The organism is Streptomyces sp. NPDC020884, assembly GCF_044333935.1.
Lineage (GTDB): Bacteria > Actinomycetota > Actinomycetes > Streptomycetales > Streptomycetaceae > Streptomyces.
In genome coordinates, this window is sequence record NZ_JBIRRY010000001.1 from 394,527 (window position 1) to 451,193 (window position 56,667).

The 56,667-nt window shown below is 72.7% G+C and carries 51 protein-coding genes (1 of these 51 cut by a window edge); 33 read left to right on the plus strand and 18 right to left on the minus strand.

Annotation, left to right across the window (positions count from 1 at the left end; translation table 11 throughout):
- Positions 1-462, minus strand: the beginning of a protein-coding gene (locus ACH4UK_RS01810; protein WP_398354111.1) for a carbohydrate kinase family protein. The gene continues 513 nt to the left of window position 1, outside the view; the window shows 462 of its 975 coding nt (coding positions 1-462); it begins with the start codon at positions 460-462; its stop codon lies off the left edge, out of view.
- Between the two features lie 156 nt (positions 463-618).
- Here ACH4UK_RS01810 and ACH4UK_RS01815 point away from each other — a divergent pair, with 156 nt between their 5' ends.
- Together ACH4UK_RS01815 and ACH4UK_RS01820 are read left to right on the plus strand one after the other, a co-directional pair.
- Positions 619-816, plus strand: coding sequence for a hypothetical protein (locus tag ACH4UK_RS01815; RefSeq protein WP_398354112.1), 198 nt, complete (start codon positions 619-621; stop codon positions 814-816).
- 200 nt (positions 817-1,016) lie between these two features.
- Positions 1,017-2,450, plus strand: coding sequence for a hypothetical protein (locus ACH4UK_RS01820; RefSeq protein ID WP_398354113.1), 1,434 nt, complete (start codon positions 1,017-1,019; stop codon positions 2,448-2,450).
- 82 nt (positions 2,451-2,532) lie between these two features.
- Here ACH4UK_RS01820 and ACH4UK_RS01825 read toward each other — a convergent pair whose 3' ends face one another.
- Entirely contained in the window at positions 2,533-2,889 is a 357-nt protein-coding gene (locus ACH4UK_RS01825) for an iron-sulfur cluster assembly accessory protein (RefSeq protein ID WP_007451212.1), read from the minus strand.
- 265 nt (positions 2,890-3,154) lie between these two features.
- On the opposite strand from ACH4UK_RS01825, the gene nadA reads away from it, so the two are divergent.
- Both nadA and ACH4UK_RS01835 read left to right on the plus strand, forming a co-directional pair.
- A complete protein-coding gene (gene nadA, locus ACH4UK_RS01830) occupies positions 3,155-4,342 on the plus strand; it encodes a quinolinate synthase NadA (RefSeq protein ID WP_398354114.1) in 1,188 nt (395 codons plus the stop codon).
- A gap of 220 nt (positions 4,343-4,562) precedes the next feature.
- Positions 4,563-6,752 carry a tetratricopeptide repeat protein gene (locus ACH4UK_RS01835; RefSeq protein ID WP_398354115.1) on the plus strand — a complete coding sequence of 730 codons (2,190 nt, stop codon included), beginning with the start codon at positions 4,563-4,565 and terminating at the stop codon, positions 6,750-6,752.
- A 78-nt stretch (positions 6,753-6,830) separates the two neighbouring features.
- On the opposite strand, the gene ACH4UK_RS01840 is transcribed toward ACH4UK_RS01835, so the two are convergent.
- From ACH4UK_RS01840 to ACH4UK_RS01860, 5 genes are all read right to left on the minus strand, one after another.
- Positions 6,831-9,980, minus strand: a complete 3,150-nt coding sequence (locus tag ACH4UK_RS01840; protein ID WP_398354116.1) for an efflux RND transporter permease subunit — start codon at positions 9,978-9,980, stop codon at positions 6,831-6,833.
- Between the two features lie 180 nt (positions 9,981-10,160).
- Complete coding sequence (locus tag ACH4UK_RS01845) at positions 10,161-10,892, minus strand: response regulator (protein WP_398354117.1); 732 nt, start codon at positions 10,890-10,892, stop codon at positions 10,161-10,163.
- Entirely contained in the window at positions 10,889-12,187 is a 1,299-nt protein-coding gene (locus tag ACH4UK_RS01850; protein ID WP_398354118.1) for a sensor histidine kinase, read from the minus strand. The genes ACH4UK_RS01845 and ACH4UK_RS01850 overlap by 4 nt, the downstream gene beginning before the upstream one ends.
- 92 nt (positions 12,188-12,279) lie before the next feature.
- Positions 12,280-12,558, minus strand: a complete 279-nt coding sequence (locus ACH4UK_RS01855; protein WP_283894218.1) for a hypothetical protein — start codon at positions 12,556-12,558, stop codon at positions 12,280-12,282.
- 10 nt (positions 12,559-12,568) lie between these two features.
- A complete protein-coding gene (locus ACH4UK_RS01860) occupies positions 12,569-13,354 on the minus strand; it encodes a PspA/IM30 family protein (protein ID WP_398354119.1) in 786 nt (261 codons plus the stop codon).
- A gap of 318 nt (positions 13,355-13,672) precedes the next feature.
- Here ACH4UK_RS01860 and ACH4UK_RS01865 point away from each other — a divergent pair, with 318 nt between their 5' ends.
- The 3 genes from ACH4UK_RS01865 (at position 13,673) to ACH4UK_RS01875 (ending at position 16,225) form a co-directional block, all read left to right on the plus strand.
- Entirely contained in the window at positions 13,673-14,272 is a 600-nt protein-coding gene (locus tag ACH4UK_RS01865; RefSeq protein WP_398354120.1) for a DUF3043 domain-containing protein, read from the plus strand.
- Positions 14,273-14,370: 98 nt separating this feature from the next.
- Positions 14,371-15,063 carry a methyltransferase domain-containing protein gene (locus ACH4UK_RS01870; protein ID WP_398354912.1) on the plus strand — a complete coding sequence of 231 codons (693 nt, stop codon included), beginning with the start codon at positions 14,371-14,373 and terminating at the stop codon, positions 15,061-15,063.
- A 73-nt stretch (positions 15,064-15,136) separates the two neighbouring features.
- Positions 15,137-16,225: a S1C family serine protease gene (locus ACH4UK_RS01875; protein ID WP_398354121.1), complete on the plus strand. Its 1,089-nt coding sequence runs from the start codon at positions 15,137-15,139 to the stop codon at positions 16,223-16,225.
- A gap of 79 nt (positions 16,226-16,304) precedes the next feature.
- Here ACH4UK_RS01875 and ACH4UK_RS01880 read toward each other — a convergent pair whose 3' ends face one another.
- Positions 16,305-16,514, minus strand: coding sequence for a hypothetical protein (locus ACH4UK_RS01880; RefSeq protein ID WP_205084650.1), 210 nt, complete (start codon positions 16,512-16,514; stop codon positions 16,305-16,307).
- Positions 16,515-16,594: 80 nt separating this feature from the next.
- Here ACH4UK_RS01880 and ACH4UK_RS01885 point away from each other — a divergent pair, with 80 nt between their 5' ends.
- The 4 genes from ACH4UK_RS01885 to ACH4UK_RS01900 all read left to right on the plus strand — a co-directional run bounded on the left by ACH4UK_RS01885 (position 16,595) and on the right by ACH4UK_RS01900 (position 21,753).
- Positions 16,595-17,797 carry a bifunctional adenosylcobinamide kinase/adenosylcobinamide-phosphate guanylyltransferase gene (locus tag ACH4UK_RS01885; protein WP_398354122.1) on the plus strand — a complete coding sequence of 401 codons (1,203 nt, stop codon included), beginning with the start codon at positions 16,595-16,597 and terminating at the stop codon, positions 17,795-17,797.
- Positions 17,798-18,041: 244 nt separating this feature from the next.
- Entirely contained in the window at positions 18,042-19,157 is a 1,116-nt protein-coding gene (gene cobT, locus ACH4UK_RS01890) for a nicotinate-nucleotide--dimethylbenzimidazole phosphoribosyltransferase (RefSeq protein WP_398354123.1), read from the plus strand.
- 89 nt (positions 19,158-19,246) lie between these two features.
- Positions 19,247-21,028 carry a phosphatidylglycerol lysyltransferase domain-containing protein gene (locus tag ACH4UK_RS01895; protein ID WP_398354124.1) on the plus strand — a complete coding sequence of 594 codons (1,782 nt, stop codon included), beginning with the start codon at positions 19,247-19,249 and terminating at the stop codon, positions 21,026-21,028.
- The gene (locus tag ACH4UK_RS01900; protein ID WP_398354125.1) at positions 21,025-21,753 is read left to right on the plus strand and encodes a hypothetical protein; all 729 of its coding nucleotides are present in this window, start codon (positions 21,025-21,027) and stop codon (positions 21,751-21,753) included. The genes ACH4UK_RS01895 and ACH4UK_RS01900 overlap by 4 nt, the downstream gene beginning before the upstream one ends.
- On the opposite strand, the gene ACH4UK_RS01905 is transcribed toward ACH4UK_RS01900, so the two are convergent.
- A complete protein-coding gene (locus ACH4UK_RS01905; protein ID WP_398354126.1) occupies positions 21,693-22,457 on the minus strand; it encodes a hypothetical protein in 765 nt (254 codons plus the stop codon). The genes ACH4UK_RS01900 and ACH4UK_RS01905 overlap by 61 nt on opposite strands.
- Positions 22,458-22,544: 87 nt before the next feature.
- Between ACH4UK_RS01905 and ACH4UK_RS01910 the strand changes: the two genes are divergently transcribed.
- The 8 genes from ACH4UK_RS01910 (at position 22,545) to ACH4UK_RS01945 (ending at position 34,026) form a co-directional block, all read left to right on the plus strand.
- On the plus strand, positions 22,545-23,327 hold the full coding sequence (locus ACH4UK_RS01910) for an adenosylcobinamide-GDP ribazoletransferase (protein WP_398354127.1): 783 nt from the start codon (positions 22,545-22,547) through the stop codon (positions 23,325-23,327).
- 194 nt (positions 23,328-23,521) lie between these two features.
- Positions 23,522-25,084, plus strand: coding sequence for a leucyl aminopeptidase (locus ACH4UK_RS01915; protein ID WP_398354128.1), 1,563 nt, complete (start codon positions 23,522-23,524; stop codon positions 25,082-25,084).
- Positions 25,085-25,423: 339 nt separating this feature from the next.
- Positions 25,424-26,812 carry a dihydrolipoyl dehydrogenase gene (gene lpdA / locus ACH4UK_RS01920; RefSeq protein WP_398354129.1) on the plus strand — a complete coding sequence of 463 codons (1,389 nt, stop codon included), beginning with the start codon at positions 25,424-25,426 and terminating at the stop codon, positions 26,810-26,812.
- Positions 26,813-26,874: 62 nt separating this feature from the next.
- Positions 26,875-28,623 (plus strand): 2-oxoglutarate dehydrogenase, E2 component, dihydrolipoamide succinyltransferase, encoded by a 1,749-nt coding sequence (sucB, locus tag ACH4UK_RS01925; protein ID WP_398354130.1) that lies wholly within the window; start codon positions 26,875-26,877, stop codon positions 28,621-28,623.
- A 147-nt stretch (positions 28,624-28,770) separates the two neighbouring features.
- Positions 28,771-29,394, plus strand: a complete 624-nt coding sequence (locus tag ACH4UK_RS01930; RefSeq protein ID WP_030080737.1) for a GntR family transcriptional regulator — start codon at positions 28,771-28,773, stop codon at positions 29,392-29,394.
- A gap of 267 nt (positions 29,395-29,661) precedes the next feature.
- Positions 29,662-32,331 carry a pyruvate dehydrogenase (acetyl-transferring), homodimeric type gene (aceE, locus tag ACH4UK_RS01935; RefSeq protein ID WP_398354131.1) on the plus strand — a complete coding sequence of 890 codons (2,670 nt, stop codon included), beginning with the start codon at positions 29,662-29,664 and terminating at the stop codon, positions 32,329-32,331.
- A gap of 121 nt (positions 32,332-32,452) precedes the next feature.
- On the plus strand, positions 32,453-33,442 hold the full coding sequence (locus tag ACH4UK_RS01940) for a helix-turn-helix transcriptional regulator (protein WP_398354132.1): 990 nt from the start codon (positions 32,453-32,455) through the stop codon (positions 33,440-33,442).
- 62 nt (positions 33,443-33,504) lie between these two features.
- Complete coding sequence (locus tag ACH4UK_RS01945) at positions 33,505-34,026, plus strand: DUF4240 domain-containing protein (RefSeq protein WP_398354133.1); 522 nt, start codon at positions 33,505-33,507, stop codon at positions 34,024-34,026.
- Positions 34,027-34,036: 10 nt separating this feature from the next.
- On the opposite strand, the gene ACH4UK_RS01950 is transcribed toward ACH4UK_RS01945, so the two are convergent.
- Positions 34,037-34,558: a GNAT family N-acetyltransferase gene (locus ACH4UK_RS01950; protein ID WP_398354134.1), complete on the minus strand. Its 522-nt coding sequence runs from the start codon at positions 34,556-34,558 to the stop codon at positions 34,037-34,039.
- Positions 34,559-34,631: 73 nt separating this feature from the next.
- On the opposite strand from ACH4UK_RS01950, the gene ACH4UK_RS01955 reads away from it, so the two are divergent.
- Both ACH4UK_RS01955 and ACH4UK_RS01960 read left to right on the plus strand, forming a co-directional pair.
- A complete protein-coding gene (locus ACH4UK_RS01955; protein WP_398354135.1) occupies positions 34,632-35,531 on the plus strand; it encodes a TIGR01777 family oxidoreductase in 900 nt (299 codons plus the stop codon).
- Positions 35,532-35,722: 191 nt separating this feature from the next.
- Positions 35,723-37,108: an FAD-dependent oxidoreductase gene (locus tag ACH4UK_RS01960; RefSeq protein WP_398354136.1), complete on the plus strand. Its 1,386-nt coding sequence runs from the start codon at positions 35,723-35,725 to the stop codon at positions 37,106-37,108.
- Between the two features lie 33 nt (positions 37,109-37,141).
- Here the strand turns inward: ACH4UK_RS01960 and ACH4UK_RS01965 are convergent, their stop codons facing one another.
- Positions 37,142-38,722, minus strand: coding sequence for a regulator (locus tag ACH4UK_RS01965; protein ID WP_398354137.1), 1,581 nt, complete (start codon positions 38,720-38,722; stop codon positions 37,142-37,144).
- Positions 38,723-39,024: 302 nt separating this feature from the next.
- On the opposite strand from ACH4UK_RS01965, the gene lipB reads away from it, so the two are divergent.
- The 4 genes from lipB (at position 39,025) to ACH4UK_RS01985 (ending at position 42,239) form a co-directional block, all read left to right on the plus strand.
- Positions 39,025-39,834: a lipoyl(octanoyl) transferase LipB gene (gene lipB, locus ACH4UK_RS01970; RefSeq protein ID WP_398354138.1), complete on the plus strand. Its 810-nt coding sequence runs from the start codon at positions 39,025-39,027 to the stop codon at positions 39,832-39,834.
- A 218-nt stretch (positions 39,835-40,052) separates the two neighbouring features.
- Positions 40,053-41,030: a lipoyl synthase gene (gene lipA, locus ACH4UK_RS01975; RefSeq protein WP_398354139.1), complete on the plus strand. Its 978-nt coding sequence runs from the start codon at positions 40,053-40,055 to the stop codon at positions 41,028-41,030.
- 270 nt (positions 41,031-41,300) lie between these two features.
- The gene (locus tag ACH4UK_RS01980) at positions 41,301-41,501 is read left to right on the plus strand and encodes a hypothetical protein (RefSeq protein WP_003969591.1); all 201 of its coding nucleotides are present in this window, start codon (positions 41,301-41,303) and stop codon (positions 41,499-41,501) included.
- 30 nt (positions 41,502-41,531) lie between these two features.
- A complete protein-coding gene (locus ACH4UK_RS01985) occupies positions 41,532-42,239 on the plus strand; it encodes a DUF4191 domain-containing protein (protein ID WP_398354140.1) in 708 nt (235 codons plus the stop codon).
- Between the two features lie 198 nt (positions 42,240-42,437).
- On the opposite strand, the gene ACH4UK_RS01990 is transcribed toward ACH4UK_RS01985, so the two are convergent.
- The gene (locus tag ACH4UK_RS01990) at positions 42,438-42,845 is read right to left on the minus strand and encodes an RDD family protein (protein ID WP_398354913.1); all 408 of its coding nucleotides are present in this window, start codon (positions 42,843-42,845) and stop codon (positions 42,438-42,440) included.
- Positions 42,846-43,126: 281 nt separating this feature from the next.
- Between ACH4UK_RS01990 and glnA the strand changes: the two genes are divergently transcribed.
- Together glnA and ACH4UK_RS02000 are read left to right on the plus strand one after the other, a co-directional pair.
- Positions 43,127-44,536, plus strand: a complete 1,410-nt coding sequence (gene glnA / locus ACH4UK_RS01995; protein WP_007450202.1) for a type I glutamate--ammonia ligase — start codon at positions 43,127-43,129, stop codon at positions 44,534-44,536.
- A 216-nt stretch (positions 44,537-44,752) separates the two neighbouring features.
- Positions 44,753-45,160 (plus strand): hypothetical protein, encoded by a 408-nt coding sequence (locus tag ACH4UK_RS02000; protein ID WP_398354141.1) that lies wholly within the window; start codon positions 44,753-44,755, stop codon positions 45,158-45,160.
- Between the two features lie 16 nt (positions 45,161-45,176).
- Here the strand turns inward: ACH4UK_RS02000 and ACH4UK_RS02005 are convergent, their stop codons facing one another.
- From ACH4UK_RS02005 to ACH4UK_RS02020, 4 genes are all read right to left on the minus strand, one after another.
- Positions 45,177-45,743 (minus strand): GNAT family N-acetyltransferase, encoded by a 567-nt coding sequence (locus ACH4UK_RS02005; protein ID WP_398354142.1) that lies wholly within the window; start codon positions 45,741-45,743, stop codon positions 45,177-45,179.
- Positions 45,740-46,312: a chloramphenicol phosphotransferase CPT gene (cpt, locus tag ACH4UK_RS02010; RefSeq protein WP_398354143.1), complete on the minus strand. Its 573-nt coding sequence runs from the start codon at positions 46,310-46,312 to the stop codon at positions 45,740-45,742. Before cpt ends, ACH4UK_RS02005 begins: the two co-directional genes overlap by 4 nt.
- 60 nt (positions 46,313-46,372) lie before the next feature.
- The gene (locus ACH4UK_RS02015; protein WP_398354144.1) at positions 46,373-47,203 is read right to left on the minus strand and encodes a M55 family metallopeptidase; all 831 of its coding nucleotides are present in this window, start codon (positions 47,201-47,203) and stop codon (positions 46,373-46,375) included.
- Between the two features lie 179 nt (positions 47,204-47,382).
- Positions 47,383-47,688, minus strand: a complete 306-nt coding sequence (locus ACH4UK_RS02020) for a hypothetical protein (protein WP_398354145.1) — start codon at positions 47,686-47,688, stop codon at positions 47,383-47,385.
- A gap of 119 nt (positions 47,689-47,807) precedes the next feature.
- On the opposite strand from ACH4UK_RS02020, the gene ACH4UK_RS02025 reads away from it, so the two are divergent.
- Together ACH4UK_RS02025 and ACH4UK_RS02030 are read left to right on the plus strand one after the other, a co-directional pair.
- Complete coding sequence (locus tag ACH4UK_RS02025) at positions 47,808-48,173, plus strand: ArsC/Spx/MgsR family protein (protein ID WP_398354146.1); 366 nt, start codon at positions 47,808-47,810, stop codon at positions 48,171-48,173.
- A gap of 4 nt (positions 48,174-48,177) precedes the next feature.
- The gene (locus tag ACH4UK_RS02030) at positions 48,178-49,176 is read left to right on the plus strand and encodes a hypothetical protein (RefSeq protein WP_398354147.1); all 999 of its coding nucleotides are present in this window, start codon (positions 48,178-48,180) and stop codon (positions 49,174-49,176) included.
- A 24-nt stretch (positions 49,177-49,200) separates the two neighbouring features.
- Here the strand turns inward: ACH4UK_RS02030 and ACH4UK_RS02035 are convergent, their stop codons facing one another.
- The gene (locus ACH4UK_RS02035; RefSeq protein ID WP_398354148.1) at positions 49,201-49,719 is read right to left on the minus strand and encodes a carboxymuconolactone decarboxylase family protein; all 519 of its coding nucleotides are present in this window, start codon (positions 49,717-49,719) and stop codon (positions 49,201-49,203) included.
- Between the two features lie 47 nt (positions 49,720-49,766).
- Here ACH4UK_RS02035 and ACH4UK_RS02040 point away from each other — a divergent pair, with 47 nt between their 5' ends.
- Positions 49,767-51,305 carry a PLP-dependent aminotransferase family protein gene (locus tag ACH4UK_RS02040; protein WP_398354149.1) on the plus strand — a complete coding sequence of 513 codons (1,539 nt, stop codon included), beginning with the start codon at positions 49,767-49,769 and terminating at the stop codon, positions 51,303-51,305.
- A gap of 16 nt (positions 51,306-51,321) precedes the next feature.
- Here the strand turns inward: ACH4UK_RS02040 and ACH4UK_RS02045 are convergent, their stop codons facing one another.
- Positions 51,322-52,266, minus strand: a complete 945-nt coding sequence (locus ACH4UK_RS02045) for a Gfo/Idh/MocA family protein (protein ID WP_398354150.1) — start codon at positions 52,264-52,266, stop codon at positions 51,322-51,324.
- 476 nt (positions 52,267-52,742) lie between these two features.
- Between ACH4UK_RS02045 and ACH4UK_RS02050 the strand changes: the two genes are divergently transcribed.
- The 3 genes from ACH4UK_RS02050 (at position 52,743) to glnII (ending at position 56,557) form a co-directional block, all read left to right on the plus strand.
- Positions 52,743-54,269, plus strand: coding sequence for a hypothetical protein (locus ACH4UK_RS02050; protein WP_398354151.1), 1,527 nt, complete (start codon positions 52,743-52,745; stop codon positions 54,267-54,269).
- A complete protein-coding gene (locus ACH4UK_RS02055) occupies positions 54,266-55,405 on the plus strand; it encodes an ARPP-2 domain-containing protein (protein WP_398354152.1) in 1,140 nt (379 codons plus the stop codon). Before ACH4UK_RS02050 ends, ACH4UK_RS02055 begins: the two co-directional genes overlap by 4 nt.
- 117 nt (positions 55,406-55,522) lie before the next feature.
- Positions 55,523-56,557, plus strand: a complete 1,035-nt coding sequence (gene glnII, locus ACH4UK_RS02060) for a glutamine synthetase (protein ID WP_398354153.1) — start codon at positions 55,523-55,525, stop codon at positions 56,555-56,557.
- Positions 56,558-56,667: the final 110 nt, after the last annotated feature.

Sequence of the window (56,667 nt, forward strand, 5' to 3'; positions counted from 1 at the left end):
GCGGAGCATCGCCTCGGGGTCGTCGGCGCCGATGGAGACGAGGTCGAGGCCGCCGACGCGGTCGGCGACGCTCTTCAGCTCGATGAGGCGGGCCTCGCTCATCGCGCCCGTGTAGAAGGAGCCGATCTGGTTGTGGTCGGCGTCGGTGGTGCAGACGAAACGGGCGGTGTGCAGGACCTCGGAGATGCGGACCGACCCGGTCTCGACGCCGTGCCGGTCGAGCCAGGCGCGGTACTCGTCGAAGTCCGACCCGGCGGCGCCGACCAGAATCGGGCCGGTGCCGAGCAGGCCCATCCCGAAGCAGATGTTGGCGGCGACACCGCCCCGGCGCACATCGAGGTTGTCGACCAGGAAGGAGAGGGAGACCGTATGCAGCTGATCCGCGACCAGCTGGTCGGCGAAGCGGCCGGGGAAGGTCATGAGGTGGTCGGTGGCGATCGAGCCGGTGACTGCAATACGCACGGGGAGGCTGCTCCTGCGGAAGGCGAAGGGCCGCGAGTGCGCCCTCCGGGACGACGTGACAGTTCACGCTACCGGGTGAGCCGCCGACCGGGAAAAGGGAAAACTACCCGATAGTAGGCCTTTCTACCTGAGCTCGACCGTGGTTACGGTGCGGATATGTCGAAGCACACCGCACTGCCCGAGTCGGAATTGAGCCTGGCCGCACTGCGCGGAGACTGCGCGCGGATGGCGCCGCACTGGACGGCGCCCACCAAGAAGGTGCCGGTCACGGTGGAGCCGTCGCTGATCAACGGAGTGAAGGTGCCGCCCGCGTCGGCGCGGCTGATCGACGCGATGTCCGAGTACGGCGACTGACGGCGGGCCCGGGGCGGGCCGGGCGACCACATCTTTCGGCCCTTTCCGCGCAGATTCCGGCGGAAACCGTACGGTGCCCGCGCCCGGACCGCCGCGGCTGCGGGAACCGCACGCTCCTCTGCTCCGTCCCACCGGTGTCCCCGTCGGGGGCACGCGGTAGGCAGGCACCGCGACGGCAACGCAGTCGAAGGAGCGATCCGGTGAGCACCGAGCGACCCGACAACGACGTGACCGGCCCCCGGCGGCGGCGTCCGCCGCTCGCGGTGGCCTCGGTGGCCGCGGCCGTACTGCTGGCCGGAGGCGGCGGGGCGTACTGGGCCTCGACCGCTTCGGGCGACGGCGGCGCGACGGACAGCGGTGCGGCGGCCAGGGACTCGGCCCCCCTGCTGGCCCTGGACGCTGCCGCGGACGGCACGAGCAGCACTCCCCCGGACAGCGCTCCCCCCGGCATCGCCCCCGGCGAACCGGACCCGGGCGGCCCGCCCGTGGTCTACCGGGCGGCGGACGAACTCCCCGACGGCCCGGACGAGGCGGCGGTCCACCACGCGAAGGGCACGGTCGCGTCGGCCGACGTCGCCCGGCTGGCGAAGGCGCTGGGCATCCCGGGCTCGCCGCGCACCGAGGGCACGTCCTGGGTGGTCGGCGACGAGGACGGCCCCGGCGCGCTCCTGAAGGTGACCAAGCAGGCCCCGGGCACCTGGACGTTCGCCCGCACCACTCCCTCCAAGCCCTGCGAGTCGGAGACGCTGTGCACCAATGACATGCCGGGGTCCGGCGGCGACCCGGTGAGCGAGAAGGCGGCGAAGGCGGCCGCGGCCCCGGTGCTCAAGGCGGCCGGGCAGGACGACGCGGCGCTCGACGCGGGCCAGTTGATGGGCGACGCCCGTGTGGTGAACGCCGATCCGAAGATCGACGGGCTCCCGACGTACGGCTGGTCGACCGGGGTCCAGGTGGGCCCGGACGGCAAGGTGGCCGGCGGCAGCGGACACCTGAAGGCGCTGGAGAAGGGCGACACCTACCCGGCGGTCGGCGCGGACGCGGCGCTGAAGCAGCTGAACGCGGCGAGCAAGGGCCGGGGCGACGGGGGCCGGGACATCGGCGGCTGCGCCACTCCCGCCCCGCTGAAGGGTGAGCCGAAGCCCTCGGGTCCCGACTGCGTGCCGTCCAACGGCAAGCGGGCGCCGGTGACGCAGACGGTCCAGGACGCGGTGTTCGGCCTCGCCCTGAACTACGTGGACGGTCGGCAGACGCTGGTGCCGTCCTGGCTGTTCACGGTCCGCCAGGCTCCGGGCGGCCCGGAGAGCACCGTCACACAGGTCGCCGTGGACCCGAGGTTCATCCAGAAGCCGGACGCCCCGACGACGCCCTCCGGGGACCGGAAGGTGAGCTCGTACGGCGCGGACGGGCGGAGCCTGGAGGTCACGTTCTGGGGCGGCGTGTGCAGTACGTACACGGCGAGCGCCGAGGAGAGCGCGGGCCAGGTGCGGATCTCCGTCACGGAGAAGCCGCAGGAGGGCAAGAAGGCCTGCATCATGATCGCCAAGGAGCTGACGCGGACGGTGACGCTGGATAAGCCGCTGGGCGACCGCACGGTGATCGACGCCGCGTCGGGCGGCGCGGTGCCGCGCGGCTGACGCGTACCCACGCAGCGCGTACACACGAAGGCGGCCCCGGGATCAGTCCCGGGGCCGCCTTCGTGAGCCGTGCACGCGAAGCTCAGCTGAACGAGTCGCCGCAGGCGCAGGAGCCGGAGGCGTTCGGGTTGTCGATCGTGAAGCCCTGCTTCTCGATGGTGTCGACGAAGTCGATGGAGGCGCCGCCCAGGTACGGGGCGCTCATCCGGTCGGTGACGACCTTGACACCGTCGAAGTCCTTCACCACGTCACCGTCGAGCGAACGCTCGTCGAAGAAGAGCTGATAGCGCAGGCCCGAGCAGCCGCCGGGCTGAACGGCGACGCGCAGCGCCAGGTCCTCGCGGCCTTCCTGCTCCAGCAGGCCCTTGACCTTGGCGGCGGCGGCGTCGGACAGGAGGATGCCGTCGCTCACGGTGGTGGTCTCGTCCGATACGGACATCTGCTTCTCTCCCGGGTTGTACGGACTGCTTGCCGACGGTTCAACCGCCTCGGCCGCGGATTCATTCCGCGCCAAGCGCTTGTCTGTTCCTTTTCATGCTCGCACACCCTGCCGCCCGGGGGATGCGTCACATCGACGCTATCGGCATCGTCAAAGTGACACGAAGCGGCTATGATAGATAGCGTCAAATAGACGAAAAGGCGAGTCCGCCGAAGTTCTCCGCGGAAGCTCTCGCGGAGATCACAGAGTTCGCAGACTAGAAAGGGTGCGTGACGTGACCACGGCCCAGCCCCTGGACGTACAGCCGACACCGCTCGCGCTCCTGCTGCTCGGCCGTGAGGCCGACCCGAGGAGCGAGCGCGGCGTCGAATGCCCCGGCGACCTCCCCTCCCCGTCCGACCCGGACCTGGTGGAGCGCGCCCGCGTCGCGAAGGAGAAGCTCGGGGACAAGGTGTTCGTCCTCGGCCACCACTACCAGCGCGACGAGGTCATCCAGTTCGCGGACGTCACCGGCGACTCGTTCAAGCTGGCCCGCGACGCGGCGGCGCGCCCCGAGGCGGAGTACATCGTCTTCTGCGGTGTGCACTTCATGGCCGAGTCCGCCGACATCCTCACCACGGACGACCAGGCGGTCGTGCTGCCCGACCTGGCGGCCGGCTGCTCGATGGCCGACATGGCCACCGCCGAGCAGGTCGCCGAGTGCTGGGACGTCCTGACGGAGGCCGGGGTCGCCGATCAGGTGGTGCCCGTCTCGTACATGAACTCCTCCGCCGACATCAAGGCGTTCACCGGCAAGCACGGCGGCACGATCTGTACGTCGTCGAACGCGAAGAGGGCCCTGGAGTGGGCCTTCGAGCAGGGCGAGAAGATCCTCTTCCTCCCCGACCAGCACCTGGGCCGCAACACGGCCGTGCGGGACATGGGGCTGACCCTGGAGGACTGCGTCCTCTACAACCCGCACAAGCCGAACGGCGGCCTCACCGCCGAGCAGCTGCGCGACGCGAAGATGATCCTGTGGCGCGGGCACTGCTCGGTGCACGGCCGCTTCTCGGTCGAGTCGGTCGAGGACGTCCGGGCCCGGATGCCCGGGGTCAACGTGCTGGTGCACCCGGAGTGCAAGCACGAGGTCGTCGCCGCCGCGGACTACGTGGGCTCGACGGAGTACATCATCAAGGCCCTGGAGGCGGCCCCGCGCGGCTCGAAGTGGGCCATCGGCACGGAGCTGAACCTGGTCCGCCGCCTGGCGAACCGTTTCGCCGCGGAGGACAAGGAAATCGCCTTCCTCGACAAGACGGTCTGCTTCTGCTCGACGATGAACCGCATCGACCTGCCGCACCTGGTCTGGACCCTGGAGTCGCTGGCCGACGGCAAGCTGGTCAACCGGATCGAGGTCGACCCGGAGACGGAGAAGTACGCCAAGCTCGCGCTGGAGCGGATGCTCGCGCTGCCGTAGAGCCGCGCCGGTCCCGGACGGCCGGAAGCCCCGGTGTGCCGCATGTCGGCGCACCGGGGCTTTCCGCTGCCCAGGGCTCTTCTCGGGCAGGCTGAATCTTCCCCGTACGCCACCCGGCCGCTCCGCTCCGTAACTACGCTGGCACGCACCGCAGTGTTCCTCCGTGTGAGCGGGGCCGCTGCGGGTGACCGGAACGGACGGCGAGGACGGTGGGGCGGGCATGAGCTACGAGGACCGCGGGGCGGGCAGGGACGACCAGGCGTGTGGGGCGGGCGCGGGGCAGGAGGACGCCCCCGCCGACGCGTTGGCGGGGGCGGAGGAAGAGGTGCGCATCCGACGGATCGCCGCCGAGCGGGACCCCGCCACCGGTCGGCCCGCGCTCGCCCGTGCGCTGCACGAGCTGTCGGACCGGCGCTCCGCCACCGGGGACCGCACCGGCGCCCTGGCCCCGGCGAAGGAGGCCGCGCGGACGTACGCCGAGCTCGGCACGGAGCGCCCCGGGTACTTCCAGGCGGAGCTGGCCCTGGCCATGGGCGCCCTGGGCGACCGGATCGCCGACACCGGGGACCGGGCGACCGCCGTGCCGTTCGCGAAGCAGTCCGTACGGCTCCAGCGCGAGCTGGTCGAGGAGGAGCGGCCGGGCGCGTCCGTCCCGGCGCTCGCGGAGTACCTCCTGCGGTACGCCACGCATCTGGCGGCCGCCGGAGAGGTGGTGGAGGCCGTGGCCCCCGCCGAGGAGGCGGTCCATCTCCTCCGGCGCCTCGCCGAGCAGGATCCGGAGGCCTTCCTCCCCCGGCTCGCCGCCGCGCTCCACGCCCTCGGCAACCACCTCGCGGCCGTGAGCGACACCTCCGGGGCGATCGAGGCGGCCCAGGAGGCCCGCAGCCGTTTCCGGGCGCTCGCCGCACAGCGGCCGGCCCTCTTCCGTCCGGAGCTGGCCAGGGCACTGGACGGCCTCGCCGGTCACCTCGACCGGGCCGGCGACACCGGGGCGGGCCTCCGGGTGGCGGAGGAGGCCGTCGCCCTCCACCGCGAGCTGGCGGCACAGCGCCCCGAGGACTGCCGCCCCGGGCTCGCCGCCGCGCTGTGCACCCTCGCCCGAAGCCTGGCCGGGACCGGCGGCCCGGCGCAGGCCCTGCCCCCAGCGCGGGAGGCCGTCGTCCTGCTGCGCGAGCAGGGGGACACCTGCCGGCCCGACCTGGCCCGCTCCCTCCAGGCGCTCGGCAGCCACCTGGAACGGAGCGGTGATGCCGAGGGGGCGGTGGCGGCGTTCGGGGAAGCGGTGGCCCTCCACCGGGCCCTGGCGCTGGAGCCCCCCGGCATCCCTGACGCCTCCCTGCTCTCCGCTCTCGACGACCTGGCCCGCTCTCTCGCCCGCACCGGCGGGCACGCGGCGGCGATCGAGGAGTTCGACGGGGCCGTCAAGGAACTCGCCGGGGCCGCCCCGGCGACCGCCCGGCGCCTGGGCGTCGAGCGGAGCGCCTTCCTGCTGCGCTGCCCCGCCCCCTGGCCCGCGACCGGGGTGACCGAGCTGGTGACCTGGCTCGATGCGGACGCCGAGGCGGGCGGCGGCCCGGACACCGTGACCGTACGGGCCCGGCAGGCGCTGCGCGGGTGCGGGGACATCGCGGCGGTGCACACGGCGTGGGAGGAGGAGACGTTCACGCCGGTGCCGGACTGGCTCGCCCTGCCGCCGAAGACCCTGGACCTCGTCAGCGCCTGGATGTTCGCGCCGAACTGGCCCCGGTCACGCGACTTCTGGTCCCGGAACGCCGATGTCCTCGGCGGCGATGCGGCGGCGACGGCCCTCGACGAGCTGGCGGTCCTGGACCCGCGCGGCGCGCAGCGGCACGCCCTGCTCCGCGAGTCCGTCCTGGTCCACGGGGTGACCGCCGCCTACGATCCGCTGATCCTCTCGGAGCAGTTGGCGCAGTGGCTGGAGTGCGCGGACTGGGCGGAGTCACGGGCCTACCTGGAGGAGCACCCGCGCCTGATGACCGTGCGGCCGCCGGAGACCACCCCGCTGGCCCACGTCGCGATGCTCGAGATCGGCCGCGCCGAGGGGCTGGCCGCCGCCTACCGGCTCGTGGAGGACCGCGGTGCCCTCCAGGCCTACGTGGACCGGGCGTTGGAGGCGGGGGACGGCACCGCGCTGATGCACGGCGGAGGTATCGAGGGGCAGGTCTTCGGCGACCGGCTCTCCTCGCTCACCCATGCCCAGGAGGCCCTGGTGCTCGCGGGGGCGACGGATGGCTTCGAACCGGACGACCTGGCCGCGCTCCTGCACAAGGCCTCCGAGGAGACCCGCGCCCGGCTGCTGAGGGAGACGGTCGCCCTGAGCGCCCGCCATCCGGACCCGCACGGGGACGCCTGGCTCCGCATCGCGCGGGCCCTCGGCGGAGCCGCCTGAGGCTCACCCACCCCAGCGGCGGGAAACCGGAAGGGGCCTGTCCCGCGCAGGTGCGCGGGACAGGCCCCTTCCGTCGGGTCAGGCCTTCGCGGGCTCCGTCTCCGGGGCCGTCTCCGGCTCCGGCCGGGCCGGGGCGTCCGCCCTGGCCGCACGCTTGGCGGCCTTCTTCTTGGCGCGGCGCTCCTTGCGCAGCTCGACCATCGCGTACAGCGTCGGCACGAGCAACAGGGTCAGCAGCGTGGAGCTGACCAGACCGCCGATGACCACGACGCCCAGCGGCTGCGAGATGAAGCCGCCCTCGCCGGTGACGCCGAGCGCCATCGGGAGCAGGGCGAAGATGGTCGCGAGCGCCGTCATCAGGATCGGGCGGAAGCGGTGGCGGCCGCCCTCGATGACGGCTTCCACGATCCCGAGGCCCTGGGCCCGGTACTGGTTGATCAGGTCGATCAGCACGATCGCGTTGGTGACCACGATGCCGATGAGCATCAGCATCCCGATCATCGCGGGAACGCCCAGCGGGGTGCCCGTGATGAGCAGGAGGGCCAGCGCGCCGGTCGCCGCGAACGGCACGGAGACCAGCAGGATCAGCGGCTGGACGAGCGACCGGAAGGTGGCCACCAGCAGCATGAAGACGATCGCGATGGCGGCCAGCATGGCGAGGCCGAGCTGCATGAAGGCTTCGTTCTGGTCCTCGGTGACGCCGCCGATGGTGGCGGTGGCGCCCTCGGGGAGGTCCAGCGCGTCGATCTTCTTGGCGAGGTCGGTGCTGACCGCGCCGGTGTTGTCGCCGACCGGCTTGGCGGTGATCGTCGCCGATCGCTGTCCGTCGATCCGGGTCATGGAGACCGGGCCGGGGACGACCTTCACGTCGGCGATGTCGCCGAGCTCGACCGGGCCGAGCGGCAGGGCCTTCAGCTGGGCCATGGTGGCGGCCGGCTTCGAGGACCGGATGACGATGTCGCGCTCGGTGTCGTCCAGCGTCGCGGTGCCGGCGGGGGTGCCGCGCACGGCTCCCGCGACGATGCCGCCGAGGGCCGCGGAGTCGAATCCGGCGGCGGCCGCCCGGTCGTTGGCGGTGACCGAGATGCGCGGGACGCTCTGCGCCAGGTCGCTCTGGACGTCGGTGACGTCCTTGATGGTGGCGACCTCGGTGCGGACCGCCTCGGCGGCCTTCTTCAGGACGTCCCCGTCGGCGGCCTTGACCACGACGCTCAGGTCCTGGGAGCCGAAGCCGTCGCCCGCGGCGATGGTGGTGTCGCCGATGCCGTCGAGCTCGCCGAGGGCCTCGTCGATGCGGTCCTGGGCGTCCTCGTAGTCCGCGGCGTCCTTCAGGGTGACCTGGTAGGAGGCCTGGTTGGAGCCGGTGCCGCCGCCGAAGGCGGCCATGAAGCCGGAGGAGCCGACGGTGACCTGGTAGTCCTTGACGCCCTGGTCCTGGTCGAGGACCTTCTCGACCTTGCGGGCGGCCTCGTCGGCGGCTTCCAGACTGGTGCCGGGGGTGAGCTCCTGCTTGACGGTCAGGACCTCCTGTTCGCCGGCGTCGAAGAAGTTGGTCTTCAGCAGCGGGACCATCCCGAAGGTGCCGAGGAGCACCGCGACGGCGATGACGAGGCTGGTGACCCGGCGGCGGGTCGCGAAGCGCAGGACCGGGACGTAGATCCGCTGGAGCTTGCTGGCCGCTTCCTTCTCCTCGGCGAGGCGGCGGGCCTCCGCCGCGTCCTCGGGGGTGCCCTTGGGGGCGCGCAGGAACCAGTACGAGAGCACCGGCACGACGGTGAGCGAGACCACCAGGGAGGCCAGCAGGGCCGCGGTGATGGTCAGCGAGAACGAGCCGAAGAGCTGGCCGACCATGCCGCCGACCAGACCGATGGGCAGGAAGACCGCGACGGTGGTGAGGGTGGCGGAGGTGACCGCTCCGGCGACCTCCTTGACCGCGGTGATGATCGCCGCGTGGCGCTCCTCGCCGTAGCCGAGGTGGCGCTTGATGTTCTCCAGGACCACGATCGAGTCGTCCACGACCCGGCCGATGGCGATGGTGAGCGCGCCGAGGGTGAGCATGTTGAGCGACAGGTCGCGGGTCCAGAGCACGATCAGCGCGAGGACGATGGACAGCGGGATGGAGACCGCGGTGACCAGCGTGGAGCGGATCGAGGCGAGGAAGACCAGGATCACGATGACCGCGAAGACCAGGCCGAGCGCGCCCTCCGTGGTCAGGCCGGAGATCGACTTGGAGACGGCGGGGCCCTGGTCGGAGACGACCGTCAGCTCGGCGCCGCTGCCGAGGTCCTTGCGGAGGTCGGGAAGCTTGTCCTGGACCGCGTCCGAGATGGCGACGGCGCTGCCGTCCTTGTCCATCGTCGCCATCACGGCAAGGCTCGGCTTGCCGTTGGTGCGGGTGATGGAGACCGCCGTGGACGGCTCCTGCTTCACCTCGGCGACGTCGCCGAGGCGCACCGGCTTTCCGGGCGCGCCGCCCGCCGGGTCCTTGGCGACGACCTGGAGGTCCTCGATCTGCTTCAGCGAGGTGTAGGCGCCGCCGACCTGGATGGTGCGGCTCTTGCCGGACTCGGAGAAGGAACCGGCCGGCACGGTGGCGCCGCCCGCCTGGAGCGCCTGGGACAGCGACGCGGCGTTCAGACCGGCCGCGGCGAGCCTGGCGTCGTCGGGCACGACGGATACCTGGAGGTCCCGCACCCCGTCCACCGTGACCTGGCCGACGCCTTCGATGTCCTCGAGGGCCGGGACGACCGTGCGGTCGAGCTGGTCGGCCAGCACCTGCTGGTCCTTGTCGGAGGTGACGGCGAGGACCACGGTCGGGATGTCGTCCGTGGAGCCGGCGACGACCTGCGGGTCGACCCCGTCGGGCAGCTGGGCGCGAACCCGGTTCACCGCCTGCTGGATGTCGGCGACGAGCTGCTTGGTGCCTTCGTCGCCGAAGTCGAAGGTCGCCATGATGATGGCGTTGCCCTCGCTGGCGGTGGAAGTGATGCCCTCGACGCCGTCGACGGCCTTGAGGGCGGTCTCCAGGGGCTCGACGACCTGCTTCTCGACCACATCGGGAGACGCACCCTGGTAGGGCGCCAGCACCGAGACCATCGGCAGTTCGATGGTGGGCAGCAGCTGCTGCTTGAGCTGCGGGATCGCTATCGCGCCGAAGACCAGCGCGACAATCGAGATCAGCCCGATCAGGGCCCTTTGCGCGAGGCTGAATCTGGACAGCCAGGACATGGGTGGTTCTCTCTTCTGTGGCGTACGCGGCAGAGGGGCGGGGAGGGAAATAGGGGGACACCTCCAGCCCAGTCCCACCATCTCCGCTCCGCGTCGCCGAAACGTCGCCCCCCGGGCTGCTTTCTCACGCCGCGCATACCGCAGGTGGAGTACGCCGCAGTACGCCGTAACTCCACCCGGTCAGTCGACCCGGGGACGCACCAGGCCCGATTCGTAGGCGATTACCACCAATTGGGCCCGGTCCCGGGCTCCCAGTTTCGCCATCGCCCGGTTGACATGGGTCTTGACGGTGAGCGGGCTGACCGCGAGCCGCTCGGCGATCTCGTCGTTGGAGTGGCCGCCCGCGACCAGCACCAGCACCTCGCGCTCGCGACCGGTGAGCGCCGCCAGCCGCTGCGCGTACTCCGCGCTGTCCGGCCCCTCCCCCGAGCTGCCGCCCTGGGCCAGGAACGTGGCGATGAGCCCCTTGGTCGCCGCCGGGGAGAGCAGCGCCTCGCCGGCCGCGGCGATCCGGATGGCGTTGAGGAGTTCCTCGGGCTCCGCGCCCTTGCCGAGGAAGCCGGAGGCTCCGGCGCGCAGCGACTGGACCACGTACTCGTCGACCTCGAAGGTGGTGAGCATGACCACCCGCACCGCGGACAGTTCCGGGTCGGCGCTGATCATGCGGGTGGCGGCGAGCCCGTCGGTGCCCGGCATCCGGATGTCCATGAGCACCACGTCGGCGCCCGTGGCACGGGCCGCCTCGACCGCCTGGGCCCCGTCGGCCGCCTCGCCGACCACCTCCATGTCCGGCTCGGAGTCCACCAGCACCCGGAACGCGCTGCGCAGCAGCGCCTGGTCGTCGGCGAGCAGCACCTTGATCGGCGCCTGCGGCGTCGGCTGCGGCCCAGGCGCCGGTGTCGGCTGTGTCATCGGCAGAGCCCCGTCCCGCCCGCTGTGCCCGGCCGCTCCGGTTCACCCTTGCGGGCCTCGACCGGAAGGATCGCATGGACCCGGAAGCCGCCCCCGTACCGAGGCCCCGCGGTGAGGGCGCCGCCGAGGGCGGTGACGCGCTCGCGCATGCCGACCAGGCCGTGACCGCCGCTGTCCAGACCCTCGTCGGCGCCGCCGCCCGGTCCGGCGCCGGGCCGCCGGGCGGCGCTTCCCCGGCCGTTGTCGAGCACGGTGACCTCGGCGGTGGCGCCGACCCGTACGACGCTCACCTCGGCCTTGGCCCCGGCGCCCGCGTGCTTGCGGACGTTGGTCAGGGCCTCCTGGATGACCCGGTAGGCGGCCAGGTCGACGGCGGCGGGCAGCCGGTCCGTCCGGTCGGCGCAGGCCACCTCGACGGGGAGCCCGGCGTTGCGGAAGGTGCCGACCAGTTCGCCGAGGACGGCGAGGCCGGGGGCCGGTTCGGTGGGCGCCTCGGGGTCGCCCTGCTGGCGCAGGAGGCCGACGGTGACCCGGAGTTCGTTGAGCGCGGAACGGCTGGCGTCGCGGACGTGGGCGAGCGCTTCCTTGGCCTGGTCCGGGCGCTTGTCCATGACGTGGGCGGCGACCCCGGCCTGGACGTTGACCAGGGCAATGTGGTGGGCGACGACGTCATGGAGGTCCCGGGCGATCCGCAGCCGCTCCTCGGCGACCCGGCGGCGGGCCTCCTCCTCACGGGTGCGCTCGGCCCGCTCGGCGCGCTCCCGGATGGCGTCGACGAACGCGCGCCTGCTGCGTACGGCGTCGCCCGCGGCCCCCGCCATCCCGGTCCAGGCGAACACGCCGAGGTTCTCCTGGCTGTACCAGGGGGTCGAGCCGAAGACCATGGCGGAGGCCGTGACCGCCCCCATGGTCAGCAGCCCGACCCGCCAGGTGGTGGGGCGGTCGGTGCGCGAGGCGACGGTGTAGAGGGCGATGACCGTGCCCATGACGACCGGGGCGGGCGGGTCCATCGAGATGTACTCGGTGACCGAGAGCAGGCCGGTGACGGCGAGGACCTGCATCGGACGCCGTCGCCGCAGGACCAGGGCGAGGGCCGCGAGCACCATCAGGAGCACGCTGAACAGCGTGGGGGTCCGGCCGCCGAACGCCGGCGGCCCGTGACCGTCGCCCGGGTCGGTGAACGAACTGCAGATCATCGCGACGAGGATGCAGAACGCCAGGGCCGCGTCGAACGCGAGGGGATGATCCCGGAGCCAGCGGCGGGCGCGCGCGAAGCCGGACGAGAGGGTGGTCACGTCCAGCAACGGTACGCGGCCGCCCACCGGGGAAGAAGCGAGCGTTCGCCGGGAGACGATCCACGGGCCGGCCGAAGGGCCGGCCCGTGGATTCAGTTGGGGATGAGCCCGTCGTCGCTGAGCATGGCGGTGACGTCCTCAAGGGTCGCGTCGGGCGCCGGCAGGATCAGCTCGGACGGCTCCAGGGAATCGTCCGGCAGCGGAGTACCGAGCTCGCGCACCTTGTCCAGGAGCGCGTGGAGAGTCGTGCGAAAGCCGGGGCCGTCGCCGCTCTCCATCTCCTTGAGCAGGACGTCGTCGAGCTCGTTCAGTTCGACGAAGTGACTGTCGGCCAGCTTGACCTGGCCCTCCCCCATGATCCGTACGATCATGACGCTGCCCTTACTGCTTGTCGAACTTGTGCGGGGACGACTGCTGCGACTGCGGCGCACCGTCCTGCGCGCCGCCTTCGATGGCCTGCTGCGAGGACGAGGAGCCGCCGGCCAGCTCGGCCTTCATCCGCTGCAGCTCCAGCTCCACGTCGCTGCCGCCGGAGATCCGGTCCAGCTCGGCGGCGATGTCGTCCTTCGCCGTGCCGGTGGGGTCGTCCAGGGCGCCGGAGGCGAGCAGCTCGTCGATGGCGCCGGCCCGCGCCTGGAGCTGCTGCGTCTTGTCCTCGGCCCGCTGGATCGCGAGGCCGACGTCGCCCATCTCCTCGGAGATGCCGGAGAAGGCCTCGCCGATCCGGGTCTGGGCCTGGGCCGCCGTGTAGGTGGCCTTGATGGTCTCCTTCTTCGTGCGGAAGGCGTCGACCTTGGCCTGCAGCCGCTGGGCCGCGAGGGTGAGCTTCTCCTCCTCGCCCTGCAACGTGGTGTGCTGCGTCTCCAGGTCGGTGACCTGCTGCTGGAGGGCGGCACGCCGGGACAGCGCTTCGCGGGCCAGGTCCTCGCGGCCCAGCGCCAGCGCCTTGCGGCCCTGGTCCTCCAGCTTGGACGACTGGCCCTGCAGCTGGTTCAGCTGCAGCTCCAGGCGCTTGCGGGACGTCGCGACGTCGGCGACGCCGCGGCGCACCTTCTGAAGCAGCTCCAGCTGCTTCTGGTACGAGTAATCCAGGGTCTCGCGCGGATCCTCGGCCCGGTCAAGGGCCTTGTTTGCCTTCGCGCGGAAAAGCATCCCCATACGCTTCATGACACCGCTCATGGGCTTCGCGCGCCCCCTTCTGACGGACTGAGCTCCAGCACTCCCGATAGAACCCACAGTACGGGCCCTGTCTCTATTACCGCACTGTCCGAGTCCCGATGTGCTCCTCCCCAAGGACGACTGCACCCGGTGAACACTCCCGCCCAGGGTGTAGGTGAGGCCCCGGGACAGCTCGTGACGGACGTCGGAACGGGCGGTAAACGCCCGTATCGACCCGTCGTGGCACTTCTGGGGACGCCGTCCGTTGCCGGATCGTTCCCGCCCGGGTCACCGGGCCCGCGCGCCGACCCCGTACCCTTGGGTTTTGTGTTCCGTAGCCGTGCCAAGACAGAGAAGGCCCCCACCGACAAGGTGACGGCGGACCTCTCCCAGCAGCCCCGCGACCCGCAGGCTCCCAAGGGTCGCCCCACCCCCAAGCGCAGCGAGGCCCAGACGCAGCGCCGACGCGCCGCGTCCAGCGCGCCGACCGACCGCAAGGCGGCCATGAAGCGCCAGCGCGAAGCGCGCCGCGCCGACCTGGCCAAACAGCGTGAGGCGCTCGCGTCGGGCGACGAGCGCTACCTCCCGGTCCGCGACAAGGGCCCGGTCAGGCGTTTCGTCCGCGACTACGTGGACTCGCGCTTCTGCATCGCCGAGTGGTTCCTGCCGCTCGCCGTGATCATCCTGATCCTCAGCGTGATCCAGGTGCAGAACATCCAGAGCATCTCGCTGCTGCTCTGGCTCGGCGTGATCATCCTGATCGTGATCGACTCGATCGGTCTGTCGCTGCGCCTGAAGAAGCAGCTGCGCGAGCGCTTCCCGGACACGCCGAAGCGCGGAGCCGTGGCGTACGGCCTGATGCGCACGCTCCAGATGCGCCGACTGCGGCTTCCGAAGCCGCAGGTCAAGCGCGGAGAGCGGCCCTGAGCACGGAGACCTCCGGCTTCACCGGGGTCTCCTCGGCGTGGCTGGCGGGTCTCGTCGGCGTACGCAACAGGGTCCGCCAGGAGCTCGTCGCGCGGCAGCTGGACGAGCAGATAGCCGGGCGGTTCCCGGTGGGCCGGCGGCTGCGCGTCCTGGACGTCGGCATGGGCCAGGGCACCCAGGCGCTGCGGCTGGCGCGGGCCGGTCACTCGGTGACCGGCCTGGAGTCGGACGCCGAGATGCTGCGGGCAGCCCGGGAGTCCCTGGCGACCGAGCCGGAAGGCATCCGGGACCGGGTCAGGCTCATCGAGGGCGACGGCCGGGACACCGGCGTGCACTTCCTGCCCGGCAGTTTCGACGTGGTGCTGTGCCACGGCGTCCTGATGTACGTCGAGGAGCCGGACCCGATGCTGGCCGGGCTCGCCCGGATGCTGGCCCCCGGCGGTCTGCTCTCCCTGCTCGTGCGGAACGCGGACGCTCTCGCGATGCGCCCGGGGCTCGCCGGTGACTTCGGCGCGGCCCTGACCGCCTTCGACACCGCCACGTACACCAACCGCCTCGGCCTCGCCGTGCGGGCCGACCGGCTCGACGCCCTGCGGGCCACGCTCGCCGGAATCGCCGCGCCGCTGCACGCCTGGTACGGCGTGCGGGTCTTCACCGACCAGGTGGGCAACGACGTGGAGCTGCCGGCCGAGGAGCTGGAGCGGGTCCTGACCCTGGAGGACCGGGCCGGTCGGACCGACCCGTACCGGGGTGTGGCGGCGCTGCTGCACCTGTGCGGCGTGCGCGGCTGAGGGACGTTCGGCGGCGGGCCCGTTCGGCCCATCAGCGGGGGCACCCGAACGGGTCGGCCCCCAGACTCCGGATATGGACGCATCCCCCTCCCGCAGCCGGGCGCGCAGGCTGCTGCTTCCCCTGTCCGCGGCCGTCTGCGCCATCGCCCTGGCGGGCGGCTGTTCCGGTACGGATCCGGCGGCCCCGGCCCCGGAGGCCAGCGCCTCGGGCACCGTGCAGGGGTCGGTGAAGCGCGCCCCCGACGACCTGGAGAACGCCTACCAGGCCGTCATCAACGACGTACTGCCGTCGGTGGTGCAGATCGACGCCTCGAACAGCCTCGGTTCCGGGGTCGTCTACGACGACAAGGGGCACATCGTCACCAACGCCCATGTGGTCGGCGACGAGAAGACGTTCAAGGTCAGCGTCGCCACCGGGGAGGCGGTGCTGAGCGCCTCGCTGGTCTCCTCCTACCCGGAGCAGGACCTGGCCGTGATCAAGCTCGACGAGGTGCCGGACGGGCTGAAGCCCGCGAAGTTCGGCGACGCGGAGAAGGTCGAAGTGGGGCAGATCGTGATGGCGATGGGCTCGCCGCTGGGCCTGTCCAGCAGCGTCACCCAGGGCATCGTCTCGGCGCTCGGCCGGACCGTGAGCGAGAGCCGGGCGGGCGGCGGCACGGGCGCGACGATCGCCAACATGGTGCAGACGTCCGCGGCGATCAACCCGGGCAACAGCGGCGGGGCGCTGGTCAACCTCGACAGCCAGGTGATCGGCATCCCGACCCTCGCGGCGACCGACCCGCAGATGGGCGACAGCGCGGCGCCGGGCATCGGTTTCGCGATCCCCGTGTCGATGGTGAAGACGGTCGCCGACCAGATCATCAAGGACGGCCGGGTCACCGATTCGGGCCGGGCCGCGCTGAACATCACCGGCCGCACGGTCGTCGACGACGACTACCGCCCCGCCGGGGTGGCACTGGTCAGCGTGGACCGGGGCGGGGCCGCGGCCGACGCGGGGATGCGGGCCGGGGACATCATCACGAAGGTCGGGGACAGCGCGGTCACCACGATCACCTCGCTCTCCGAGGCGCTGGCCGGCGACAAGCCGGGCCAGAAGGTGACCGTGACGTACACGCGCGGCGGCGACAGCCGGACGGCGGAGGTCACGCTCGGGGAGATCTGAGCGGGAGACGCGCGAAGGGCGGGCGGTACGGGGAGATCCCCGCGCCGCCCGCCCTTTCGCAGCCCGTCTCCGCCCGGGTTCAGGCGCCGTCGGCCTGCAGGCTCATCGGACCGTAGATCTTGGTGGTGTCCTCGAAGAGCGTCACCTGTGCGGCACCGCCCTCCAGGAGCTCTTTCCAGAACTCACCGATCCAGGACTCCGCGTCGCCCTGGGTGGTGAACTCCTCCGGCTGCAGCGCCGGCTCCGTCTCCGTACCGTCGGACTTCTCGAACCGCCACGTCCACGCCATGCCAGCCTCCTGGGTCACGTTGCTGCCCCGAAGCGTAGCCGGACGCGCACCTCGCGCGGGGACACGGGAGGATCAAGGGTGTGGAACTGACTCTGCTCGGCACCGGAGCCCCCGACGGGCTGCCGCGCCCCTCCTGCCCCTGCGCGGTCTGCGCCTCGGCCCGGGGCCCGTGGGCGCGGGCCGCGACGGCGTTGCTGATCGACGACGCGCTGCTGCTGGACCTCACGCCCGGAGCGGTGTTCGCGGCCGCCCGCGCGGGCCATTCGCTGGGCGCGGTCCGCCAGGTGCTGCTGACCCACCCGCACGACGGGCCGGCCGTCGAACTGCCCGCCCAGCTGCCGACGGCCGGGCGGGTGCCGGACGGCCAGATCCTGACGCTGATCAGCGGACACCGGGTGCGGGCGATGGCGATGGACGCGCCGGGGACCGGGTACGAGGTGACCGCGCCGGAGGGCGAGCGGCTGCTGTACCTGCCGCCGGGGGCCGCCCCCTCCGGTCTGCCCGAGCGGGTGGACCGGCCTCTGGAGCTGGTCGTCTGCGATGTGATCGGGCGGCCCGACGCGGTGGCCCGGCTGCGGTCGGCCGGTGCGATCGGGCCGGCCACCGAGGTGATCGCGGTCCACCTGGACCACGACGCCCCGCCGGGGGCCGCGCTGGAGCGGCGGCTCGCGGCGGCCGGGGCGCGGACGGTTCCGGACGGGACGACGCTGGTGGTGGGCGAGTACCACGCGGTGCCGGACGTGCCGCGCCGGGTGCTGGTGACCGGGGGCGCGCGGTCGGGGAAGTCGCTGGAGGCGGAACAGCGTCTGGAGACCTTCCCGGAGGTGGTGTACGTGGCGACCGGCGGCCGCCGCGACGGGGACCCGGAGTGGGCGGCCCGGGTCGGACTGCACCGGGAGCGCCGGCCGGGCGCCTGGCGGACCGAGGAGACCTGCGAGGTCGCGGAGCTGCTGGACGCGGACGGGCCGCCGCTGCTGGTCGACTGCCTGTCGCTGTGGCTGACCGACGCGATGGACCGGGTGGAGGCCTGGGAGGACGAACGGTGGCACGACGGGGGCGAGGCGGCACTGCGGGAGCGGGTGGCGGAGCTGGTCGCCGCGGTGCGCGGGACCCGACGGCCGGTGGTGCTGGTGACCAACGAGGTGGGGTCGGGGGTGGTCCCGGCGACGTCGGCGGGGCGGCGGTTCCGGGACGAGCTGGGGCGGCTGAACGCGGCGGTGGCGGCGGAGTGCGAGCAGGTGCTGATGGTGGTGGCGGGGCAGGTGCTGGTGCTGCGGGGGTGAGGGGTGCCGGGGTCCTGCCTGTTCCCGCCTGTTCCCTCGGGTTCGCTCGTCCTGCCTCTCCCTCCCGTTCTCTCCGGTTCGCTCACCTTTCCTCTCCCCCTGCCGTTCCCTTGCTTCCCTCTCCTCTCTCCCGCCGCTTGCGGCACGGTCCTTGGGGTGGGCCGACCGGTACTGTTCCGGGCAGGGGGCCCGCCGCCGGGTTCCCCGACCGGACCCGACGTGACGACCCGCGAGGCAGACCTCCGTGAACCTGGACGACTTCTCCGACCTGATCCAACGCCCCGACGGGGGTGTGCGGCGCGATGCCGAGGAACGGCGCGAACGGCTGACCGTGCCCCCCGGGGCGCTCGGGCGGCTCGACGAGCTGGGCGAGTGGCTCAGCGCGGCGCAGCAGTCCGTCCCGGTCAGGGCCGTCGAGCAGCCGCGTCTGGTGCTCTTCGCCGGTGACCACGGAGTGGCGGAGCTGGGCGTCTCGGGCCGGCCGGCGGGAGGCGCGTACGAGCTGGTGCGGGCCGCCCTCGACGGCGCGAGCCCGGCCTCGGTGCTGGCCCGGCGCTTCTCGGTGCCGATGCGGATCGTGGACGTCTCCCTGGACTGCGATCCCGAGCTGCTGCCCGAGTCCGTGGTCCGGCACCGGGTGCGGCGGGGTTCGGGGCGGATCGACGTCGAGGACGCGCTGAGCGCGGAGGAGGCCGAGCAGGCGGTCCGGCTGGGCATGGCGATCGCCGACGAGGAGGCGGACTCGGGCACCGATCTGGTGGTGCTCGGCGACCTCAGCGTCGGCGGGACCACGGCCGCGGCCACACTCGTCGCGGCGCTCTGCGGAACGGACGCCTCCGTGGTGACCGGGCGCGGCGGTGCGGGCATCGACGACCTGGCCTGGATGCGCAAGTGCGCGGCGATCAGGGACGCGCTGCGCCGGGCCCGGCCGGTGCTCGGCGACCAGGTGGAGCTGCTGGCCACATCGGGCGGGGCGGATCTGGCGGCGATGACCGGCTTCCTGCTGCAGAGCGCGGTGCGCCGGATGCCGGTGATCCTGGACGGTGTCGTCTCGGCGGCCTGTGCTCTGGTGGCGCAGCGGGCGGCGTTCCGCGCGCCGGACTGGTGGCTGGCCGGTCAGGCCAGCGGGGAGCCCGCCCAGGCGAAGGCGCTGGACCGGATGGCGCTGACGCCGCTGCTGGACCACGGTGTGACGGTGGGCGAGGGCAGCGGCGCGCTGCTGGCGCTGCCGCTGGTGCAGGCGGCGGCGGCGCTGGCCGCCGAACTGCCGGAGCGCGCGCCGGAGAAGGCCGTCGACGAGGCGGAGGACGTGGCGGAGCCGGCGGAGTCGGCGGACGTGACGGCGCTCGACGGGGCCTGAGAGCGCGGAGCCCGCGAACACGGGCCGGGGCCGCCCGCCTGGAACCTCATCCGCCCATATGTCCGAAATGCGCCATATGATCACCTCTCATGGGAGAGGCTCGATCGGCCGAAGAGGCAGCCCGGCACCGCACCGTCCGGTCCCGGCGGAGCGCGACGTTCGCCATCTGGTACCTGCGCGTCGTCTCGTTCATCAATTTCCTCAGCGCCGTCTGGGTCACCCTCGGCCAGGACCTGCGGCGGCACAACACCGAGAACTACTTCACGCCGTACCTGCTCACCGCGGGGTTCTCCTCCGGGGTGATCGCACTGTTCCTGGCGATCACCATGCGGCGGCGCAAGCGGGCCGCCTGGATCGTCAATCTGGTGCTGGGCGGGCTGGTGCTGCTGGCCCTGATCGTCGCGTTCTTCTTCGGGGAGATCCGCCAGCACGCGCAGAACTGGATCTCGCTGGCGCTGACGGCCGCGTTCGTCGGGGCGCTGCTGCTCGGCCGGCGGGAGTTCTACGCGAAGGGCGACCGCTCCAACCCGAAGCTGGCGGCCCTGGTCGCCGTGGTGGGGCTGCTGGTCACCTCGCTGATCGCGACGGCCCTGGTCACCGTCACCAACACCGCCCACGACGAGTACCGCTCCACCTTCCTGGACCGCTGGCGCTACGGGGCGCTGCGGCTGGTCTCGGTGGCCGCCGACGACTCCCGCTTCCCCGGGATCACCACACCCGGCTGGGTCAACGTCGTCATCAACATCCTCTCGACGCTGCTGCTGATCGCCGTCGTGTACGCCGCCTTCCGCGCCCGCCGGGCGGTCGACCCGCTCTCCCCCGAGGACGACGCGCAACTGCGCGTACTGCTGGACAAGCACGGCGACCGGGACTCGCTCGGCTACTTCGCGCTGCGCCCGGAGAAGAGCGCCGTGTGGTCGCCGACCCGGAAGGCGGCCGTCCTCCACCGCGTCGTCGGCGGAGTCTCGCTGGCCTCCGGTGATCCGATCGGCGATCCGGAGGCCTGGCCCGGCGCGATCGCCCCGTGGCTGGCGGAGGCCCGGGAGCACGGCTGGATCCCGGCCGTGATGGGCGCGAGCGAGGAGGCGGGCACGGTGTACGCCCGGCACGGCCTGGACGCGCTGGAGCTGGGCGACGAGGCGATCGTGGAGACCGCGGAGTTCACCCTCGACGGGCGGGCGATGCGCACGGTCCGCCAGGCCTACAACCGGGTGAAGCGCGCCGGGTACGCGGTGACGATCCGGCGGCACGCGGACATCCCCGAGGACGAGATGGCCGCCCTCGTGCGCCTCGCCGACGCCTGGCGCGACGGCGAGACCGAGCGGGGTTTCTCCATGGCGCTCGGACGGCTCGGCGACCCGGCGGACGGGCAGTGCGTGATGCTGGAGTGCCGGGACGCGGGCGAGGACGGAGCGCCGGGCGAGCTGCGCGCGGTCCTCAGCTTCGTGCCGTGGGGCCCGCACGGTCTGTCCCTGGACCTGATGCGCCGTGACCGGGACGCGGAGAACGGGCTGATGGAGTTCATGGTGATCCAGCTCCTCCAGCGCTCCGACGAGATCGGGATCACTCAGGTGTCGCTGAACTTCGCGATGTTCCGGTCCGTCTTCGAGAGGGGCGCGCGGCTCGGCGCGGGACCGGTGCTGAGGCTGTGGCGTTCGCTGCTGAGCTTCTTCTCGCGCTGGTGGCAGATCGAGTCGCTGTACCGCGCCAACGCCAAGTACCGACCGATCTGGGAGCCCCGCTTCATGCTGTTCGAGAAGAGCGCCGACCTGGCGCGCATCTCCATCGCGGCGGGCCGCGCCGAAGGGTTCCTGGAGGCGCCGGGACTGCCGAAGTGGCTGCACCGCCCGCGTCCGGGCGCCGGTAGGTGAACCGTCCCCCGGCCCTGCGCCGGGCGGCGGCACGGGAGTGGGGCCCGCCGTGCACGACCGTACGGCGGGGGCTCGCCGAACGCGGGGTGCGGGCGCTCGCGCTGACGCTGACCGCGGTGGCGCTGACGGCCCTCGTCCAGCTGGTGCAGAAGCAGGCGTGGGGCTTCCGGCCGGTGCAGAACCTCGGGGCGGTGCGCGCCGAGGACCCGCTCTGGCTCGCTCTGCTGCGTACCCCGCTGTCGCCGTTCGTGCCGGCGCTCGATCTGCCGGTGTGGGGCGCGCTGGCGCAGATCCTGCTGGTGTTCGGCGTCGCGGAGGTGTGCCTGGGGCGGTGGCGCACGGTGGCCGTCGCGTACGTCGCGACGCTGGCGGGGACGCTGTACGCCCGGATCGGCGTCGCGCTCGGGCCGGAGGCGTTCCTCGGGCTGCCCGCCTCCGACGCGCAGGTGGTGGACACCGGCCCCTCGGCGGCGGTCGTGGGGCTCGCGGTGTACGTCTGCCACCAGCAGCGCGCCTGGTTCACCGGGACGCTGGTGGTCCTCGCGATGGTGGTGGAGGTCCTCGTCAAGGACAACCTGGCGGGCCGGGAGCATCTGGCCGCCATCGCCGTCGTGCTGGTGGTGTGCGGCGTACGGGAGTGGCTCGGGCGGCGACGCCGCGGCGGTCAGGACCTGCGGGCGGGCGGCAGCGGCACCCGGTCCGGCGCGCCTCCGATGAGGTCCTGAAACCTCCGGCGCGGCCCGGCCCAGCGCACGTCGTGGTGGTAGGCCCGCAGCAGCGCCCTGGAGCGGGCCCGGTGGCGGTTGCGGTAGAAGCGCCTGGCCCAGGGCGAGGTGGGGCGGGCCAGGCGGAGCGCGCCGATCAGCGCGACGAACGGGACGAGGGTGCCGAGCACCGCCATCCGCGTCTTGCCCTTGAACAGGGCGATCAGGACGAAGCAGAAGTTGATCACGTACGACGTGATGAGGCTGATCCGGCCCTGCTGCTCCTCGTCGGTGACGTCGTCGACGCCGAGCGGGGAGAAGCCCGCCAGGACCAGCAGCACCAGCGAGGCGGTCAGCACGACCACCTCCACGCTCTGCCGGCCCTCCTCGGTCCAGTACACGTCGTCCAGATGCAGGATCAGGGCGAACTCGTCCAGCACCAGCCCCGCGCCCACCCCGAAGACCACCGCGAACAGACCGGCGGCCACGCCGTGCCGTCCGCTGGCCACCGCGCCGAATCCGCCGACCACGCTGAGCACGACCCCGGGCACCACGTGGTGGATGTGCATCCCGCCCGGGGTGATGTTGCGGAACGGGCCCTTCCCGGCGCGGATCATGCGGGTGATGGTGCGGGTGATCGCGAAGGTCAGGACGAAGGCGGCCAGCGCGAGGAGCAGCGGCAGCTTGCCCGGCTCCGCGATGTTGTCGTGCCACCAGTGACCCATGCCACGTACTCCCGATACATCCGTTTCGCTACGATTGCAGCGTTTTGGCCAATCTATCGGTGGGCGATGGCGGCTAGCCTGCGCGCGGTGACCTCCCTGAACAGCCACGGGCTGCGTTTCGCCTTCGGCACCCTGACCGTGCTGCCCGTCCACGTGACCCGCTGGGACCGTGCGACCGCCCGCTCCGGGATGCTCTGCGCCCCGCTCGCCGGACTCGTCGTGGGGCTGCTCGCCGCCGCTGCCGGCTCGCTCCCGCTGCTGGCCGGATCGGGGCCGCTGCTCGCGGCGGTGGCCTCCGTCGCGGTGCCCGCCGCCCTCACCCGGGGGCTGCACCTGGACGGCCTGGCGGACACGGCGGACGGCCTCGGCAGCGGCAAGCCGGCCGAGGACGCGCTGCGCATCATGAAGCAGTCCGACATTGGGCCGTTCGGTGTCATCACGCTGCTCCTGGTCCTGCTGGCGCAGGTCGCGGCCCTCTTCGAGCTGTACGGGCGGGGCTGGACGCACGGGGCGCTCGGGACCGTCGTCGCGGCCGTCGCCGCCCGGCTGGCCCTGACCCTGGCGTCCCGTCAGGGCGTCCCGGCGGCCCGGCCGGAGGGCCTCGGGGCGACGGTCGCCGCCACGGTCCCGGCCGGGCGGGCGCTGCTCGCGGCGGCGGCGACGGTGGCGCTCTGCGCGGCGGCGGGCGCGGGGTCCGGCCCGTACGGGGCGCTGCATCACGCGCTCGCGGTGCTCGGCGCGCTCGCCGCGGCCGAACTGCTGCTGCGGCACTGCGTACGACGGTTCGGCGGGGTCACCGGCGACGTCTTCGGCGGTGTCGAGGAGAGCGCGGCGACGGCGGCCCTGGTGGTGCTGGCGCTCGGCACCTGAGGGCGCGCCACCCCGGCGGCGGCCGCCGGAACCGGCCCCCCTGCCGGTCGGGAACGGCCCGCCGCCGTCACACAGCAGGAAACGCGCGCGTAGGCTCATTCCCGGCACATCGTGGAGGCGTCTACGATGCGCCGGGCACGGTCGGCCCACCCCTCGACCGAACTCGAACTCAACGGAAGCGAGATTTCACCACCGTGACTGCTCTCACTCTCAGCACTGCCGGTGCGGCGACGCTGCGCGCCGACGCACTCGTCGTCGGCGTCGCCAAGGGCGCTGGATCCAAGTCCGGGGACCTGGTCCTCGCACCGGGCGCCGAGGCCGTGGACAAGGCGTTCGGCGGAAAGCTCGCCGCCGTCCTCGCGACCCTGGGTGCCACCGGTGCCGAGGGCGAACTGACCAAGCTGCCCGCCGCGTCCGGCCTCAAGGCCCCGGTCGTCGTCGCGGTCGGTCTCGGTCCGGTCCCGGACAAGGAGGACGCCTACGACGCCGAGGCGCTGCGCCGCGCGGCGGGCACCGCCGCCCGTGCGCTGAGCGGCTCCAAGAAGGCCGGCTTCGCGCTGCCCGCCGCCTCCGTCGAGGACGCCGCCGCCGTCGCCGAGGGCGCGCTCCTCGGCGCGTACGCCTTCACCGCCTACCAGGGCGGCGAGAACAAGCTCGCGCCCAAGGCCGCCAAGTCCGGCAAGGAGAACGGCCCGAAGCTGCCGCTCGCCGAGGTGGCCCTGCTCGGCGCCAAGCCGCGCGACAAGGCCTACAAGGCCGCCGTCGAGCGCGCTCTGGCCCTGGTCGAGGAGATCAACCGGGCCCGCGACCTGATCAACACCCCGCCGAACGACCTGTACCCCGAGTCCTTCGCCGCCGTGGCCACCGCCGCGGGCAAGGAGCACGGCATCAAGGTCCAGGTCCTCGACGAGAAGGCTCTCCTCAAGGGCGGCTTCGGCGGCCTCCTCGGAGTCGGCCAGGGCTCCACCCACGGCCCGCGCCTGGTGAAGCTCGCCTACACCCACCCGAAGGCGGAGAAGACCCTGGCCCTCGTGGGCAAGGGCATCACCTACGACTCGGGCGGCATCTCGCTCAAGCCGGCCGGCCACAACGAGACGATGAAGTGCGACATGAGCGGCGCCGCCGCCGTGTTCGCCGCCGTCGTCTCGGCCGCCCGCCTCGGCCTGAAGGTCAATGTCACCGGCTGGCTCGCACTGGCCGAGAACATGCCCTCCGGCAACGCCACCCGCCCCGGTGACGTACTGCACATGTACAGCGGCAAGACCGTCGAGGTCCTCAACACCGACGCCGAGGGCCGGCTGGTCCTGGCCGACGCGCTGACCCGCGCCTCGGAGGAGAAGCCCGACGCGATCGTCGACGTGGCGACCCTGACCGGCGCGATGGTGCTGGCGCTCGGCAACCGCACCTTCGGCGTCATGGCCAACGACGACGCCTTCCGCACGTCGATCCACGAGATCGCCGAGGAGGTCGGCGAGGCCTCCTGGCCGATGCCGCTCCCCGCCGACCTGCGCAAGGGCATGGACTCCCCCACCGCCGACATCGCCAACATGGGCGAGCGGATGGGCGGCGGCCTGGTGGCCGGCCTCTTCCTGCAGGAGTTCGTGGGCGAGGGCATCGCCTGGGCGCACCTGGACATCGCGGGCCCGGCCTTCCACGAGGGCGCGCCGTACGGCTACACGCCCAAGGGCGGCACCGGCTCCGCGGTCCGCACCCTGGTGCGGCTCGCCGAGCGCACCGCCGACGGCGACCTGGGCTGAGCCCTCCGCCGTCCGTCACGTACGGCCCCGGGCACAGGTCCGGGGCCGTACGTGTTGTCCGAGCGAAATCGGTAAGGAAGAGACACGGGTTTCGCTCTGGACGAAACGTACGGATTCCGTAGGTCTCTACGCAGCAGTAACCCTCCGGAACGGACGATCATCCGTCCCGGACCCGGGCCCCGCGTCCCGCCCACCGTCGACAAGTGCGAAGATGGGTTCTCGGCAGGACAGGGCCCCCACCACAGGGCCGAGACAAAAGCGGCCGCACACCAGCCGACCGGCCGGTCACACCCCAGCGACGGGGCCCGGCGTACGGCGCACATGCATGGAGGACGTGACGTGGCGAACGACGCCAGCACCGTTTTCGACCTAGTGATCCTCGGCGGTGGCAGTGGCGGTTACGCCGCGGCCCTGCGCGGAGCGCAGCTGGGCCTGGACGTCGCCCTGATCGAGAAGGGCAAGGTCGGCGGTACCTGCCTGCACAACGGCTGCATCCCCACGAAGGCACTGCTGCACGCCGGCGAGATCGCCGACCAGGCCCGCGAGTCGGCCCAGTTCGGCGTGAAGGCGACCTTCGAGGGCATCGACATGGAGGCCGTCAACAAGTACAAGGACGAGGTGATCTCGGGCCTGTACAAGGGTCTCCAGGGGCTCATCGCCTCGCGCAAGGTCCACTACATCGAGGGTGAGGGCACGCTCTCCTCCCCCACCTCCGTCGACGTGAACGGCCAGCGCGTCCAGGGCCGCCACGTGCTGCTGGCGACCGGCTCCGTGCCGAAGTCGCTGCCCGGCCTGGAGATCGACGGCAACCGGATCATCTCCTCGGACCACGCGCTGAAGATGGACCGTGTCCCGAAGTCCGCGATCGTGCTGGGCGGCGGCGTCATCGGCGTCGAGTTCGCCTCGGCGTGGAAGTCCTTCGGCACCGAGATCACCATCGTCGAGGGCCTCAAGCACCTCGTCCCGGTCGAGGACGAGAACAGCTCCAAGCTTCTTGAGCGCGCGTTCCGCAAGCGCGGCATCAAGTTCAACCTCGGCACCTTCTTCGACAAGGCCGAGTACACGCAGGACGGCGTCCGCGTGACGCTCGCCGACGGCAAGACCTTCGAGGCGGAGCTGCTGCTCGTCGCCATCGGCCGCGGCCCGGTCTCGCAGGGCCTGGGCTACGAGGAGCAGGGCGTCGCGATGGACCGCGGCTATGTCCTGGTCGACGAGTACATGCAGACCAACGTCCCGACGATCTCGGCCGTGGGCGACCTCGTCCCCACCCTCCAGCTCGCCCACGTCGGCTTCGCCGAGGGCATCCTGGTGGCGGAGCGGCTGGCCGGTCTCAAGACCGTCCCGATCGACTACGACGGCGTGCCCAAGGTGACGTACTGCCACCCCGAGGTCGCCTCCGTCGGTATCACCGAGGCCAAGGCCAAGGAGATCTACGGCGCGGACAAGGTCGTCGCCCTCAAGTACAACCTCGCGGGCAACGGCAAGAGCAAGATCCTGAAGACCGCGGGCGAGATCAAGCTCGTCCAGGTCAAGGACGGTGCCGTGGTCGGCGTCCACATGGTCGGCGACCGCATGGGCGAGCAGGTCGGCGAAGCCCAGCTGATCTACAACTGGGAGGCGCTGCCCTCCGAGGTCGCCCAGCTCATCCACGCACACCCGACGCAGAACGAGGCGATGGGCGAGGCTCACCTGGCACTGGCCGGCAAGCCTCTCCACGCCCACGACTGATCCCCCGGTCCCGGGCGCGACGACCGACCACTTCCGCATTTTCGTAAGGAGCAACTGAAACCATGTCGGTTTCCGTAACCCTTCCGGCGCTCGGCGAGAGCGTCACCGAGGGCACTGTCACCCGTTGGCTGAAGGCCGAGGGCGAGCGCGTCGAGGCCGACGAGCCGTTGCTCGAGGTCTCGACCGACAAGGTCGACACCGAGATCCCCGCCCCCGTGTCCGGTGTGCTGGCCTCCATCAAGGTCGCCGAGGACGAGACCGTCGAGGTCGGCGCCGAGCTGGCCGTCATCGACGACGGCTCGGGCGCTCCGGCCGAGGCGGCGGCTCCGGCCGCCGAGACCCCGGCCGCCCCGGCCGAGGCTCCGGCCGCCGAGGCCCCCGCCGCCGAGGCCCCCGCCGCCGCTCCGGCTCCCGAGGCAGCGGCTCCGGCCGCCGCCCCGGCCGCCGGCGCGTCCGGCACCGACGTCACCCTCCCGGCGCTCGGCGAGAGCGTCACCGAGGGCACCGTCACCCGCTGGCTGAAGGAGGTCGGCGAGGAGGTCGCGGAGGACGAGCCGCTGCTCGAGGTCTCCACCGACAAGGTCGACACCGAGATCCCCGCCCCGGTCGCCGGTGTGCTGCTGGAGATCGTGGTCGGCGAGGACGAGACCGCCGAGGTCGGCGCGAAGCTCGCCGTCATCGGCGCCCCGGGCGCGGCCCCGGCCGCCGCTCCGGCGCAGCCCGCCGCCCCGGCCCAGGAGGCCCCGAAGCAGGAGGCCCCCGCGGCTCCGGCGCCGGCCGCTCCGGTCCAGGCCCCGGCGGCCCAGGCCGCCCCGGCCCCGGCTCCGGCGCAGCCCGCCCCCGTCACCCCGGCACCGGCCGCCCCGGCCGCGCCCTCCGGTGACGACGGCGCGTACGTCACGCCGCTGGTCCGCAAGCTCGCGTCCGAGAACAACGTGGACCTGAGCGCGGTCAAGGGCACCGGCGTCGGTGGCCGTATCCGCAAGCAGGACGTCGTCGCCGCCGCGGAGGCCGCCAAGGCCGCCGCCGCTGCCCCGGCCCCGTCCGCGGCTCCGGCCGCCAAGGCGCCGAAGCTCGAGGCGTCCCCGCTGCGCGGTCAGACGGTCAAGATGACCCGCATGCGCAAGGTCATCGGCGACAACATGATGAAGGCCCTGCACTCGCAGGCCCAGCTGACCTCGGTCGTCGAGGTCGACATCACCAAGCTGATGAAGCTGCGCAACCAGGCGAAGGCCTCCTTCGCCGCCCGTGAGGGCGTCAAGCTGTCCCCGATGCCGTTCTTCGTGAAGGCGGCGGCCCAGGCGCTGAAGGCCCACCCGGTCGTCAACGCCCGGATCAACGAGGACGAGGGCACCATCACGTACTTCGACGCGGAGAACATCGGCATCGCCGTCGACGCCGAGAAGGGCCTGATGACCCCGGTCATCAAGGGTGCGGGCGACCTGAACATCGCCGGTATCTCCAAGAAGACCGCCGAGCTGGCGGGCAAGGCGCGCGGTGGCGGCCTGACCCCGGACGACATGTCCGGCGCCACCTTCACCATCAGCAACACCGGTTCGCGCGGTGCGCTGTTCGACACCGTCATCGTGCCGCCGAACCAGGCGGCCATCCTCGGTATCGGCGCGACGGTCCGCCGTCCGGTGGTCATCGACCACCCGGACCTCGGCGAGACCATCGCGGTGCGCGACATGACCTACCTCGCGCTCTCCTACGACCACCGTCTGGTGGACGGCGCGGACGCCGCCCGTTACCTGACGTCGGTCAAGGCGATCCTGGAGGCCGGTGAGTTCGAGGTCGAGCTCGGCCTCTGAACGCCCCGGCTGTAACCAGCCTCACCAGCGGCGCCCCCGTCCGGAACTCTTCCGGGCGGGGGCGCCGCCGTATTGTCTAAGCACCCCCGGCCGTCCGCGCGGCCGTGATGATGTAGGCAGCACCGGTCTGCCCTGAAGGAGCACCTCATGACCCCGCCCGTCGTCCACTCGCTGCGCGAACAGATCCGCGAGCACATCGTGGAGGGGATCGTCAGCGGGCGCTGGAAGCCGGGTGAGCGGATCGTGGAGCGCCGCATCGCCACCGAGCTGGAGGTCAGCCAGACGCCCGTGCGCGAGGCGCTGCGCGAGCTGGAGACGCTCCGGCTGATCGAGTCGGCCCCCAACAAGGGCGTGCGGGTCCGCAACCTCACCGCCGCCGACCTGGAGGAGAGCTATCCGGTCCGGGCCGGCCTGGAGCAGATCGCGGCGGAGCTGGCGGCCCCGCGGCTCGGCCAGGACTGCTCGGCGCTGGCCCCGCACGTGGCGGCGCTGTACGAGGCGGACCGGCTGGCCGACGGCGAGGCCCAGGTGCGGCACACGGTCGGCTTCCACCGGGAGCTGGTGCGGGCCGCCGGGAACGCGGTGCTGCTGCACACCTGGGAGGGGCTGGGCATCGAGGTGTTCACGGCCCTGTCGATCCGCTGGCTGGGCACCGTGCAGAAGTCGTACGCGGAGGAGCACCAGGCGCTCATCGACGCGTTCCTCGCCGAGGACCCGCAGATCGGCGCCCTGGTCAAGGCCCACGTGCTGGGCTGCGCACCGCGCGCCTGACCGCTTCCGCGGGCTCCGATCATCTGGCGGCCGGCCTGCTCTTCCGTGCAGGTCAGCGCCCTATTTGCACGCTATTTCGCGTCACTCCGTGCCCCCTTTCGCGGCACCCCATGCCACTTTTCTTACTATCGAGAAGTTTTGCCTTCAATCCTTTGATCGATCATCGATCAGCGCCTTACAGTTCATCTCGCGGGCCCACCGGCCCCATCGCCCTGTCCTGCCAGCCAGGGCCTTCTCCACCCCCCTCCTCTCCGGAAGGCGGCGATCATGACCGACCCCGTAGGAAAGCTTCCGAGCGAGCTCGACCAGCTCCCGGACCGTGACCCCGAGGAGACCGCCGAATGGGCGGCCTCCCTGGACGCCGTCACCCAGGCCGCCGGCCCGCACCGCGCCGCGTACCTGATGCGCCGCTCGCTGCAGCACGCCGAGGGCGCCGGTCTTGCGCTGCCCAAGCTGCTGGAGACCGATTACGTCAACTCCATCCCGACCGCCGCCGAGCCCGCGTTCGACGGCGATCTGGAGATGGAGTCGAAGATCACCGCGTGGAACCGCTGGAACGCGGCCGCGATGGTCACCCGGGGCGCCAGGTACGGGGTAGGCGGCCATATCGCCACCTTCGCCTCGGCGGCCTGGCTCTACGAGACCGGCTTCAACCACTTCTTCCGCGGCAAGGAGGGGGACGGCTCCGGCGACCAGCTCTACATCCAGGGCCACGCCTCCCCCGGCATCTACGCCCGCGCCTTCCTCGACGGCCGGATCAGCGAGCAGCAGCTCGACAAGTTCCGCCAGGAGTCGGGCGGCGAGGGCCTGCCCTCCTACCCGCACCCGCGGCGGCTGCCCTGGCTGTGGGAGTTCCCCACCGTGTCGATGGGCCTCGGCCCGCTCTCGGCCATCTACCAGGCGCGCTTCAACCGCTATCTGGCCAACCGCAACATCAAGGACACCTCCCACTCGCACGTCTGGGCCTTCCTGGGCGACGGCGAGATGGACGAGCCCGAGTCGACCGCGGCCCTCGCCCTCGCGGCCCGTGAGCAGCTCGACAACCTGACTTTCGTCATCAACTGCAACCTGCAGCGCCTCGACGGCCCGGTCCGCGCCAACTTCCGCGTGGTCCAGGAGCTGGAGGCGCAGTTCCGCGGGGCCGGCTGGAACGTCGTCAAGACGCTCTGGGGCAACGCCTGGGACGAGCTGTTCCAGCTGGACACCACGGGCGCGCTGCTGCGTCGCCTGCGCGAGGTCCCGGACGCGCAGTTCCAGACGTACGCCACCCGCGACGTCGCCTACATCCGCGAGCACTTCTTCGGCGCCGAGCCCGCGCTCGCCGAGCTGGCGAAGCTGCTCAGCGACGCGAAGATCGCCGAGTGTTTCTACACCTCCCGCGGCGGCCACGAGGCCCGCAAGGTGTACGCGGCCTACCGCGCGGCGGTCGAGCACAAGGGCGCGCCGACCGTGATCCTGGCCCAGACGGTCAAGGGCTACACCCTCGGCAAGGGCTTCGAGTCGAAGAACGCCAACCACCAGATGAAGAAGCTGTCGATCGACGAGTTCAAGAGCATGCGCGAGCTGCTCGGTCTCCCGATCCCCGACAGCGCCTTCGAGGACGGGCTGGTCCCCTACGGCCACCCGGGCGCCGACTCCCCCGAGGTCCGCTACCTCCAGGAGCGCCGTGCCGCCCTCGGCGGCCCCGCGCCGGCCCGCCGGGTGCACGCGGTGGCGCTGCCGCAGCCCGAGGAGCGCGCGTTCAAGGCTCTGTACAAGGGCTCCGGCAAGCAGGAGATGGCCACCACCATGGCGTTCGTCCGCCTGGTGAAGGACCTGATGCGGGACAAGGAGACCGGCAAGCGCTGGGTCCCCATCGTCCCGGACGAGGCCCGTACCTTCGGTATGGAGTCGCTCTTCCCGTCCGCCGGCATCTACTCGCCGCTGGGGCAGACGTACGACCCGGTCGACCGCGACCAGCTGATGTACTACAAGGAAGCCAAGGACGGCCAGATCCTCAACGAGGGGATCACCGAGGCCGGGGCCATGGCCGACTTCATCGCCGCCGCCACGTCGTACGCGACGCACGGCGAGACGATGATCCCGTTCTACATCTTCTACTCGATGTTCGGCTGGCAGCGGACCGGCGACCAGATGTGGCAGCTCGCCGACCAGCTCGGCAAGGGCTTCATCGTCGGCGCCACGGCGGGCCGTACGACCCTGACGGGCGAGGGCCTCCAGCACGCGGACGGCCACTCGCACCTGATCGCGGCCACCAACCCGGCCTCGCTCAACTACGACCCGGCGTTCGCGTACGAGGTCGCGGTGATCGTCAAGGACGGTCTGCGCCGGATGTACGGCCCCGAGGCCGAGAACGTCTTCTACTACCTGACGGTCTACAACGAGCCGAAGCCCCAGCCCGCGATGCCCGAGGGCGTCGAGGAGGGCATCGTCAAGGGCCTCTACCGCTTCAAGGAGGGCACGCCCGCGAAGGCGGACGCGCCGCGCCTCCAGCTGCTCTCCTCCGGCACAGCGATCCACTGGGCCCTGGAGGCCCAGGAGCTGCTGGCCGCCGACTGGGGTGTCACGGCCGACGTCTGGTCCGCCACCTCGTGGGGCGAGCTGCGCCGGGACGCGCTGGAGGCCGACGAGGCGCTCCTGCGCGGCGAGGTGAAGGTCCCGTACGTGACGCAGGCGCTCTCCGGCGCACCGGGCCCGGTGCTCGCGGTCAGCGACTGGATGCGCCAGGTCCCGGACCAGATCAGCCAGTGGGTGGAGCAGGACTGGTCCTCGCTCGGCACGGACGGCTTCGGCCTCTCCGACACCCGCGACGCGGCCCGCCGCCACTTCGGCGTCGACGCCCGCTCGATCGTGGTCGCCTCGCTGGCCCAGCTCGCCAGGCGCGGCGAGGTCCCGGCCTCCGCGGTCAAGGAGGCCCGGGAGCGCTACGGGCTCTGAGCCCCTCCCGTACCGATCCGAACCCCCGGTCACCGGGGCCGGCGCGTCCGACGACGCGTCCGCCCCGGCGGCCGGGGGTTTCCGGCGCTCTCCACCGCGCCGGTGCCGCCACAATGGGCCCATGCGCGCTGCCCGGCTGATCAAGATGGTGCTGCTCCTGCAGGCCCGCCCCGCGATGACCGCCGCCGAGCTGGCGGCCGAGCTGGAGGTGTCGGAGCGTACGGTCACCCGGGACGCGCAGGCGCTGTCCGACGCGGGCGTCCCGGTGTACGCGGAACGCGGCCGGGCCGGCGGCTACCGGCTCGTCGGCGGCTACCGCACCCGGCTGACCGGCCTCGCCCGGGACGAGGCGGAGGCGCTCTTCCTCTCCGGACTGCCCGCCGCGCTGCGCGAGATGGGCCTGGAGGACGCGGCGTCGGCCGCCCGTCTCAAGGTGTCGGCGGCGCTGCTGCCCTCCCTGCGCGACGCCTCCTCCTCCGCCGCCCGCCGCTTCCACCTGGACGCGCCCTCCTGGTACCACGAGCCGGAGACCCCCGAACTGCTGCCCGCGATCGCCGACGCGGTCTGGGACGACCGGCTGCTGCGGGCCCGCTACCGCAGGGGCGGCGGCCGCGGGGCGGGCGACGGGGGCGCGGAGGTGGCGCGGGAGCTCGCTCCGTACGGTCTCGTCCTCAAGGCCGGGGTCTGGTATCTCTGCGCCAGGGCCGGGGAGGACTTCCGGGTCTACCGGATCGACCGGTTCACCGCCGTGGAGGCGGCCGAGGAGCGGTTCGAGCGGGACGAGACCTTCGATCTGCCCGGGTTCTGGGAGGAGCGGGCCGCCGGGTTCGCCCGGTCCCTGCTCCGTACGGAGGTGACCGTACGGGTGTCCGGGCGCGGGGCGCGGCAGCTCGCGTACACCGGTGACCGGGCGGCGGCCGCGGCAGCGCTCGAGCAGGCCTCCGAGCCCGGCCGGGACGGCCGGATCACCCTCACACTGCCGGTGGAATCGCTGGACGTGGCGTACGGCCAGCTGCTGGCGCTGGGACCCGAGTTGGAGATCCTGGCGCCCGAGTCACTGCGGGTCCGGTTCGCGGACGCCGCCGAACGCCTGCACGAGATGTATCGCTGAAAGGCTTCAATTCGGTGTCTGCGCGTGCGGGAGCACCCGGCAGGCTGGATGCTGGACCCGTGATGGACGAAACGGAATTCTGGGAGATCATCGACAGCACCCGCGAGGCCGCCGACGGCGACCCCGAGGACCACGCCGACCTGCTGGTGGAACGGCTGGTGCAGCTCGATCCCGATTCCGTGCTGGACTTCGCCCGGCACTTCGAGGCCCGCTACAACCGCGCCTACCACTGGGATCTGTGGGGGGCCGCGGCCGTACTGCTGGGCGGGGCGAGCGACGACGCGTTCGACTACTTCCGCTGCTGGCTGATCGGCCAGGGCCGGGAGGTCTTCGAGGGGGCGCTGCACGATCCGGACGGCCTGGCGGAGTTGCTGGAGGACTTCGACGAGGAGCTCGACGGGGACGGCGAGGACCTGGGCTACGCGGCCGACGAGGCGTACGAGCAGCTCACCGGTGTGGTCGCGCCCGACCTGGGGCTGCCGCCGCAGGCCGCCGAGCCGCTGGGCAGCCCGGTCGACTTCGAGGACGAGGAGGCGCTGGCCGCCCGCTTTCCCGGGCTGTGGGACCGCTTCGGGCCCCGGTGATCCCCGGGGCTCAGACGGGTCCGAGCGATCGGCCCATGCAGATGTCGTCGACGTAACGCCCGTTCAGGAAGAACTCCCCGGGCAGCACCCCTTCGACGGCGAAGCCCTCGGAGGCGTACAGCGCGCGGGCGGGGGTGTTGTGCCCGAGCACCCGCAGCGTGATCCGGTTGGCGCCCTGGCCGCGGGCCTCGGCGAACGCGGCCCGCAGCAGGGCCCGCCCCGCACCGGCGCCGCGCGCCCACCCGGCCACGGCCAGGCCCCGTATCTGGCGTACATGGGCGTTGGCGGCGAGCGGGGTGGGCGGGACGAGACGGAGGTACCCGGCGACCCGCGCCACGCCGTCGTCCCCCGCCGCCTCCACCACGAGGAAGTCCTCCGGAGGGTGCCCCTCCCCGAAGAAGAGGTCGTACGGGGGCACCGGCTTCGGCATGACCGCGTGCAGCGTCGACCAGGTCGACCGGTCGAGCTCGGCGAGCCCGTCCTCGTCGGCGGGCGCGGCGGTGCGGACGGGGCGGAGTGTGAGTGCGGCCATGGCGTCACTGTGCCACGCGGTGTTCCCTGCGTTCCATGGCATTCCGTGGCATCCCATGGGGCAGGATGGGCGCATGCCGAGCTCCCGTATCGCCGTCAGCGGATCGTCCGGACTCATCGGAGCGGCGCTGGTGCGCTCGCTGCGGGCCGACGGGCACGAGGTGGCCCGTCTGGTGCGCCGGCCCGCCAGCACCGGCGACGAGGTCGAGTGGGACCCGAAACGTGGCTACGTGGACGTGGCCGGCCTCGTCGGCTGCGACGCCGTCGTGCACCTGGCCGGGGCCGGGGTGGGCGACCACCGCTGGACCGACGCCTACAAGCGGGAGATCCGGGACAGCCGGGTCCTGGGGACCGCCGCCGTCGCCGAGGCCGTCGCCTCGCTCGACACTCCGCCCCGCGTGCTGCTCGCCGGTTCCGCCATCGGCTTCTACGGCGACACCGGGGACCGCCCGGTGGACGAGAGCGCACCGCCCGGGGACGGGTTCCTGCCCTCGGTCTGCGAGGAGTGGGAGGCGGCCACCGCCGCCGCCGAGGAAGCGGGCGTGCGCACGGTGCACGCCCGGACCGGACTGGTCGTCGGCCGCGAGGGCGGGGCCTGGGGGCGGCTCTTCCCGCTGTTCAGGGCGGGGCTCGGGGGGAAGCTGGGCAACGGCCGCCAGTTCTGGAGCTTCATCGCGCTGCACGACCACGTCGCGGCGCTGCGGCACATCCTGGACACCGAGACGCTGACCGGGCCGGTGAACCTGACCGGTCCCGACCCGGTCACCAACGCCGAGGTGACCGCCGCGATGGGCCGGGTCCTGCGCCGCCCCACGCTGTTCCCCGCGCCGGCCCCCGCGCTGCGGCTGGTGCTCGGGGAGTTCGCGGGGGATGTGCTGGGCAGCCAGCGGGTGATCCCGGCGAAGCTGCTGGACTCCGGCTTCTCGTTCGCCTTCCCCGGCATCGACGGGGCGATCCGCGCCGCGCTGCGCTGAGGGCCACCGGCCCGCGCGCCCCTCTGCGGCCGCCCGGCGCGGCGTGTGCGACCCCGTGCCCCGGTGCCCCCCGGCACGCGCGTCTGACCCAGTATCAGCCATCCTCCTAGCCTCGATGCGAACTCCGGCATTCCGGGGGCCTGTTGGGGGCAAGAGCCTCCCACCAGTCGCACCGACTCGGGGAGGGGCACGTGCGCAGCACGGCACACCACGCAGACGTGGTCATCATCGGGGCCGGAATCGCCGGCCTGTCAGCGGCCCACCTGCTGACCCGGGCGGGGCTCGGCGTCAGCGTCCTGGAGGCCGCGCCCCGGGTGGGCGGCCGGCTCGCCACCGACGAGGTGGACGGGTTCCGGCTCGACCGCCTCGGCCCGCTGCTCTGCACCTCCTGGCCCGAGCTGACCGGCACTCCGGGGCTCGGCGCCCCGGAGTTGCGGGAGTTCGCGCCGGGGGTCCTGGTCCACAGTGAGGGCCGCCGCCATCTCACCGGCGACATACGGAGCGCGAGGGGCGCACTCAGGGCGGTACGCACCCGATCGAGCGCCCCCCGGGCTCATCGCGCTCCCTGGGCGGCGCAGAGCGGGTACGGGAACGAGCCCGGTGCGCCGTCGCGCGGCGGCGGCCGGGGCTCCACGGTGGCCGGGGCGATCGACCGGGCCCGGCTGGGCGCGGCGCTGTCCCGGCTGGCGGCCGTCCCGGAGGCCCGGCTCCTGGCCCGCCCGGAGCGGACGGCGGCCGATGCCCTGGCCGGGGTCGGTCTGCCCGGCCGAACGGTGGACGGCGTCCTGCGCCCGCTGCTCGCCGCGCTGCTCAGCGATCCCGCCCTGACCACCTCGAGCCGGTGCGCCGATCTCGCGCTGCGGGACTACGCGCGCGGCGGCCTGGGCGTACCGGCGGGCGGTTCGGCGGCGCTGCCGGAGCTGCTGGCGGCCTCGCTGCCGCCGGGGACGGTGCGTACCGGCGTCCATGTGACGGCCGCCGACATCACCTCCGTACGCACCAAGGAGCACGGCGAGCTGGGGTGCCGCTCGCTGCTGCTGGCGACCGGCGCGGGGGCGGCGGCCGAGCTGCTGCCCGGCCTGCGGGTGCCGTCCTTCCACCCGGTGACGGTTCTTCACCACACCGCGCCCGCCCCGCCGCCGACGGGCCGGTCGCTGGTGCTGGACGGCGACCGGTCGGGCCCGGTGGCGTACACCGCGGTGATGAGCGAGGTCGACCCCTCGCGCGCGCCGGAGGGCCGGACCCTGATCACCTCGACGGTGCTCGGGACCCCGCCGGCCGACCTGGACCGCTCGGTGCGGGCGCATCTGGCGGCGCTGTACGGCGTGCCGACGGACGGCTGGGAGCTGCTGGCGGCCCACCACGACCCGGAGGCGGTGCCCGCGATGGAGGCCCCGCACGATCCGGGCCGCCCGGTGCGGGTGCTGGCCGGGCTGTACGTGTGCGGCGACCACCGCGACACGAGCACGGTCCAGGGCGCGCTGCACTCGGGCCGCCGGGCGGCGGAGGCGATCCTCACCGATCTGTCCGTCCCGGGCTCGCACGAGGGGAGCCCGCGGCTGCCGGAGGCGGCGTGAGGGGACGCCGCCCGCTCCTGGCCGCCGCCCGGGTCAGCCGAGGGCGGCGACCCGGTCCCGGTAACCGCGTACGGCGACCGCGTCCCGGTAGGGCTCCAGGCTGCGCTCGAAGGCGCGTACGTACTCCGTGGCGCGCACCGAGCGCATCTCGGCCGCCTGCTGGGCCGCCTCCGCGCCCAGCAGGCAGGCCTGGTCCAGCTCGCCCAGGCCCAGCCGGGCCGAGGCGAGGACCACCCGGCAGAACAGCCTGCTGCGGGCGTACGCCGGGGCGCGCAGCTGGAGCGACCGCTCGGCGTGCTGGGCGGCGGCCCGGTACTGCTGGAGGTCGCGGTGGCAGTGGCCCAGCTCGTCGGCGAGCTGCGCCTCGTCGAAGGTGCGGGCCCAGTGCGGCACCTCGTCGCCGGGGCGCGCGGTCTCCAGGGCGTGTTCGGCCCGGGTCAGGGCGGCGGTGCAGGAACGCGCCTCGCCGAGCACCCCGTGCCCGCGCGCCTCGACCGCGTGCAGCAGCGCCTGGACGAGGGGCGGGGCAGCCGAGCCGACGCCCTGCTGGGCCACCCGGGCGAGCTGGACGGCCTCCCTGCCGTGCCCGAGGTAGACCGCCTGCCGGCTCATCGTGATCAGCACATAGGCCCCGTAGCCGCGGTCCCCGGCGGCCTGGGCGAGCCGCAGCGCCTGGACGAAATACCGCTGGGCCAGGCCGTGGGCGGCGATGTCGTACGAGGTCCAGCCGGCCAGCCGGGTCAGGTCGGCGGCCGCCGCGAACAGCCGCCGTCCGGTGGCCTCGCCGTAGGTGCCCCGGAGCATCGGCTCGGCCTCGTGCTCCAGATACCGCACGAGGGCCTGCCGGGCGTGGCCGCCGCCGTACGCGTGGTCGAGGGTGCGGAAGAGCTCGCCGACCGAGCGCAGCGCGGCGACGTCCCCGCCGCAGACCCGCTGCCCGGGGCCGCGGTCCGTCTGCCGCTGGCGCGGGACCACGGGCAGCGCCCCAGTCCCGGGCGACGCCCCGGGGGCAGGTGGCTGTGTGGCGGCGGGCCCCGATGGCGTGGGCCGCAGCGGTCCGGCCGGGCGCGTCTGGCCCCGGATCTCGGTGCGCGGCGCCCCGTCCGCGCGACCCGGTACGGCCCCGGCCTCTGCCCCGGCCCGGCGGGCGGCCCCGCCGGGCCGGGCCACCCATTCGTCGGCCCGGCCGATCAGCCAGTCCCGGCTGGGGACGACGAGTCCGGCCGGGGTGAAGGCGATCTTGCGCAGCTCGGTGTGGGTGCCGGAGTCCTTGCGCCAGAGGCCGCTGACGATGTCGACCGCCTCGGTGGGGGTGGCCGCGAACTCCAGACCCGCGTAGACGGGTGCGCAGGCGTCGAGCCCGAGGTCCTGGGCGGAGAACCGCCGCCCGAGCCGCCGGGTGAAGACCTCGGCGATCAGTGCGGGGGTGGTGCCGCGCGGCTGCTGTCCCCGCAGCCAGCGGGTGACCGAGGTCTTGTCGTACCGCAGGTCGAGGCCGTGTTCGAGGCCGAGCTGATCGACCCGGCGGGCCAGGCCGGCATGGGAGAACCCGGCTTCCGCGATGAGTGAGGCGAGTCGGCGGTTGGGCGTGCGCTGCGGGGGTCGTTCCGACATCAGCTGTACGGTCTCCTGCCTTCGGGGCCGGACGGGCAGCCCTCATGGGAACGGCGCGAATTTAGCGGCCACCGGGGCGGTCACAGCCACCCTTTGCTCCACGTTCATCCGATCGTGTGAGGATTCCGGACGGAGCTGACGGAAACGCCCCCCACGTGGAGCGCGCCCGCATCGGCCGTCCCACCTGCCGGGGGGCCGTTCGCGCGACGGTCGTACAGTGGATGCGGGCGCGATCAGTGCAGGGCGCCGTCACCCCGGGGACACCCCTCCGGGCACGCGGAGCCACAGGTAGGGAGGCATCGGTGAGCGAGCTGCGGTTCGTCCGTCTGGGCTTCGGCGAACAGGCCGTCGCATACCCGGAGGCTTGGGAGAAGCAGCGTGAGGTGCACGCGGCCCGGTTCGAGGACCTGGTGCCGGACACCTGCCTGCTCCTGGAGCACCCGCCCGTCTACACGGCGGGCCGCCGTACGGCGGTGAGCGAACGCCCGCTGGACGGCACCCCGGTCATCGATGTGGACCGCGGCGGGAAGATCACCTGGCACGGCCCCGGGCAGCTCGTCGGCTACCCGATCCAGAAGCTGCCGCGCCCGGTCGACGTCGTCGCGCACGTCCGCCGGCTGGAGGACGCGCTGATCCGCACGGCAGGCGACTTCGGCGTGGAGACCTCCCGGATCGAGGGCCGCAGCGGCGTGTGGGTGCTCGGCGACCCGGTCGAGCAGCGCCAGGCGCTGGGCGGGCTCGCGCTGGACTTCGACCCGAGGCTCCAGGACGAGGAGTTCGACCCGCGGCTGAACGGCCCCGAGTACGCCCCGTCCAACGCGGGCCAGCGCCGCGAGGACCGCAAGCTGGCGGCGATCGGGATCCGGGTCGCCAAGGGCGTGACGATGCACGGCTTCGCGCTCAACGTGAACCCGGACAACACCTGGTTCGACCGGATCGTGCCGTGCGGCATCCGCGACGCGGGGGTCACGTCCCTCGCGAACGAGCTGGGCCGGGAGATCACCATCGAGGAGGTGCTGCCGGTCGCCGAGAAGCACCTGCGGGACATCCTGGAGAACGCGGAGCTCGCGCCGCGGGTGGTCGAGCGGCCCAGGACCGCGGCCCCGGCCTAGCGCCGACCGGCCGTACCGGCCAGTAGCCCCGACCGCCACCACCGACCGGGGAATAGGCCCCGCCGGCCGCAGGTTGGGCAGGCGTAAGGCCGTTCGATGTACGGGCGTACCCTGGTGTTCGCCAAAGAATCCCAAGCGAATCCCTCGCGACTCGCTCGCGCATCCCAACGCGAACCCGACGCGAATCCAACCGCAGCAGAGAGCAAAGGGGAGCCGGAGTGTCCGCTGTCGCACCCGACGGGCGCAAGATGCTGCGCCTGGAGGTCCGGAACAGCCAGACCCCCATCGAGCGCAAGCCCGAGTGGATCAAAACGCGGGCGAAGATGGGCCCCGAGTACAAGCAGCTGCAGCAGCTGGTGAAGGGCGAAGGGCTGCACACGGTCTGCCAGGAGGCGGGCTGCCCCAACATCTTCGAGTGCTGGGAGGACCGCGAGGCCACCTTCCTCATCGGCGGCGACCAGTGCACCCGGCGCTGCGACTTCTGCCAGATCGACACGGGCAAGCCGCAGGCGCTGGACCGTGACGAGCCCCGCCGCGTCGGCGAGTCGGTCGTCACGATGGACCTGAACTACGCCACCATCACCGGCGTCGCCCGCGACGACCTGGAGGACGGCGGCGCCTGGCTGTACGCCGAGACCGTCCGCCAGATCCACGCGCTCACCGCGGAGCGGGAGGCCGGCGCGACCAAGGTCGAGCTGCTGATCCCCGACTTCAACGCCGAGCCCGAGCAGCTCGCCGAGGTCTTCTCCTCGCGTCCCGAGGTGCTCGCGCACAACGTGGAGACGGTGCCGCGGATCTTCAAGCGGATCCGCCCCGGCTTCCGTTACGAGCGTTCCCTGGAGGTCATCACCCGGGCGCGCGAAGCCGGTCTGATCACCAAGTCGAACCTGATCCTCGGCATGGGCGAGACCCGCGAGGAGGTCAGCGAGGCGCTCCAGGACCTGTACGACGCAGGTTGCGAGCTCATCACGATTACGCAGTACCTCCGCCCCTCCGTACGGCACCACCCGGTCGAGCGCTGGGTGAAGCCGCACGAGTTCGTCGAGCTGAAGGACGAGGCCGACGCGATCGGCTACTCCGGCGTGATGTCGGGTCCGCTGGTGCGGTCCTCGTACCGCGCGGGGCGTCTTTTCCAGCAGGCGATGGAGGCGCGCGACGCGGCCGCCGGGAGCGTCCGGCCCGCACCGGCCGTGTGAATCCGCTCACGAGCGGCTACCGAGCAGTAACCGCGTGACCGAAGCGGTCCGGACACTCCCCGCAGGTCGGGGACGCGTCCGGACCGCTTCGGCGTGCGCGGCAGCGGAATGAAGGTTTCATTGGTGTTTGACCGCCCGGTCACGCACTGGTAACACCGAGCAGTGAGCCTAGGTACACCTGCGGCAGCGATCCCCGCGGCCGCCACCGTCACCGCTTCCCGTACTCAGTCCGCGCCCCCGGGGCGCACCCATTTCGAGGGGAACACCACGATGCAGGCCGCACCGGTCCGCGCCCACGCTCTTCCGTCCGTCACCACCGCCCTGCGCGCCGTCGAGTCGCTGCTGCTGAGCAGCGGCCAGCGCACCGCCCGGCGCAACGCCTGGACGGCCGTCCTGGAGGACCGCCGCCGCGCCAAGGACCGGGTGGAGGCCCAGCACGTGCTGGAAGCCGTGGCCGACCACCGTTCCTAGGTCGCTCCCACGCCACGTAAACTTCAGTACATGGCGAGGAAGGCAAAAACCGAGGGCGCGGACAGCGCCGAGAACGCAGGGCGGCTCAAGCAGATCGCCCTGACCTACAAGATGACCAGGCGGACCGACAGCAAGATCGGTCTCATCGTCGCGGGTGTCGGAATCCTCACGTTCGGTGTCCTCCTCGGCATCGGCTTCGCGATCGGCCACCCGGTCTATCTGGGCATCCTGGGCTTCGTCCTGGCCGTCCTCGCGATGGCGATCATCTTCGGCCGGCGCGCCGAGCGGGCGGCCTTCGGACAGATGGAGGGCCAGCCCGGAGCGGCGGCCGCCGTCCTGGACCGGATCGGACGCGGCTGGACCACCACCCCCGCGGTGGCGATGAACCGCAGCCAGGACGTCATCCACCGGGCGGTCGGCAAGGCCGGCATCGTCCTGGTGGCCGAGGGCAACCCGAACCGGGTGAAGAGCCTGCTGGCGGCCGAGAAGAAGAAGATGGCCCGCATCGTGGTGGACGTGCCGGTGCACGACATCATCGTCGGCAACGGCGAGGGCCAGGTGTCCCTGAAGAAGGTCCGTACCAAGATGCTGAAGCTCCCCCGCGTCCTGACCGGCCCCCAGGTGACCTCCACCAACGACCGGCTGCGCGCGATGGGCGACCTGATGAGCAACATGCCGCTGCCGAAGGGCCCGATGCCCAAGGGCATGCGGATGCCGCGCGGCGGAAAGATGGGCTGACCGCGACCTACGCGAAACGGGGCGGCCCCGGACCGATGAACGGTCCCGGGGCCGCCCCGTTCTCCTGCCCGGGTCGGAGAGGTCACCTGCGGATCCGGACGGCTGCCCGGATCGGCGAGGTCACATCCCGGACCTGGACGGCTGCCCGGATCGGCGAGATCAGATCCCGGACCTGGACGGCTGCCCGGGTCGGAGAGGTCAGATCCGGACCTGCACGGCGCGCGACAGCCGGTCGTGCAGCCCGCGCCCGTCGCGGTCCCAGACCAGCGCGGGGATGACGAGCAGCAGCAGAACGGTCCGCACGGCGACCCGCACGAACCCGAGCCGCCCGCCGTCGTCGGCGACCACCCGTACGCCCATCAGACGCTTCCCGGGCGTGCAGCCGATGGTCCCGACGGTCAGCAGGCTCAGCACGAGGAAGACCCCGAGCGCCCAGTTCCCCGCCGCCTGCTGGTCACCGCGAGCGAGCAGCCCGTATGCGATCACCATGCAGAGCGCCCAGTCGATGAAGAGGGCTCCGAAGCGCCGGCCGAGCGGCGCGACCGAGCCGGGCCCCTCCTCGGGCAGCCCCAGGCCCTTGCCCCGGTAGCCGAAGTCGGCGCCCATCTCCTCGGCGGCCGCGCGGGGCCCCGAGAGCCACGATCCGATTGCTTGCCTGTTGTCCACCCGTCCACGGTACTGCGCCCGTGTTTGACCCCGGCCGGGCGGGGCACCGGAAACAGTCGCGGAGATGCCGCCCGCCACCGCCCCGGTTAACTTGGGCGAAACAAATGGGTCACGCTTGAGAAATCACGCCTGCCTATGGTCGGGTCCAGCGTGTGCCACCGCACTGGCCGCACCACGAGCTACAACCCCGTCCCTCCCGGGCCGGGAGTAGGAGGAGTTGGATGTTCCAGAACGCCGACGAAGTGCAGAAGTACGTAGCGGACAACGACGTCAAGTTCATCGATGTCCGGTTCTGCGACCTGCCCGGGGTGATGCAGCACTTCACGATCCCGGCAGCGACCTTCGACCCGGCCGAGGAACTGGCCTTCGACGGTTCGTCGATCCGCGGCTTCCAGGCCATCCACGAGTCCGACATGGCGCTGCGCGCGGACCTGTCGACGGCTCGGGTGGACCCCTTCCGCCGCGACAAGACCGTCAACATCAACTTCTTCATCCACGACCCGATCACGGGTGAGCAGTACAGCCGTGACCCGCGCAACATCGCCAAGAAGGCCGAGGCCTACCTCGCCTCGACCGGCTTCGCCGACACCGCGTACTTCGGCCCCGAGGCCGAGTTCTACGTCTTCGACAACGTCCGCTTCCAGACGTCGGCGAACGAGAGCTTCTACCACATCGACTCCGAGGCCGGCGCCTGGAACACCGGGTCGGAGGAGAACAACCGCGGCTACAAGGTCCGCTACAAGGGCGGCTACTTCCCGACCCCGCCGGTCGACCACTTCGCCGACCTGCGTGCCGAGATCTCCCTGGAGCTGGACAAGAACGGCCTCCAGGTCGAGCGCCAGCACCACGAGGTCGGCACGGCCGGCCAGGCCGAGATCAACTACAAGTTCAACACGCTGCTCGCCGCGGCCGACGACCTGATGCTCTTCAAGTACATCGTGAAGAACGTCGCCTGGCGCAACGGCAAGACCGCGACGTTCATGCCGAAGCCGATCTTCGGCGACAACGGCTCGGGCATGCACGTGCACCAGTCGCTGTGGCAGGGCGGCGTCCCGCTCTTCTACGACGAGCAGGGGTACGCGGGCCTGTCGGACATGGCGCGCTACTACATCGGCGGCATCCTGAAGCATGCCCCGTCGCTGCTGGCCTTCACCAACCCGACGGTGAACTCCTACCACCGCCTGGTCCCCGGCTTCGAGGCCCCGGTCAACATGGTGTACTCGCAGCGCAACCGCTCCGCCGCGATGCGCATCCCGATCACCGGCTCGAACCCGAAGGCCAAGCGCGTCGAGTTCCGCGCCCCGGACCCGTCCTCGAACCCGTACCTCGCGTTCTCGGCGCTGCTGATGGCGGGCCTGGACGGCGTGAAGAACAAGATCGAGCCGGCCGAGCCGATCGACAAGGACCTCTACGAGCTGGCTCCCGAGGAGCACGCCAACGTCCAGCAGGTCCCGACCTCCCTCCCGGCCGTGCTCGACGCCCTGGAGGCGGACAACGAGTACCTCCAGGCGGGCGGCGTCTTCACGTCGGACCTGATCGAGACGTGGATCGACTACAAGCGCACGAACGAGATCGCCCCGATCCAGCTGCGGCCGCACCCGCACGAGTTCGAGCTCTACTTCGACATCTAGGAACACCCCGGGCCGGGCTCACCCGCACCCGAGACGCCGAGGGCCGCCGCCTCCTTCTGGAGGTGGCGGCCCTCGCTCGTTCCGCCGGCCGGGCGGGCGGTACCTCAAACATTCCAGGTACCGGTCCCGGGCGCGATCCACCATCGTGGTCACCGATTGCACGCGGCCCGCCTCACCGAGTCGTCGGCCGCAGACATCGACTCACGGGGGTTTCCCATGCACATCCGCAAGCGCTTCCTCGCAGCCGCCCTGACCGGCGCGCTCGCCGGAGCCGGTCTCATCGGCGGGACGGCCGGTGCGGCCACCCAGGGCGATGTGGTCGCCCAGTCCTGCTACGGCGACGCGTGGAGCTACAGCAAGCCGTCGGGCACCTACCTCCAGCCGCAGAGCGTCACGTACTTCATGACCGGCAACTGCGCCGACATCAACATCAAGACCGGCACCAACCGCAGGGTGCGGGTCTGCTTCTACAGCAGCAGCGGCGGCCTCAACTACTGCCAGGGCTCCTACAAGACCACCACGGCGGGCCAATGGAAGGTCATCGCCAGCAGCGTCCTGAAGGGCACCCACTTCAAGTTCGACTTCGCGAGCTCCGCCGCCTCGACCGGTCAGCGGGCCCACTGACCGTCGAGGGGCGGCATCACCGCAGCGAAGGCCGTGCCCGTCCTGCCCAGTACTCGTCCGCCGTGATGCCCAGCAGAACCACGTCGTGGTGGGCGCCCGCGAAGTACTCGTGCTGGCGCAGGCGGCCCTCCTCCACGAAGCCGAGTTTGCGGTAGAGGGCCAGGGAGGCGTCGTTGAAGGCGTAGACCTCCACCTCGCACTTGTGGCTGCGCTGTTCGGCGAACATGTAGGTGAGGACCAGTTCGCTGGCCTCGGCCGCGTAGCCCTGGCGGCGGTGTTCCCGGGTGACCTCGATGCCCGTACGGAAGCGGCCGGCCCGTGCGTCCGTCTCGCCCACCGAGACCGCGCCGACGAAGGCGTGCTCGAAGCGGGTCTCGATGACCAGTTGGTACGCGGCCGCGTTCGGGGTGCGGCCGGCGCGTTCGGTGGCCCAGGCGCGGAAGCTCTCGTCCGAGCGGGGTGGCTCGACCACGTCGGCGTTCCGGGCGTCCACGGTGTGCAGGGCCAGGGCCCGGAAGCCCTCCCAGTCCTGCGGTTCGATGCCTCGCAGGCGTATTCTCTCGCCGGTCCAGAGGTCGGTCATCGTGCTCCAGCCTGGTGCGGGTGGGGGGCAGGGCGGTCGGTCGCGCGGGCGGCGATGGTCCTCGCGCAGTCCAGGGACTCCGCGTGTGTGGTGTCCACCTCCAGGTCGTACGTCACGCCCCGGTGGACCGTCGCCGCCTGGGCTGCGGCCATGCCCCTGGGGCGGTCGCCCCGGGCGATCTCGCGGGCCTCGGCGACCGCGCCCTCGCAACGGACGCCCACCCAGAGGACGTCGAGGCCCGTCAGCGCCTTGCGCCACGGCTCCTGGGAGGCCGGGCCGCCGAGGAACACGTCGTCGATGATGACCTTCGCTCCGGCCCGCGCCATCGCGGCGACGCCCTCGCGCCAGGCCGCCTCCAGTCTGCGGAACTCCGGCCCGACAGCCACGCCGCCGTCCGCCGCGAACTCGATGCCCGCGTCCGACGTTCGCAGGGACGCGGGCAGCGCGTCGACGAAAGCGTCGATCGCCGCGGCGAGCCACGGGTCCGGCAGTTCCGCCTGGAGGCAGCGGACGATGCCGGACTTGCCGGAGCTGGAGCCGCCGTTCAGCACGATCACCTGGGATGTCACCCGGTCACCCTAGAGGCAACCCGTGCGGTGTTCGACGCGTTTTCGGACGAATCCGGTCGGTCAGGCGGGCTTGATCGTGGCCAGTTGCGCGAGGAGCAGGAGCAGCCGGTACGCCGTCGCGTAGTCGGGGGACGTGAAGGTGACCGTACGAGCGCCCCCGGTCCGCGAGACGCCCGGGACCAGGGTCGCCAGGTCGACGGTGTGCGAGCCCGCGAGGTCGACCTCCACGGCCAGCGGGGCGGGGGCGAGCGTCAGGGGCTCGATGGCCGCGCGGCGGGACACCGCGTCCGCCGCCGCCCGGCGCAGCCGGTCCCGGGCCTCCTCCGGGTGCAGGGTCACGGCGGCCGCCGCGCCCAGCGCCTCCTTGACCGGGACGGTGACCGCCGCCGGGACCAGCTCGGTCAGCTCGGCGCAGGCCGCGTCGTCGCCGCTGAGCAGGACGACCGGTACGCCGAGGTGGCCGGCCATCGCGGCGTTGAGCCCGATCTCGCCCAGCGAGCGGCCGGCCACCCGTACGTCGAGGATCTCGCCGTTCATCGTGTGTGCCAGCACGCCCGGCCCCTCCCCCGCGCGCACGTGGTAGCCGACGAACAGCGCCGCGTCGGTCTCCGCGTCGAGCCCGGCGAGCATCTGCAGCGCCCGCGGCTTGCCGCGCACCAGGCGGGCCCGGCGGTCCAGTTGTTCCGGCAGGAGATTGCGGAAGGTGCCGTGCGCGTCGGCGACCAGCACATCCGCCGTGGGTTCGGCGTCCAGGACGCCCGCGACGACCGCGTTCGCGTCGGCCGTCATCAACTCCCGGCCGCGCTGGTAGTCGTAACGTTCGGGGTTCGTCTCGGCGGGGTGGACGATGCCCGAGACGCCTTCCATGTCGACCGAGATCAGTGCCTTCATGGGCCCGGGAGCCTACCCGGCGTACCCGAGGCCGGTCAGGAGCCGGCGGGGCTCGTCGGTGCCGCGCTCATGAACGCGGTCCTGGCCGCCTCCAGCGGTCCGGTGCCCCCGGACGCGGTGGTCCGGGGGCAGAGCGGCCGACCAGCGGCGGTCCAGGGACGGTCTACGGTCGGGGCGGGTCAGCGGCCGTAGCGGATCAGGGCGCGGACCATGCGGCAGGTGGTGTCGGACGGCGGGTGGATGCCCAGGCGCTCGGCCGTGATCCGTATCCGGTGGTTGCCGGCGCTGGAGGGCTGGTAGACCCCGCTGTCGAGCAGGGCGATGGCCAGGCGCATGGCCTTGAGGCGGCGGTTGTGGGAGACATACCACTCGCGGGGGCGGCCCGCGGGCAGCCGCTTCTTCGCCGGCGGCACGGGAAGCGGCGGGTGGAAGGGCATCGGGAGCTGTCGGTCGAGCGGCTCGGTCGTGACTACGGCAACGGCCATCGGCATCCTCCTGGCAGCGTGGTGGAACCCTCACGAACTCCCTCTATTTTACCGCCCCCCACTGACAATCGCCCCTGGCCAGAGGCTATTTCGGCAGTCCCTCGCGTAACCTTGGCCCCATGGAGATCTGGATCAATCCGGCCTGTTCCAAGTGCCGCGGCGCGCTCACCCTGCTCGACGCCGAAGGGGCCGACTACACCGTCCGCCGCTACCTGGAGGACGTGCCCTCGCCCGAGGAGATCCGGGCCGTTCTGGACCGGCTCGGTCTCGAACCGTGGGACATCACGCGGACGCAGGAGGCGGTGGCGAAGGAGCTGGGGCTGAAGGAGTGGCCCCGGGACGCCGGTTCGCGGGAGCGGTGGATCATCGCGCTGTCCGAGCACCCGAAGCTGATCCAGCGGCCGATCATCACCGCCGAGGACGGCACGGCCGTGGTGGCGCGGAGCGAGGAGGCGGTGCGGGACGCGTTGGGGCGCGGTGTCTGACCCCGTGTCCCGTCCGGTCTCCCCCGGGATGGAGTTCTTCACCGACTTCGTCGTCACCGGCACCGTGAGCGGCGCCGATGCCACGTGTACGCCCGCGGAGGTCACCGGCCTCCTCGGCGACGGGTTCGTCGAGAGCCTCACCGGGCCGGGGCGGTTGCTGCGGTGTTACGACCTCGTGGAGCTCGCCTGGGAGCGGGTCGGGGACGGGGGCGGTGGCACCTGGTCCGGTCGGTACCTCAGCGTGCAGGCTCACCGGCTGGATCCGCCGCTGCGGGTCGACGAGCTTTCCGCGGCCCTGGACCGGATCGGCTTTCCGCTCGTGGAGGTCACGCCCGACGGGACGGGGTGCCGCCGCCTCGTCCGGGCGGACAGCCGGGTGGGGGTGCTGGCCGACGAGGAGAGCGGCGAGGTGGTGCAGCTGACGGCGCCCGCTTGGTTCGCTCCCGGTCCTCGCGGGGAGCCCTCGCCGTGGTCCCGGGAGGCCGGACGCGACCGGGTCCGGCATCTGGCCGGGCTCGGTGCGCCGGAGCGGGAGGCCTGGGCGCGACGGCAGCAGCCCGAGAAGGCGGACGAGGCGGCGCGTTGGCGGTGGTCCCTGTGGGTCGCGTGCCGGCAGCTCCTGCCGGACGAACCGGACGCGGGTGCGGGGAGGTACGGTCACGATCGGGCCGCCTGGCAGGAGTTGGCGCTCTGGCTGCTCGGTGCCTGCGAGGCCGCCGGAGTCCTCGACCGTGCGGAGACCGTCTGCGAGATCGTGCGGTACGAGCTGCTCGACCCGGATGCGGCCGTACGGGCCTGTCTGGACGCCATCCCGGTGCCCCGGGCCGATGTGACGACCCGGGAGTCGACACCGTACGCACCGGAGAACCTGGTGGCGGTCAACGCTTCCCGGACCGCCAAGCGGCTCTCCCTCGCGGCCGGTGGGCTGCTGCCCCGGGTGCGGGACCCGGAGCTGCGGGCCGAGGTGCGGGCCTGGCTGAAGCTGCGGCCCCGGCTGATGTGACCCCGTGCCGGCTGCCGTACGGGCTCAGCGTTCGTCCGTGCCCGCGCGCTTGGCCGTGGACAGGGCTATCCGGTTCCAGGTGTTGATCGTGAAGATCAGGGCCAGCAGGTGGGCCAGCTCCTCCTCATCGAAGTGGGCCGCCGCCCGGTCGTAGACCGCGTCCGGCACCCCGGCGTCCCCGATCCGGGTGACCGCGTCCGTCAGGTCGAGAGCGGCCTGCTCCTTCTCCGTGAAGAAGTGCTCCGCCTCCTGCCACACCGCGACCAGGTGCAGGCGCTCCTCGCTCTCCCCCGCCCTGCGCGCGTCCGTGGTGTGCATGTGGAGGCAGTACGCGCACCGGTTCAGGTGCGAGGCGCGGATCTGGACCAGTTCGACCAGCGCCGGGTCCAGCCCGCTGCGGGCCGCCGCGTCCAGGCCGATCACGGCCCGGAAGACCTTCGGGGCGGTCTTCGCGAAGTCGAGCCGGGCCGTGCCCCGGTTGCTCCGGACGGTGGTGGCGGGGGTGGTCGTGCGGTCGTTCGTCTTGATCTCCGTCGTCGTCATGGGTACGAATCTAGAGTGACAGGCGACTGGGTGTGGGGTGCATTTCCTTGAAGGATTCATGGGTCAATTCCGCGGAGATCCTGGGCAGTGATCTGCCGCTGGAGCTCTCCGGGACCGGCAACCGCCGGGCCCTTCTGATGGCCGCCCTCCGTGACGCCGTGCGCAGCGGGCGGCTCGCCCCGGGCACCCGGCTGCCGCCCTACCGCTCCCTCGCCGCCGACCTGGGCCTCGCCCGCAACACCGTCGCCGACGCCTACGCGGAGCTGGTCGCCGAGGGGTGGCTCGCCGCCCGGCAGGGCTCGGGGACCCGGGTCGCCGAGCGGGCCGTCCCGGTGACCCCCGTGCACCGGCCGCGTACCCCCGAGCGCGCCGCCCGCCCGGTCCATGACCTGGTCCAGGGGCAGCCGGACCCCTCGGTCTTCCCGCGCACCGCCTGGCTGGCCTCGGCGCGGCGGGCGCTCGCCGCCGCCCCCGACGACGCGTTCGGGCCCGGCGATCCGCACGGGCGGCCCGAGCTGCGGCGGGCCCTGGCCGGCTATCTGGCCCGGGTGCGCGGGGTGCGGGCCGCGCCGGAGCGGATCGTGCTGTGCTCGGGGGCCGCGCACGGGCTGCGGCTGCTGGCGGACGTGGTGGGCGGTCCGTGGGCGGCGGAGGAGTACGGCCTGCCCTTCCACCGTGAGCTGCTCGCCTCGCACGGCGTCGGCACCCGGCCGCTCGGCGTGGACGCGGACGGCGCCCGGGTCGACGAGCTCACCCGCCACGACCGTGCCGTACTCCTCACGCCCGCCCACCAGTTCCCCACCGGCGGGCCGCTGCACCCCGCGCGGCGGGCGGCCGTCGTCGACTGGGCCCGCGCCACCGGCGGGCTCGTCGTCGAGGACGACTACGACGGGGAGTTCCGCTACGACCGGCAGCCGGTGGGGGCCGTCCAGGGGCTCGATCCCGAACATGTGGTGCTGCTGGGGTCCGTGAGCAAGAGCCTGTCCCCCACCCTGCGGATCGGGTGGATGGTGCTGCCCCAGCGGCTCGTCGCACCCGTCGTGACGGCGAAGGGTGAGCGGGAGCAGTTCTCCAGCGCCACCGAGCAGTTGACGCTCGCGGACTTCGTCGAGTCGGGCGCGTACGACCGGCAGGTGCGGCGGATGCGGCAGCGTCACCGCCGCCGCCGGGACCAGTTGGTGGCGGCCCTGGAGCGGCGGGCCCCGCATGTCCGGGTCACCGGGATCGCGGCCGGTCTGCACGCGGTGCTGGAGCTGCCGCCCGGCACCGAGCGTTCGGTGGTCCGGGCGGCGGCCTGGCAGGGGCTGGCCGTGGAGGGCCTCGCCGACTTCTCGCACCCGGGCGCGGAAGGTACGCGGGGTGCGCGGGGTGCGGAGAGCCCGGAGGGTGCGCGGGGTGCGCAGAGCGCGGAGGGTGCGTGGGGTGCGCGGGGTGCTTCGAACGCCGGTCCCGGCGGTCCCGCCGGTCCCGTCCCTGCCGTCGGCGTCACCGGCCGGGACGGGCTCGTCGTCGGGTACGCCACGCCCGCCGAATCCGCCTACCCGGAGGCGCTGGAGGCCCTGTGCCGGGCGCTGCCGCCGGGGTGAGCCGCCGAAATGGCCCTCAACCCGCCTGCGTCTCCGTCTCCGTCTGCGTCTGCACCTGGGTCTCCGCCGTCACCAGCAGCTCCGTCAGGTGCAGGCCGAAGCGCGCGTCGCAGGCGTGCGGCACCCCCGTGCGTACCGCTTCGGCCAGGGCGTCCACCGCGCCCCGGAACGCGGTCTCCGCGCCGGCCCAGCCGGGGATCGACGCCGTGCCCCGCTCGCCCCGGAACTCGATCTCGACGCCCGCCGCGCCGGGCGGGGCGCTCAGCCCGAGCGTCACCGTGCTGGACGCGCCGGAGGTGTGCCGCAGGATCAGGTGCGTGGTGTCGGCCGGGCCCCGGGCGGCGGTCAGGTGCTCGACGTCGCCCAGGACCGGGATCAGCACGGACAGCGCGTGCGGGCCGACGTCCCACAGGCCGCCCTTCTCGCGCCGCCACGGGGAGTCCGCGTACTCGCTGGTCGAACCCTCGGCGTAGAGCGAGCCCAGCCACTGGGCGCGAGCGGTGAACCAGCCGTCCACCGCCGCCTGTTCGGCGATCCACGCGGAGGTCTCGGGCGCGAATCGCAGCGTGCAGAAGACGACCGATGCCACGCCCGACTTCTCCGCCGCCTCCGCCACCGCGCGGGCCCCGGCGACCGTCGTGGCGACCGGCTTGTCCATCAGGAGGTGGCAGCCCGCTTCCGCCGCCCGGACCGCGAGCGGGGCCTGGACGTCCGGCGGCAGCGCGAAGGCCACCGCGTCGCTCGCCGCCAGGAGCGCGTCGATGCCCTCCTCGCCGGTGTACGCGCGGGTCCCGTGGGCGGCGGCGAGGGCGTCCGCCGCCTCGGCCCGACGGCCCCACACCCCGCTCAGCTCGACGCCGGGGTGCGCGGCGAGCGCGGGGGCCTGGGTGTTCCGCGCCCAGGGGCCGGTGCCGAGGAGGCCGATGCGCAGGGGGGCGGTGTTGCCGGCAGCTGAGTCCATGAGGCCAGTGTGCCGGGTGCGCCGGCCGGTTGTCCGGGGGGGGCGAGGCGTCCGTCGTCCGGACAGGAGGGTCTGCGCCGTCGCCCGGACAGAGAGAGTCTGCGCTGTCGCCCGGACAGACAGGGAGAGTCTGCGCCGTCGTCCGGACAAGGCGCGTCGGCGTTTCCGCCCTCGAACACGGCAGGCCAGCGTTTCCGCCCTCGAACACGGCAGGCCAGCGTTTCCGCCCGAACAAGGCAGGCCGGCGCAGTCGAGCGCGAAAGCGGGAAAGCGGGAAAGCTCGATAGCGGGACAGCTCGATAGCTCGATGCCGTCGGGCTCCCGAATGCGGTGGCGCCGAGCGGTCCTTCCCCGTTACGTTTCCGGGGCCGGCCGCGGGACTCCGGCGCGACTCCCGAGACGTGCCTGTGAAGCGATGATTTCGTTGTTCGCGCCTCCATTCCCCGGCCGGCCTCTGTCTCTACCGGGGGAAGACCATGAGCGCGTCCGAGACCTTCGCCGACCTCGTCGCCGCCGAGGACGTCCTGCTCTTCGTGAATGCGGCGATCACCGCGACCGGACAGCGTGAGTTCCGCTCGGGCGCCGCCGACCAGCAGCTGTCCCTGGACTTCCTGCACACCTACGTACGGGTCAACTACCGCCGGGTGTACGCGGCTTCGCTGGCCCTGGACATCAACCACCACAACGCGGCGCTCATCGTGCGCCGGCTGCTGGAGACCGCGGGCGAGGCGAGCCCCGAGGAGCGGCGCACCGAGGGGAGGCTGATCGCCGCCCGGCTGCCGCTGCTGCCGCCGCCGCGTGTCTACCGGCTCTTCGGCGAGCTGCGCCGGGCCGGTGTCAACAACCGGCGGACGCGCGCGATCATCCGGGACTGGCTGGCTGCCCGGCCGGACCTCGGCCATGACGCCGTGAAGTACCGGGCCGGGCTGAAGACCGTCGCCCGGCACATCCATCTGCCCTGCCCCGAGGGGGCCGCACCGCTCGCGGAGGTCGGGGAGTTCCTGTTCCGGCCCGGCCGGTCGCCGCGTTACGAGCACGGGATGCTCGACGCCTGGCGGCGCGCCCACTACGAGCAGGGGGCCGTGGCCGAGCTGCCGTTCAGCGTCGCGGAGGGGTTCGCCGCCAAGCACGGGATGAAGCGCGAGGTGTTCCTGAAGCGGGCCGCGCCCCGGATGACCCGGCTGGAGCGGCTGCGCACCCAGGAGCAGCGGGCCACGGGCGACCGGCGGCCGGATATCGATCTGACCGTGATGCCGCTGACCCGGCTCGCCCTGTACGTGCTCTCGCTCGGCTTCGAGCAGCGTGCCGAGCGCCGTGCCGAGCTGACCGGCGCCCTGCGCGCGGCGGCCCGCCGGGCGGCGGGCGGGCACGCGGGGAGCTGGGGGCGGGTGCACGCGGTGCTGGACGACAGCTTCTCCTCGTCCGGGTCGGGGCAGAAGCGGCGGCGGCCGCTCGCCGTGGCGCTGGCCTGCCACCATCTGCTGGAGGCGCTCGCCGCGCCCGGCGCGTACCGGGGGCTGTGGACCTCGGGCGCGGGCGACGCCCTGCTCGTACGCCCGTGGGGGCCGACCCCGCTGGGGATGCGGATCCTGGACGCGCTGGAGCCGGGCGCGGGCGGGGCGGCCCCGGACCGGCTGGTGATCGTCTCGGACGGCTGGGACAACGCCCCGGCGGGGCTGGCGGGCGAGGTGCTGCGGGTGTGGCGGCGGCGGCTGGATCCGGAGCGGCGGACGTCGGTGGTGCACGTCAACCCCGTATACGACGCGGAGGGTTTCGACGTGCGGCGGCTGGCGGCGGGGGTGGCGACGGCCGGGATCCGGGACGCGGAGGATCTGCCCGCGCTGGTGGAGATCGCCCGGTTCGCGGAGGGGCGCACGGGGCCGGCGGAGCTGTACGCGTATCTGGACCGGCGTGTGGCCCGGTTCACCGGAGCAGGCGCACCGGACGGCCGACGCGCGGGCGGGACAGCCGACGAGGACGCGGCGGAAGGGGTGGTCGCGTGAACCGGCTGGAGCTGACCGGGCTCACCGCCCGGCCCGCGCAGGTGTGGGGCGGCGTCCGCCTCGTCCCGCTGGTCCGCGAGGCCCCGGTGGAGGGGCTGCGGCTGCACCGCGAGGTGTACGGGGGGCTCGGCGCGGGGATCGTCGAGCTCGGGCCCCGGGCGCACTACGTCTCGTACATTCCGCACGGCCTGGTCGCCGACTGGTCGGGCGAGGACGGCCCGGCCCCGGAGGCGGGCCGGCAGTCGGCCGCGTACGGGACCCAGTTCGGCGGGGGCGGCGCGCCCCGGGCCATGCCGCTGCCGCCGGTGCCGCACCACCGGCTGGCCAAGCGGCGGCCGGGCGACCGGCTGCGGTTCCTGCCGTTGCACCTGGCGCTGGAGGGGTATCTCGCGCTGCACTTCGGCGGTCCTTCGACCGCCTGGGAGGAGTGGTCGCGCACGGCCCTGCGCGACGGACTCTCGCCGCGCGCCGAGGACGCCTACCTCGGGCGGTCGGTGCGCGGGCTCGCGGACGCGCTGCGGATCTTCGAGATCCACCCGGGGCAGTGCGGGGTGATGGTGTACGTCGCCGACGCGCTCGCCGCCGCCTTCGTCGTCCCGCATCCGGACGACTACCGGCTTCTGCACGCCTCGCTGGTGGAGGACCTCTACGGGGAGCTGGTGCACCAGTACGCGCTGTACGGGGCGCCGGTGCCGCAGACCCCGGTGCGGATCGGGGGCGAGGAGCACATCCGTGACCTCGGTGAGCTGCGGGCGGCCGCGCGGGCCCAGGAGCGGGTGTGGGAGGAGGCGCACGACACCCTGTTCGCGCGGGAACTGCTGGACTCCTCGTACGCGTTCGACCAGGTGTACCGGATGAAGTCCTTCACCCTGTGGCGTTTCCTGCCGCCGTTCGTCCGGGACACCGGCGGGCAGCACATCGGGGAGACGATCACCGACCACAAGGGGCGGGTCGCCTATCTCAAGACGTTCCGGCTCTCGGACGCCCAGATCCGCCGGGGCCATCTGTTGCGCACCGTGGCCGGGGCCGACTGGCAGCTGGACCGGGCGGCCGCCGCGCTGGGGTCGAGCCGGGAGGAGCTGGTGCGCCGGATGCGGGCGGCCGGGTTCTCGGCGCTCCTCAAGGGCAATGTCTGAGCGGTCACCTCACAGGAAACCTCGGTAACACGGGGTTCACATCCGGGCAACGGACGGGAAATCGCGTCTTGCCAAGCTGCGCGGCATAGACCGCTGCACCCGCAAAGGATGGCGTCCGTGACGTTCAAGGCTGAGTACATCTGGATAGACGGCACCGAGCCGACCGCCAAGCTGCGCTCCAAGACGAAGATCATGGACGGCGCGCCGTCGGGGGCCGTGGCGGATCTGCCCATCTGGGGGTTCGACGGCTCCAGCACCAACCAGGCCGAGGGTCACGCATCCGACCGGGTGCTGAAGCCCGTGTTCACCTGTCCGGACCCGATCCGCGGCGGCGACGACATCCTCGTCCTGTGCGAGGTCTTCGACATCGACATGACGCCGCACGCGTCCAACACCCGTGCCGCGCTGCGTCCGCTCGCCGAGCAGTTCGCGGGCCAGGCCCCGATCTTCGGCATCGAGCAGGAGTACACCTTCTTCGACGGCCACCGGCCGCTCGGCTTCCCCGAGGGCGGCTTCCCGGCCGCGCAGGGCGGCTATTACTGCGGCGTCGGCGCGGACGAGATCTTCGGCCGCGAGATCGTGGAGAAGCACCTCGACAACTGCCTGGCGGCGGGGCTCGGCATCTCCGGCATCAACGCCGAGGTCATGCCCGGCCAGTGGGAGTTCCAGGTGGGCCCGCTGTCCCCGCTGGAGGTCTCCGACCAGCTGTGGGTCGCCCGTTGGCTGCTCTACCGGACCGCCGAGGACTTCAACGTCTCGGCCACCCTGGACCCGAAGCCGGTCAAGGGCGACTGGAACGGCGCGGGCGCGCACACCAACTTCTCCACCCGGGCGATGCGCGAGGGCTACGACGCGATCATCACCGCGTGCGAGTCGCTGGGCGAGGGCTCCAAGCCGCTGGACCACGTCAAGAACTACGGCGCGGGCATCGACGACCGGCTCACCGGTCTGCACGAGACGGCCCCGTGGAACGAGTACACCTACGGCGTCTCCGACCGCGGTGCCTCGGTCCGTATCCCCTGGCAGGTCGAGCAGGACCGGAAGGGCTACATCGAGGACCGTCGCCCCAACGCCAACGTCGACCCGTACGTCGTCACGCGGCTGATCGTCGACACCTGCTGCACCGCGCTGGAGAAGGCCGACCAGGTCTGATCCCGACACCGCGCACAAAGGGCCCGCCGGTTTCCGGCGGGCCTTTCGGCGTGTTTCCGCCCCCGCGCCGCGACGTCATGGGGCGCGCTTTCCGGCGTGCGCCGGCGCGG

Bases quoted from the DNA above. Each gene is read 5' to 3' on its own strand.
- ACH4UK_RS01815 (WP_398354112.1), top strand. From the start codon at position 619: ATGTCGAAGCACACCGCACTGCCCGAGTCGGAATTGAGCCTGGCCGCA.
- ACH4UK_RS01825 (WP_007451212.1), bottom strand. From the start codon at position 2,889: ATGTCCGTATCGGACGAGACCACCACCGTGAGCGACGGCATCCTCCTG.
- ACH4UK_RS01835 (WP_398354115.1), top strand. From the start codon at position 4,563: ATGAGCTACGAGGACCGCGGGGCGGGCAGGGACGACCAGGCGTGTGGG.
- ACH4UK_RS01840 (WP_398354116.1), bottom strand. From the start codon at position 9,980: ATGTCCTGGCTGTCCAGATTCAGCCTCGCGCAAAGGGCCCTGATCGGG.
- ACH4UK_RS01845 (WP_398354117.1), bottom strand. From the start codon at position 10,892: ATGACACAGCCGACACCGGCGCCTGGGCCGCAGCCGACGCCGCAGGCG.
- ACH4UK_RS01855 (WP_283894218.1), bottom strand. From the start codon at position 12,558: ATGATCGTACGGATCATGGGGGAGGGCCAGGTCAAGCTGGCCGACAGT.
- ACH4UK_RS01860 (WP_398354119.1), bottom strand. From the start codon at position 13,354: ATGAAGCGTATGGGGATGCTTTTCCGCGCGAAGGCAAACAAGGCCCTT.
- ACH4UK_RS01875 (WP_398354121.1), top strand. From the start codon at position 15,137: ATGGACGCATCCCCCTCCCGCAGCCGGGCGCGCAGGCTGCTGCTTCCC.
- ACH4UK_RS01880 (WP_205084650.1), bottom strand. From the start codon at position 16,514: ATGGCGTGGACGTGGCGGTTCGAGAAGTCCGACGGTACGGAGACGGAG.
- ACH4UK_RS01895 (WP_398354124.1), top strand. From the start codon at position 19,247: ATGGGAGAGGCTCGATCGGCCGAAGAGGCAGCCCGGCACCGCACCGTC.
- ACH4UK_RS01905 (WP_398354126.1), bottom strand. From the start codon at position 22,457: ATGGGTCACTGGTGGCACGACAACATCGCGGAGCCGGGCAAGCTGCCG.
- sucB (WP_398354130.1), top strand. From the start codon at position 26,875: ATGTCGGTTTCCGTAACCCTTCCGGCGCTCGGCGAGAGCGTCACCGAG.
- ACH4UK_RS01930 (WP_030080737.1), top strand. From the start codon at position 28,771: ATGACCCCGCCCGTCGTCCACTCGCTGCGCGAACAGATCCGCGAGCAC.
- aceE (WP_398354131.1), top strand. From the start codon at position 29,662: ATGACCGACCCCGTAGGAAAGCTTCCGAGCGAGCTCGACCAGCTCCCG.
- ACH4UK_RS01940 (WP_398354132.1), top strand. From the start codon at position 32,453: ATGCGCGCTGCCCGGCTGATCAAGATGGTGCTGCTCCTGCAGGCCCGC.
- ACH4UK_RS01945 (WP_398354133.1), top strand. From the start codon at position 33,505: ATGGACGAAACGGAATTCTGGGAGATCATCGACAGCACCCGCGAGGCC.
- ACH4UK_RS01950 (WP_398354134.1), bottom strand. From the start codon at position 34,558: ATGGCCGCACTCACACTCCGCCCCGTCCGCACCGCCGCGCCCGCCGAC.
- ACH4UK_RS01955 (WP_398354135.1), top strand. From the start codon at position 34,632: ATGCCGAGCTCCCGTATCGCCGTCAGCGGATCGTCCGGACTCATCGGA.
- ACH4UK_RS01965 (WP_398354137.1), bottom strand. From the start codon at position 38,722: ATGTCGGAACGACCCCCGCAGCGCACGCCCAACCGCCGACTCGCCTCA.
- ACH4UK_RS01980 (WP_003969591.1), top strand. From the start codon at position 41,301: ATGCAGGCCGCACCGGTCCGCGCCCACGCTCTTCCGTCCGTCACCACC.
- ACH4UK_RS01985 (WP_398354140.1), top strand. From the start codon at position 41,532: ATGGCGAGGAAGGCAAAAACCGAGGGCGCGGACAGCGCCGAGAACGCA.
- ACH4UK_RS01990 (WP_398354913.1), bottom strand. From the start codon at position 42,845: ATGGGCGCCGACTTCGGCTACCGGGGCAAGGGCCTGGGGCTGCCCGAG.
- glnA (WP_007450202.1), top strand. From the start codon at position 43,127: ATGTTCCAGAACGCCGACGAAGTGCAGAAGTACGTAGCGGACAACGAC.
- ACH4UK_RS02000 (WP_398354141.1), top strand. From the start codon at position 44,753: ATGCACATCCGCAAGCGCTTCCTCGCAGCCGCCCTGACCGGCGCGCTC.
- ACH4UK_RS02005 (WP_398354142.1), bottom strand. From the start codon at position 45,743: ATGACCGACCTCTGGACCGGCGAGAGAATACGCCTGCGAGGCATCGAA.
- ACH4UK_RS02015 (WP_398354144.1), bottom strand. From the start codon at position 47,203: ATGAAGGCACTGATCTCGGTCGACATGGAAGGCGTCTCGGGCATCGTC.
- ACH4UK_RS02020 (WP_398354145.1), bottom strand. From the start codon at position 47,688: ATGGCCGTTGCCGTAGTCACGACCGAGCCGCTCGACCGACAGCTCCCG.
- ACH4UK_RS02025 (WP_398354146.1), top strand. From the start codon at position 47,808: ATGGAGATCTGGATCAATCCGGCCTGTTCCAAGTGCCGCGGCGCGCTC.
- ACH4UK_RS02035 (WP_398354148.1), bottom strand. From the start codon at position 49,719: ATGACGACGACGGAGATCAAGACGAACGACCGCACGACCACCCCCGCC.
- ACH4UK_RS02045 (WP_398354150.1), bottom strand. From the start codon at position 52,266: ATGGACTCAGCTGCCGGCAACACCGCCCCCCTGCGCATCGGCCTCCTC.
- ACH4UK_RS02050 (WP_398354151.1), top strand. From the start codon at position 52,743: ATGAGCGCGTCCGAGACCTTCGCCGACCTCGTCGCCGCCGAGGACGTC.